The 57671-nt window shown below is 68.0% G+C and carries 47 protein-coding genes and 1 pseudogene (2 of these 48 cut by a window edge); 20 read left to right on the forward strand and 28 right to left on the reverse strand.

Translation table 11 applies throughout. The features are described from left to right. The 6 genes from OG509_RS32920 to OG509_RS32945 form a co-directional block, all read left to right on the forward strand. Positions 1–131, forward strand: the final stretch of a protein-coding gene (locus OG509_RS32920; RefSeq protein ID WP_399543278.1) for a DUF3865 domain-containing protein. It extends 700 nt beyond the left edge of the window; 131 of the gene's 831 nt are visible here — the last part of the coding sequence; the start codon falls outside the window, past its left edge; the stop codon is at positions 129–131. Next, positions 131–565: a GFA family protein gene (locus tag OG509_RS32925; protein WP_399543279.1), complete on the forward strand. Its 435-nt coding sequence runs from the start codon at positions 131–133 to the stop codon at positions 563–565. The genes OG509_RS32920 and OG509_RS32925 overlap by 1 nt, the downstream gene beginning before the upstream one ends. 112 nt (positions 566–677) lie before the next feature. Continuing rightward, a complete protein-coding gene (locus tag OG509_RS32930) occupies positions 678–1544 on the forward strand; it encodes a dimethylarginine dimethylaminohydrolase family protein (RefSeq protein ID WP_406186259.1) in 867 nt (288 codons plus the stop codon). Positions 1545–1611: 67 nt separating this feature from the next. Then, on the forward strand, positions 1612–2922 hold the full coding sequence (locus OG509_RS32935) for a cation:proton antiporter (RefSeq protein ID WP_406186260.1): 1311 nt from the start codon (positions 1612–1614) through the stop codon (positions 2920–2922). Then, positions 2919–3488: a nitroreductase gene (locus tag OG509_RS32940; protein ID WP_406186261.1), complete on the forward strand. Its 570-nt coding sequence runs from the start codon at positions 2919–2921 to the stop codon at positions 3486–3488. The genes OG509_RS32935 and OG509_RS32940 overlap by 4 nt, the downstream gene beginning before the upstream one ends. A 317-nt stretch (positions 3489–3805) precedes the next feature. Further along, complete coding sequence (locus OG509_RS32945; RefSeq protein ID WP_406186262.1) at positions 3806–4768, forward strand: 50S ribosomal protein L11 methyltransferase; 963 nt, start codon at positions 3806–3808, stop codon at positions 4766–4768. A 144-nt stretch (positions 4769–4912) separates the two neighbouring features. Here the strand turns inward: OG509_RS32945 and OG509_RS32950 are convergent, their stop codons facing one another. The 8 genes from OG509_RS32950 to OG509_RS32985 all read right to left on the reverse strand — a co-directional run bounded on the left by OG509_RS32950 (position 4913) and on the right by OG509_RS32985 (position 13340). Then, the gene (locus OG509_RS32950; RefSeq protein WP_406186263.1) at positions 4913–6235 is read right to left on the reverse strand and encodes a transcriptional regulator; all 1323 of its coding nucleotides are present in this window, start codon (positions 6233–6235) and stop codon (positions 4913–4915) included. Between the two features lie 102 nt (positions 6236–6337). Then, positions 6338–6571 (reverse strand): hypothetical protein, encoded by a 234-nt coding sequence (locus OG509_RS32955; protein WP_406186264.1) that lies wholly within the window; start codon positions 6569–6571, stop codon positions 6338–6340. Further along, a complete protein-coding gene (locus OG509_RS32960; RefSeq protein ID WP_406186265.1) occupies positions 6568–6762 on the reverse strand; it encodes a hypothetical protein in 195 nt (64 codons plus the stop codon). Before OG509_RS32960 ends, OG509_RS32955 begins: the two co-directional genes overlap by 4 nt. Continuing rightward, on the reverse strand, positions 6762–8582 hold the full coding sequence (locus OG509_RS32965) for a glycoside hydrolase family 15 protein (RefSeq protein ID WP_406186266.1): 1821 nt from the start codon (positions 8580–8582) through the stop codon (positions 6762–6764). The genes OG509_RS32960 and OG509_RS32965 overlap by 1 nt, the downstream gene beginning before the upstream one ends. Before the next feature lie 260 nt (positions 8583–8842). Further along, positions 8843–9976 (reverse strand): HAD family hydrolase, encoded by a 1134-nt coding sequence (locus OG509_RS32970; protein ID WP_406186267.1) that lies wholly within the window; start codon positions 9974–9976, stop codon positions 8843–8845. Then, positions 9973–11202 carry a cytochrome P450 gene (locus tag OG509_RS32975; RefSeq protein WP_406186268.1) on the reverse strand — a complete coding sequence of 410 codons (1230 nt, stop codon included), beginning with the start codon at positions 11200–11202 and terminating at the stop codon, positions 9973–9975. Before OG509_RS32975 ends, OG509_RS32970 begins: the two co-directional genes overlap by 4 nt. 180 nt (positions 11203–11382) lie before the next feature. Further along, positions 11383–11913 carry a hypothetical protein gene (locus OG509_RS32980; protein WP_406186269.1) on the reverse strand — a complete coding sequence of 177 codons (531 nt, stop codon included), beginning with the start codon at positions 11911–11913 and terminating at the stop codon, positions 11383–11385. A 191-nt stretch (positions 11914–12104) separates the two neighbouring features. Continuing rightward, a complete protein-coding gene (locus tag OG509_RS32985; RefSeq protein ID WP_388276150.1) occupies positions 12105–13340 on the reverse strand; it encodes a hypothetical protein in 1236 nt (411 codons plus the stop codon). 649 nt (positions 13341–13989) lie between these two features. On the opposite strand from OG509_RS32985, the gene OG509_RS32990 reads away from it, so the two are divergent. Further along, on the forward strand, positions 13990–15366 hold the full coding sequence (locus tag OG509_RS32990) for a Tat pathway signal protein (RefSeq protein WP_388276148.1): 1377 nt from the start codon (positions 13990–13992) through the stop codon (positions 15364–15366). Between the two features lie 60 nt (positions 15367–15426). Beyond that, complete coding sequence (locus OG509_RS32995; RefSeq protein WP_388276146.1) at positions 15427–15927, forward strand: TrmO family methyltransferase; 501 nt, start codon at positions 15427–15429, stop codon at positions 15925–15927. A gap of 49 nt (positions 15928–15976) precedes the next feature. On the opposite strand, the gene OG509_RS33000 is transcribed toward OG509_RS32995, so the two are convergent. From OG509_RS33000 to OG509_RS33010, 3 genes are all read right to left on the reverse strand, one after another. Further along, positions 15977–16567 (reverse strand): DUF6624 domain-containing protein, encoded by a 591-nt coding sequence (locus OG509_RS33000; protein ID WP_406186270.1) that lies wholly within the window; start codon positions 16565–16567, stop codon positions 15977–15979. Positions 16568–16808: 241 nt separating this feature from the next. Beyond that, a complete protein-coding gene (locus OG509_RS33005) occupies positions 16809–17321 on the reverse strand; it encodes a hypothetical protein (protein WP_406186271.1) in 513 nt (170 codons plus the stop codon). Then, complete coding sequence (locus tag OG509_RS33010; RefSeq protein WP_406186272.1) at positions 17318–18175, reverse strand: TauD/TfdA family dioxygenase; 858 nt, start codon at positions 18173–18175, stop codon at positions 17318–17320. Before OG509_RS33010 ends, OG509_RS33005 begins: the two co-directional genes overlap by 4 nt. 170 nt (positions 18176–18345) lie before the next feature. On the opposite strand from OG509_RS33010, the gene OG509_RS33015 reads away from it, so the two are divergent. Together OG509_RS33015 and OG509_RS33020 are read left to right on the forward strand one after the other, a co-directional pair. Next, a complete protein-coding gene (locus OG509_RS33015; RefSeq protein ID WP_406186273.1) occupies positions 18346–18786 on the forward strand; it encodes an NUDIX domain-containing protein in 441 nt (146 codons plus the stop codon). Between the two features lie 6 nt (positions 18787–18792). Further along, positions 18793–19971 carry a helix-turn-helix domain-containing protein gene (locus tag OG509_RS33020; RefSeq protein WP_406186274.1) on the forward strand — a complete coding sequence of 393 codons (1179 nt, stop codon included), beginning with the start codon at positions 18793–18795 and terminating at the stop codon, positions 19969–19971. A gap of 110 nt (positions 19972–20081) precedes the next feature. Here OG509_RS33020 and OG509_RS33025 read toward each other — a convergent pair whose 3' ends face one another. From OG509_RS33025 to OG509_RS33035, 3 genes are all read right to left on the reverse strand, one after another. After that, on the reverse strand, positions 20082–20702 hold the full coding sequence (locus OG509_RS33025; protein ID WP_406186275.1) for a hypothetical protein: 621 nt from the start codon (positions 20700–20702) through the stop codon (positions 20082–20084). 138 nt (positions 20703–20840) lie between these two features. Beyond that, a complete protein-coding gene (locus OG509_RS33030; RefSeq protein ID WP_406186276.1) occupies positions 20841–22085 on the reverse strand; it encodes a helix-turn-helix domain-containing protein in 1245 nt (414 codons plus the stop codon). 502 nt (positions 22086–22587) lie between these two features. After that, on the reverse strand, positions 22588–23031 hold the full coding sequence (locus OG509_RS33035) for a PPC domain-containing DNA-binding protein (RefSeq protein ID WP_406186277.1): 444 nt from the start codon (positions 23029–23031) through the stop codon (positions 22588–22590). Here OG509_RS33035 and OG509_RS33040 point away from each other — a divergent pair. Next, positions 23030–23383 (forward strand): hypothetical protein, encoded by a 354-nt coding sequence (locus tag OG509_RS33040; protein WP_406186278.1) that lies wholly within the window; start codon positions 23030–23032, stop codon positions 23381–23383. The two genes, OG509_RS33035 and OG509_RS33040, sit on opposite strands and share 2 nt — an antisense overlap. A 258-nt stretch (positions 23384–23641) precedes the next feature. Further along, entirely contained in the window at positions 23642–24058 is a 417-nt protein-coding gene (locus OG509_RS33045; RefSeq protein WP_373917386.1) for an NUDIX domain-containing protein, read from the forward strand. Between the two features lie 408 nt (positions 24059–24466). Here the strand turns inward: OG509_RS33045 and OG509_RS33050 are convergent, their stop codons facing one another. Next, entirely contained in the window at positions 24467–24931 is a 465-nt protein-coding gene (locus tag OG509_RS33050) for an NUDIX domain-containing protein (RefSeq protein ID WP_406186279.1), read from the reverse strand. 139 nt (positions 24932–25070) lie between these two features. Next, positions 25071–25523, reverse strand: coding sequence for a hypothetical protein (locus tag OG509_RS33055; RefSeq protein WP_406186280.1), 453 nt, complete (start codon positions 25521–25523; stop codon positions 25071–25073). Between the two features lie 71 nt (positions 25524–25594). On the opposite strand from OG509_RS33055, the gene OG509_RS33060 reads away from it, so the two are divergent. From OG509_RS33060 to OG509_RS33070, 3 genes are all read left to right on the forward strand, one after another. Beyond that, positions 25595–25984: a hypothetical protein gene (locus OG509_RS33060; RefSeq protein ID WP_406186281.1), complete on the forward strand. Its 390-nt coding sequence runs from the start codon at positions 25595–25597 to the stop codon at positions 25982–25984. 171 nt (positions 25985–26155) lie between these two features. Continuing rightward, complete coding sequence (locus tag OG509_RS33065) at positions 26156–26887, forward strand: HAD family hydrolase (protein ID WP_406186282.1); 732 nt, start codon at positions 26156–26158, stop codon at positions 26885–26887. 142 nt (positions 26888–27029) lie between these two features. Further along, positions 27030–27539 (forward strand): GNAT family N-acetyltransferase, encoded by a 510-nt coding sequence (locus OG509_RS33070; RefSeq protein ID WP_406186283.1) that lies wholly within the window; start codon positions 27030–27032, stop codon positions 27537–27539. 59 nt (positions 27540–27598) lie between these two features. Here the strand turns inward: OG509_RS33070 and OG509_RS33075 are convergent, their stop codons facing one another. Next, positions 27599–28078 (reverse strand): NUDIX domain-containing protein, encoded by a 480-nt coding sequence (locus OG509_RS33075; protein ID WP_373918022.1) that lies wholly within the window; start codon positions 28076–28078, stop codon positions 27599–27601. Positions 28079–28115: 37 nt separating this feature from the next. Continuing rightward, positions 28116–29009: a hypothetical protein gene (locus OG509_RS33080; protein WP_406186284.1), complete on the reverse strand. Its 894-nt coding sequence runs from the start codon at positions 29007–29009 to the stop codon at positions 28116–28118. A gap of 487 nt (positions 29010–29496) precedes the next feature. On the opposite strand from OG509_RS33080, the gene aspS reads away from it, so the two are divergent. Then, positions 29497–30813, forward strand: a complete 1317-nt coding sequence (gene aspS / locus OG509_RS33085) for an aspartate--tRNA(Asn) ligase (RefSeq protein WP_406186285.1) — start codon at positions 29497–29499, stop codon at positions 30811–30813. Positions 30814–30933: 120 nt separating this feature from the next. Here aspS and OG509_RS33090 read toward each other — a convergent pair whose 3' ends face one another. Next, complete coding sequence (locus OG509_RS33090) at positions 30934–31401, reverse strand: NUDIX hydrolase (RefSeq protein WP_373918025.1); 468 nt, start codon at positions 31399–31401, stop codon at positions 30934–30936. 365 nt (positions 31402–31766) lie between these two features. On the opposite strand from OG509_RS33090, the gene OG509_RS33095 reads away from it, so the two are divergent. The 3 genes from OG509_RS33095 (at position 31767) to OG509_RS33105 (ending at position 34668) form a co-directional block, all read left to right on the forward strand. Further along, positions 31767–32753: a phosphotransferase family protein gene (locus tag OG509_RS33095; protein WP_406186286.1), complete on the forward strand. Its 987-nt coding sequence runs from the start codon at positions 31767–31769 to the stop codon at positions 32751–32753. 1 nt (position 32754) lies between these two features. Then, positions 32755–33459 (forward strand): nucleotidyltransferase domain-containing protein, encoded by a 705-nt coding sequence (locus OG509_RS33100; protein ID WP_406186287.1) that lies wholly within the window; start codon positions 32755–32757, stop codon positions 33457–33459. Positions 33460–33615: 156 nt separating this feature from the next. After that, complete coding sequence (locus OG509_RS33105; RefSeq protein ID WP_406186288.1) at positions 33616–34668, forward strand: hypothetical protein; 1053 nt, start codon at positions 33616–33618, stop codon at positions 34666–34668. A 51-nt stretch (positions 34669–34719) separates the two neighbouring features. Here OG509_RS33105 and OG509_RS33110 read toward each other — a convergent pair whose 3' ends face one another. The 9 genes from OG509_RS33110 to OG509_RS33150 all read right to left on the reverse strand — a co-directional run bounded on the left by OG509_RS33110 (position 34720) and on the right by OG509_RS33150 (position 57529). Next, positions 34720–37044, reverse strand: a complete 2325-nt coding sequence (locus OG509_RS33110) for a UvrD-helicase domain-containing protein (protein ID WP_406186289.1) — start codon at positions 37042–37044, stop codon at positions 34720–34722. After that, a complete protein-coding gene (locus OG509_RS33115) occupies positions 37041–43763 on the reverse strand; it encodes a DEAD/DEAH box helicase (RefSeq protein WP_406186290.1) in 6723 nt (2240 codons plus the stop codon). Before OG509_RS33115 ends, OG509_RS33110 begins: the two co-directional genes overlap by 4 nt. Beyond that, positions 43760–49207, reverse strand: coding sequence for a hypothetical protein (locus tag OG509_RS33120; protein ID WP_399543319.1), 5448 nt, complete (start codon positions 49205–49207; stop codon positions 43760–43762). Before OG509_RS33120 ends, OG509_RS33115 begins: the two co-directional genes overlap by 4 nt. Continuing rightward, positions 49204–52260 (reverse strand): SNF2-related protein, encoded by a 3057-nt coding sequence (locus OG509_RS33125; protein ID WP_406186291.1) that lies wholly within the window; start codon positions 52258–52260, stop codon positions 49204–49206. The genes OG509_RS33120 and OG509_RS33125 overlap by 4 nt, the downstream gene beginning before the upstream one ends. 131 nt (positions 52261–52391) lie before the next feature. Then, positions 52392–53576: a protein kinase domain-containing protein gene (locus tag OG509_RS33130; RefSeq protein ID WP_406186292.1), complete on the reverse strand. Its 1185-nt coding sequence runs from the start codon at positions 53574–53576 to the stop codon at positions 52392–52394. A gap of 195 nt (positions 53577–53771) precedes the next feature. Continuing rightward, entirely contained in the window at positions 53772–54581 is an 810-nt protein-coding gene (locus OG509_RS33135; protein WP_406186293.1) for a serine/threonine protein kinase, read from the reverse strand. A gap of 315 nt (positions 54582–54896) precedes the next feature. Then, on the reverse strand, positions 54897–55802 hold the full coding sequence (locus OG509_RS33140; protein ID WP_406186294.1) for a tyrosine-type recombinase/integrase: 906 nt from the start codon (positions 55800–55802) through the stop codon (positions 54897–54899). Positions 55803–56092: 290 nt separating this feature from the next. Further along, positions 56093–56281: a helix-turn-helix transcriptional regulator gene (locus OG509_RS33145; RefSeq protein WP_388276083.1), complete on the reverse strand. Its 189-nt coding sequence runs from the start codon at positions 56279–56281 to the stop codon at positions 56093–56095. A gap of 93 nt (positions 56282–56374) precedes the next feature. After that, positions 56375–57529: a tyrosine-type recombinase/integrase gene (locus OG509_RS33150; protein ID WP_406186295.1), complete on the reverse strand. Its 1155-nt coding sequence runs from the start codon at positions 57527–57529 to the stop codon at positions 56375–56377. A gap of 95 nt (positions 57530–57624) precedes the next feature. Between OG509_RS33150 and OG509_RS33155 the strand changes: the two are divergent. Next, a pseudogene (locus OG509_RS33155) lies at positions 57625–57671 on the forward strand (pirin family protein); its annotated part runs 118 nt beyond the window's last position; the annotation flags it as partial.

Here is a 57671-nt window from a genome sequence, read left to right on the forward strand (position 1 = left end):
CCTACTTCCTTCGGAAGAGTGAACTCTTCCACCTGGACCTGGCCCAGGCCCTGACCGGCTTCCTGGAGATCCTCAAGGGAATGGCACAGTGGTGGGCCCAACTGGCCGACCGCGCAAAGGACATCACCTGATGAACGCCACTGCTGCCGAGGACACCGAAGAGCGGATCGTGCGGACCGGAGGCTGCCGCTGCGGCCTGATCCGCTTCACCGTCACGGGCCCGGCGGACTACCCCCACACCTGCAGCTGCCCGGACTGCCAGAAGCTCGGCGGCGGACCGGTGATGTGGTGGGCCGGCTTCCCCCACGACCAGATCACCTGGTCCGGCTGGGACAAGATCCGGTGGTTCGAAACCTTCCAGGGGGAGGCCAAGCGTGGATTCTGCCCCGACTGCGGAACCCGCCTCGCCGCGATCGACAGCGACATCCCCGACCTCGGCATCAACGTGACCGCCTTGGACGACACCACCGGCGCCGACCTCGTCCCCGTCAACCAGTCCTTCCGCGAGACCGCCGTGCACTGGCTGCCCCAGGTACCGAACGCCCAGGCCAGCACGACCGGCTGACACAGGAGGCCTGGGTGTCCGACGTCCTGACCGGCCGGACACCCAGGCCCTGCCTGGGCACCGCGTGCCGCTGCGGCCCTGCGCCCGAACCGCCCAGCCCAGGAGACCCGCCGTGCTCATACCCCAGGCCACCACCGAATACGGAACCCTCCGAACCGTCGCCATGCGCCACGCCGGCGACCACGTCCGCGACCTCACCGACCCTCACACCGACCCGGTCTTCGACCGCCAGCAGGCCACCAGCACCTGGAACGACTACCGGCCGAAGACGGTCCGCGCCCAGCAGGACGCCCTGATCCACCTGCTGCGCGACCGCGGCACCGAAGTGATCCTCCTGGAGGAGGCTCCGGGCTGCACGACACAGCACTACCCGCGCGACCTCGGCTTCGTCGTCGATCACATCCTCGTCCTCGCCCGGCTCAACTCCGCACACCGCCGGCCCGAGACCGACGCGCTCATCCGGCTCTTCCCCGACAGCCCCCATGCCGTCCACCTGCCTGAGGGGACCATCGAAGGCGGTGACGTCGCACTCCACGCCGGAACCGTCCTGGTCGGCCTCAGCGAGGAGACCTCTCCCGCGGGCGCCCGAGCCCTGCAGCGAGCCCTGACCGCCGGCGGCATCGACCGGGAGGTCAAAACGCTCTCCTTCAGCGTTCCCGGGATCGTGCACCTCGACGACCACTTCAACATCGTCGCCCCTGGCACCGCGCTCATCCACCGCACCGTGTTCCCGCCCGCCGAACTCGCCTGGATCGAGCAGCACTTCGACCTGATCGACGTGAGCGACGCCGAGGCCCTGGCCGTCCAGGCCAACATCCTCGCCATCGCCCCGGGAACGGTCGTCGTCGCGGCCGGCAGCGACCGCATCACCGCGCAGCTCGCCGCGCGCGGCATCGAGGTCCTCACCGTCGACTACTCCGAAGTCACCCGCATCCCCGGATCCCTGCGCTGCACCACCCTCCCGCTCATCCGCGACTGACCCACCCCGGCCCTCACCGCGCCCGGCACCGGCAGGCCACCCCGTACCCACGACCTGTGCCGGACCGATGAGCACTCACGCCCCCGGAAGCTTGGAGCTCTCCGTGTCCGACCCGCTGGTGTCCCTGCTTGTGGCCGTCCCCGCCGTGGTACTCGCCTGCCAGGCCGCCGGCCGGGCCGTCTGCTACATCGGACAGCCGCCCGTCATCGGCGAGATCCTCGCCGGGATCCTGATCGGCCCCTCCCTGCTCGGCTGGCTCGCCCCCGGCATCCAGCAGCACCTCCTCCCGCCGTCCGTCCTCCCCATTACCTCCGCTCTCGGCAGCCTCGCCCTGCTCGCCTTCCTCTTCCTGATCGGCCTCGAGCTCGACCTCCGCTCGCTGCGCACCGCGCGCCGCTCCGTCATATCTGTCAGCCTGGGCGGCCTCCTGCTGCCCCTCGTCCTGGGCAGCGCGCTCGCCACCGCCATGTACCCCCACCTGGCGCCGCCCGGCGTGGACCGGCTCCCGTTCACCCTGTTCGTCGCCGTCGCGCTGGCCATCACCGCGTTCCCCGTCCTCGCGCGGATCCTCGCCGACCGCGGCCTGGAAGCCACCCCCCTGGGCACCTTCGCCATGGCCTGCGCCGCCGTGGACGACGCCCTGGCCTGGTGCCTGCTCACCGCTGTCATCTCCCTGAGCACCGCCGGGACACCGACGGCCGCCCTGACCACCCTCGCCCTGGCCACCGCCTTGGCCCTCGCACTCACCCTCCTGCGCCCGGCACTCGCCGCGGTCCTCACACGGGCCGGGCGCACCTCCGACGACCTGGTGCTCGCGCTGCTCTTCGCCGGCCTGTGCCTGACCGCGTACGCCACCGACCGCATCGGCGTTCACCCGGCTGTCGGCGCCTTCCTCTTCGGTGCCGTCACCCCCCGCCGCCTGCCCGCCGTCGAACGCGGCGCCGCACGCCTGCGAGCGGTGTTCCTGCCGCTCCTGCTCCCGCTGTTCTTCGTGGACACCGGCCTGCACACCGACTTCTCCGCCCTCCCGGCCGGCCAGTGGGGCTGGGGCGCGGCGATCCTGGCGGTCGCGGTCCTCGGCAAGTGGGGCGGAGCGGCCGGCGCCGCACGCCTCACCGGCTCCGACTGGCGGTGGTCGGCAGCCGTCGGCACGCTGATGAACTGCCGCGGCCTGACCGAACTCGTCGTCCTGGGCATCGGCCGTCAGCTCGGCGTCATCTCCGATCAGCTCTTCACCCTCCTGGTCATCATGGCCGTCATCACCACCGCGGCCACCGCCCCGCTCCTGCGCCGCCTGACCGGCCACGACCCCCGCATGTCCCCACCGGCGCGGGAGCGTGCACCCGCAGATGACAAAGCGCGGGAGGCCGCCGGATGAACCCGGACCCGGTCCTTGACGCAGTACTCACCCGGCGGAGCATCCCCGACCTGACCGCACCCGCCCCCACCCGCACAGAACTCGAAGAGCTCGTCCAGGCCGCCGCCACCGCACCCGACCACGGCCGTATCAGGCCCTGGCGGCTGATCCCCGTGACCGGGGACGAGCGTGCCCGCCTCGGCGAGGCACTCGGTGAAGCCACGCCCCCGGAACAGGCCCATCGCGCCGCCGCCAAGCCACTGCGCGCCCCACTGCTCCTCACCATCGTTCACTGCCCCGTACCCGACCACCCGCGCGTACCCCCGTGGGAGCAACTGGCCGCCACCACCGCCATGATCACCACCCTCTCGCTGCTCCTGCACAGCCGCGGCTGGGGCTCGATCTGGCGCACCGGCACCGCCATCGAAGCACCACAGGTCCGTAAATACCTCGGCCTCGACGACGGCGAGCAGCTCCTGGGCTGGCTCTACATCGGAACGCCCCTGCGGCCTGGCACCGTCCGGGAGCGCTCGCTCCTTGACGCCCGAACCAAGATCAGCTGGGCGTACACCACCGACAGCCAGTGAACGGACCAGCCCGCTGGCACCGCGCCCGGCCTGCTCGCGTTTTGGCCGCATCACCACTGCGATCCCACCTCACCGGAATTTACCCCCGAGGGCTGCGGGACAGCTCCCGACGCACACCATTCCGCCGGCCGGGAATCCACGGCAGTCCCGGCCGGCGTCACCGAAAGGAATGACGAATGAGGGAAGTCAGAGAAGTCGAAGCGAACGGGAAAAGCGTGCACGTTCTGGTGAGCTCGGAGCCCGAACGACCGGACCGGGCCTCCCTGTGGCCCAGCGTCGGGGAGTACCCCATCTACGACCCGTACCTCTACACCACCATGACGACGGACGAGGAACGCAACAAGAGGTTCCGGGCCGCCCTGGAGCGGCTGGCGCCGGGCAAACACGTCTTGGACATCGGGACCGGGCAGGACATCCTCTGGGCCCGGGAAAGCGTGCAGGCCGGAGCCCGGCAGGTCACTGCAATCGAGGTAATCGAAGACGCCTTCCGCCAGGCGGCAGCGAACCTCCCCTCCTACGAGCTGAAGGACCGGGTCACACTGCTGCTCGGCGAATCGACCGGCCTGGAGTTCGCGCCCAAAGCCGACGTGTGCGTGGCTGAGATCATCGGCTCCCTCGCGAGCGCCGAGGGCGCCGCCGCCGTTCTGACCGATGCCCGGCGCAGGCACCTGGCACAAGACGGCGTGGTCGTGCCGCACCGGGCCGTCACGCTGGCCTCCGCTGGATGCCTCTCCGACATTCTTGGCGAGCAGCACGTGGCATTCTCGGCCGAATCCGTCCCCTATCTCCAGAGCATCTTCAACTGGGCCACGGCACCGTTCGACGTGCGCCTTCGGATCGAGAATGCGTCACCAGATGAATTGGTCTCCGACAGCGCCGCGATCGAATCTCTCGACTTCAACGGCACCCTCCACACCGCGCAGCAGACGACCACGCGGCTGACCATCCAGCGCCCGGGCCGGATCGACGGCGTACTGACCTGGCTCCAACTCTGGTGCCTGCCCGACGAAGCCCCCCTCGACGCACTGCGGATGAAGACCAACTGGGCCTCGATCTATTTCCCGCTGTTCCAGACCCCCGTGCCGGTTGAACCCGGCGACACCCTGGATCTGACGTTCGGGTCGACCCTCAGCGCAGACGGCGTCCACCCGGACTACCAGGTGTCCGCCACGCTGCGCACGGCAGACGGGCACGCGCACCGGGGTTCCCTGGAGTCACCTCATCGCGGGGGGCCCTTCAGGGCGCAGCCGGCGTACCGGCTCCTGTTCCCGGCCGCCTGACACACCTCGCGGCAGAGGCCAGCCACGACCGGCGGAACCGTGGCCGTGACCGGCGGGCCGCCTGGCCGTCCCGCCGCGACTCCTCCCCAGACTCCGCGCCGCCGCTGCCACCTCTCCGGGCTGACTGCGGCGCCAGCGGCGTGTCTAAAAGTCGTCGAGGGGCTGGCCGGCGGTGAGCCGCGTGATCCTCGCGGCCAGCCGCCGGCTGGCCAGCGTCCGCGAGGCCTCCTCGGCTCGCTTGGCCTTCTGCTCGTACACGGCGATGTCCCCACTCAGCCGGGCCAGCTCCGCACCCGTGATCAGCAGTTCCACCCGATCACGTACGCGCTCGCACGGCATGCCCTCGGCCTCCTTCAACGCCAGCAGGCCCGCGTCGACCAGACCTGCGCCGGCGAGCGCCCATGCCGCCTGCGCCTCCAGTTCGAACCGGTCGAACCACGACAGCCAGTCCAACGTCGAGGACCCCTTGGCCCGTTCGAAGCCGACCCTGGCGCGCGTGACCGCGGCGATCGTCTGCTCCGGATTCTTGTTGAAGGCCCACGCCCTTGCCTCGGTGATGGCGGCGTAGGCCCGCACCATCGGCGGCGCCCCCTCACCGGCGAGGACGGCACTGCGTGCGTGCGTGAGGACTTCCCGGCGGTCGCCCTGAGCCGCGGCCAGCCGGGTCTGGTGGATATGTACTCGCGCGATGCGGGCGTGGTCACCGACCGCTTGTGCCAGGCGCATCGCCTGCAGGTCATAGCGCTGTGCGAAGCCGGGCAGTTGATCGTCGTACGCCATGCTGGCCATGGCGAGCACCGCGTCCGCCACGCTGCCGTAGAGCCGCTTGCCCGCCTTCGCTGAGAAGGATCCGTTGAGCAGCGGCACGGTGTGCATGGCCAGGAAGGCGGCGAAGACCGCGCGGAACTTGCCGCCACCGTGCTGCCCATCGAGAGCGCCGTAGAGCCTGGTCTGGTCTTCGAGGAGCGTGATGTCCGCGGCCGTCACCTTGTAGGTGCCGCGTCCAGCGATCTCAGGGTCGGGCGGCATGACGAGGGCTTCCCGGGAAGCGAGTCCGAACACCCCCGGGAAGAACGTGCTCTTGATCAGGGTCGGGTCACGCAGAGCGTCGATCTCCCACAACTTCGCCAGCGTACGGGTCGTGTGCGACAGGTCCGCGTACTGCAAGGACTCGGTCGCGATGTCCGTGGTGTCCGCCGGCCACCCCAGGCTCTGCGGATTGACCTGCTTGTTCAGCGCGAACGACAGCACGTGGCAGGCGGCGGCCGCAAGGGCCGGGCTCGGTGTGGTGTCGCCCGAACACCATCGCGCCACCGTGCTCGGTGCGACCGTGTGCGGCAGATTCACGGCCTGACAGTGCGCGAACACCCGACGCGCAAAGCCCCTCACCGACCAGTTCAGCTGGACCAGGTGCTTGTGTATGGCCTCGTTGCGACCATTGCCCTTCGCCGCACCGGACCGCGCCATGGCTACCTCACAAGTCGAGTCCGATCAGGTCATTGCCTCCCGGACGCCGCAGGACCGGCGTCGCGCGGATGAGAGCCCAAGATCACGGCGGCGGGTCGGGCGTCATCCCGGGCTCCGGCTGAGGGTGGCGGGCATGTCCGCGAGGTGGCGGACAGGGGAGGCCCACAGCGCGAAGGCTGTTCCCGCGAGAATGAGGGTGCCGGTGAGCAGGGTGGCCCACACCCCGGCTGCGGAAACGAGTGCGCCGTCGGAGAGGGCGGCGAGGGGCCGGCTGCCGGCCACGAGCCAGGTCGCGGTCTGCTGGGTCCGGGCCTGGAACGTCCCGCCCCGCCTCATGACCCGCTCCCGCTTACCGCGGTCCCGGCGGGGCCGATCCAGCGGGCGGGTATCGCGAGGTTCCCGTCGGTGTGGAACCCGGCTGCTGCCCGTGCCGCCATCCGCTCCCGGTGCGCCGATGCGGCAACCAGCGGCAGGCCCGAGGCGAGCAGGTACAGGGCGTACAGGATCTCGGTCAGACGGCCGGGCATCAGAGAGCCCTCTCCGCTTGTTCGTGGGCGGCGAGTTCGAGAATCGAGTCGCACATGGCGACGTGGCTGAACGCCTGCGGGAAGTTGCCGACCTGCCGCTGCTCCGTGGGGTCCCACTCCTCAGCGAGGAGCCCCAGGTCGTTGCGGAGCGCCAGCAGCTTGTCCAGGAGGGTGCGGGCCTCGTTCGTGCGGCCGCTCAGGGCGAGGGCGTCGACGAGCCAGAACGAGCAGGCGAGGAAGGCTCCCTCGTCGCCCTCCAGTCCGTCGACGCCCGGCGCGGAGCCAGCGGTGGGGTAGCGAAGGAGGAACCCGTCGGGGGTGGACAGCTCGTGCTGGACCGCCCGGATCGTGCCGATGACCCGCGGGTCGGTGGGGGGAAGGAAGCCGGTCTGGGGGAGAAGGAGCAGCGACGCGTCCAGCTCCGTCGATCCGTACGACTGGGTGAAGGTGTTGCGTACGGGGTCGTAGCCGTTGCTGCAGACCTGGGCGTGGATGGTGTCGCGCAGGTCCCGCCAGCGCTCCAGGATGCCAGGCGCGATGGTGGCGTCGCCGGATTCGACGAGTGTGATGGTGCGGTCGACGGCGGCCCAGGCCATGACCTTGGAGTGGACGAAGTGGCGGCGTGGGCCGCGGATCTCCCAGATGCCCTCGTCCGGCTGGTCCCAGACCGTCTCCAGGTATTCGACCAGCTTCACCTGGAGGTGGGCGGCGGTTTCGCCCGGGCCGAGTCCGGCCTGCCGCGCCGCGTGCAGGGTCATGGCGACCTCGCCGTACACGTCGAGCTGGAGCTGGTGGGCGGCGCCGTTCCCCACTCGGACCGGACGGGAGTCCTCGTAGCCGGGAAGCCAGTCCAGCTCGACCTCGCCGAGCGACCTTTCGCCCGCGATGCCGTACATGATCTGCAGGTTCTCCGGGTCGCCGGCCACCGCGCGCACCAGCCAGGCGCACCAGGCGCGGGCCTCCTCGCGGTAGCCGGTGCGCAGCAGCGAGGAAAGGGTGATGGCGGCGTCGCGCAGCCAGGTGTAGCGGTAGTCCCAGTTCCGCACGCCGCCGATCTCCTCCGGGAGGGAGGTGGTGGGCGCGGCGACGATCCCGCCGGTGGGCGAGTAGGTCAGGGCCTTGAGGGTGATCAGGGAGCGCAGGAGTGCGTCGCGGTAGGGGCCGTCATAGGTGCAGTTCGAGCTCCACTGCGACCAGAACTTCTCCGTTGTCTCGAGGGCGTCGCTGGCGTCGGGGACCGGGGGCGGCGCCTGGTGGGAAGGCTGCCAGCTGAGGACGAAGGAGACGCGCTCGCCGGCGCGGACGGTGAAGTCCGCGTATGTCGCCTCGTCCTGGCCGTATGTGGTGGCCGCGGTGTCCAGCCACAGCGAGTCGGGTCCCGCGACGGCGTGGAGACGGTCGTCATTGGTGGTGGTCACCCAGGGCACGATGCGCCCGTAGCCGAAGCGCATCCGCAGGGCACTGCGCATCATGACCGTGCCGGTGATGCCTTCGATGATGCGGACCGTCTGGGGGGTGCTGTCGCGCGGCGGCATGAAGTCGGTGACGCGAACTCGCCCGGTGGGGGTGTCCCATTCGGATTCGAGGATCAGGGTGCCGGGCAGGTAGCGGCGCCGGGCCGCCGACGGCGCGGGCCGGTGACTCGGGTGGGCGGGGCCGATGCGCCAGTAGCCATGCTCCTCGGTTCCGAGGAGGTGCGCGAAGACGGCGTCGGAGTCGAAGCGCGGCAGGCACAGCGAGTCGATGGCTCCGTCGCGGCTGACCAGCGCTGCGGTCTGCATGTCGCCGATCAGTGCGTAGTCCTCGATACGCGCGGGCATAGAGCAGTCCTTCTGCGGAGCGCCGACCGGCCTTGGAAGGCTGGGGTCGACGTGAGTGAATGTTCGGGTGGTGGTGCGGCTCTGCCGGCAGGCGCCGGGCGGCGCGGGCGGCGGGACGTGCTGGCGGGTGACCGGGTCAGCGGGGCATCTCGGAGGAGGCGACGAAGACCGCGAGAAACAGCAAGAACACTGCGGCCCGGTACCTGTTGAGCGTGGAGATACGCCGGGCGCGCGGACGGCTGGGACGCGGCCGCCGGGCGCTACGCGACGGCAGGAAGCGGGGCATGGGCGTGCTCGCGGAGCAGCTCGACCGCATCGAGGACGGTGTCGACGGTGTGGTCGGGCACCGGGGAGGTGGCCGGCCGTGCCCGGCCGCCGGCGATCCACACCGTGCGGAGCCCTGCCCGGCTGCCACCAGACACGTCCGCGTCGAGGTCATCGCCGACCATGAAGCCGGAACTGGTGGCCAGGGCGTCGAGGGCGATGCGGTACAGGCCTCGGTGCGGCTTGCAGATCCCGTACTCCCCGGAAATCGCGACGACTTCGAAGAGGCCGTCAAGGCGCGCGGTGCGGAGCTTGAGGCGCTGCGCGGCGGGGTCGCCGTTGGTGATCACCCCCAGGCGCCATCCGTCGTCGCGCAGCGACCGGAGCGCCGTGCAGACCTGCGGACGGTGGGGGACGAGCTCGGCGGACCGCTGCCGGTACTGAGCATGGAGGCCGGCGATGGACCCCTTGATGTCGTGCCTGGCCTTCAGGTCGGCGAAGAACTCGTCCCTGCGGCCGGCGCAGCGCACCTCGGCGGCCTCCACCTCTTCCGGCGTGATGCCGTATCGGGTGGCGAACTCGCCAGCCCACCGGCGGAAGCCGGTGGCCTGGTCGGTGAGCGTGGCGTCCAGGTCGAAGAAGGCGATCTTGGGAAGCTGCATGGCGGGCTGCTCCAGGGGGCGGGCGTGAGTCGGCGGTCGGGAGGTAGGTCCGTCGTTCAGGCGGTGCCGCTTGGCGAGGTTGGCCAGGACGGCGTGAAGGAGGAGGGGCGCGGTGTAGATCCGGCCTTGCCTCCAGCGGATCCATCCCGTGGCGGCATCGGGCCGGGGCGCGGGCGGCAGCGTGAGCGTGGCTCCGGCGCCGAAGTACCGCGACGGCGCGGGCCAGGCGGGATCGCCGGACCCCTCAGGTAGGAAGAACCCCCACGCGTCGCCCGAGGCGAAGACCGCGCCGACCGCGTGCAGGCCAGCAAGCTCGTCCAGGCGGGCGACGGCCTCCCGAGCGTGACTCTCGGGGACGAGCACGACGTCGAGACCGTCCAGGAGCACCGGCCCTGGCCCGGCCAGAGTCAGCGAGTCCGCCAGCAGGGCGGCCCCACCGTCGACGGGTTGATCGCCGCGGGCATTCATCGAGGACTCTCCGGAGGGGATGTGAGCGCGGGCTGGCGTGCACCGGTGCGCCGTTCGGCGGTGCTGACGCTGATGGGCGCTGTCGTGTGGCCGCGGAGGACGTGGGTCTGGGCGCGGACGGGGGCACTGGCGGGCGACAGCGTGGTGCAGCGCTCGGCGAGCGCTCGCAGAAGAGCGCGGGCCTGCATGAGGGCGAGGTGGCTGCCAGGGCATGCGTGCGGTCCGGCTCCCAGGGAGAGGTGCTTGTCGGCACCGGGCCTCCGCAGGTTGTAGTCGTCGGCGGTCAGTCCCCACCTGCGGGGGTCGCGGCCGGCGGAGCCGAGTAGCAGCCACACCCGCTCGCCGGCCTCCAGCCGAATGCCGCCCAGGTCGACCGGCTCGGTCACGAGCCGGCCGAGCCCCTGCATGGGAGCGTCGAGCCGCACTGCCTCGTGGAAGGCCGCTTCGGCACGCGCCGGGTCTTCACGGAGCTGGAACCACTGCTCCGGGTCATGGGCGAGCTGGATGATCGTCCCGGCAAGACCGAGGATCGTCGAGTCGATGCCGGCCACTGCATACGCAGAGGCGAGCGGTATGGCCTCGTGTTCGTCGATCTTCCCGGCGTTGACGGCCTGGAAGATCGCTTCCATCCAGGATCCTCTTCGCACGCTGCCGCGGGTAACGTTCTCGTGGAGGAAGGCCAGCATGGCCCCTGCGGCAGGCAGCCCCGTAGGGCCGCAGGCGTTCTCCGGGCCGAAGGCGTCGAACGGCGTCAGCCCGAGCCCGTCCAGCACGGGCACGCTGTTGCTCTCCGGCAGGCCCATCAGCTCCATCACCGTGCCGACGGCCATCGCCCGGGCCAGCTCCACCGCATCGAACCCCGCCCTGCCCGTGTGCTCCGCAACCAGCCGCCGCGCCCGCTCCTGTATCTGTCTTTGCCGGCGGGCGACCGCTGTGGGCGCGAGCCGACGCGACAGGACCCGGCGCAGCCGCGCGTGCTGGTCACCGTCGGACGCCAGGATCGTCCCGGCCAGCTCGGTGAGGGCCCTCCCGCCCTCGGCCCGGAACAGGTCGGAGGCGCCCAGGATGGAGCGGACCTCGTCGTAGCCGGGGACCGCCCACACGCCGTGGCGCTCCAGCCGGATGGCCGGCCCCATGAGGCGCATCGCCTCGTAGACCGGATAGGGGTCCGCGAGGACCCGCTCGTCGAAGAGGTCGAGGGAGGAAGTGGGCGCGGTCGTGGGCATCGCTGTCTCCGGTGGTATCGGTCAGGTGGTGCGCCGGTGGCTGTGCGGGTGGTCTCCGCTACCGGATCCCCGGCTCGGTCCGCAGTGGGTCGAGGGTGGTTTCGGCGAGGGGTACGTGGGCCTCGTGCGGTGGCCGGTCCCGCGCGGCGGTGTCAGGTTCGCCGCACGGGACCGGCGGCTCTAGGTGGTGTTCGAGGAGTGCGCGATCTGGTCGACGCACAACAGCCGGGCCCTGTGCCGGTGCAGCCACCTTCTGATCTCCTTGGCCTGGCCAGGCTGGTCATCCAGGTGGTGGCCGGAGGGCGAAAGGTCAGAGGCGGACCGGACCACGAGCAGATGTACCCGTCCTTCCTCGACGTCGCGCCGCAGGCGAGCGAATTCGGGCCGCTGGTCGACAGGCCACCCATGCGTGGCGACGTCGTGGCGACGTATGGCGATGTGGCGGCAGTGCGGTGCGCTTGCAGCCTCAAGCCGCTGGTGCTCGTCCCAGGGAGGCTGCTCGGTGTCCAGGTGGACATATGTTGCGGCCACGCTGTGCCGGGCCAGAAGGTTGCCCGTGATGCGCACGGTGTTCTCCAGCGCCTTCAAGAAGGCTGGCGCCGGGCAGGAAGGATCGGCCGGTTCCATCTGCTCCAGCCACACCTGAGCGTCGGTGACCGCCAGCCCCAGCTCCTGGCTGACCGGCACCGCGTCGAGGTAGTACAGCACCAACCGCAGCTGCCGGCGAAGGTCCTCGACCCGCTGGGCCCGAAGGTGTGCCTCACGGTCCGGCGCCCCCGAGGAGGCCTGCCGAAGAGCAGGGCGTGCGACAGTTCCCGCCGCGCAGCCGGACTCAACCGCCTGCCGCGATACCCCAGCTCGCCACAACCGCATCATGCCCGGCTGCCGAGCATGCGTTCCGCTCACCGCTCCCCCCTGGCGTGCAGCTCCAGCGGCCGGCCACCAGCGCCATGGTGATTAGCACCAGCCGCGCCTCGGACAGCCATGGCGTTCGCTCGCAGCCCGTGGCTCGCGAAGCCAACCTCGCCTCTGGGGCTGTCCGTCCGCAGCCCCGTGCCCGCCGGAGCCGCTTTGGTGGCCGTCTCGTCGCCCGAGGCGCTGTGGTGCTGCGGCTCGTCGAGCACGGGAGGTCGGCGAAGGAGCCGTTCGGGGAGGTGGAGGACGGCGCGGACACCACCTTGATGGTTCGGGTCCAGCCACGCCTGGAAGCCGTGTCGGCGGGCGAGGACACCGACCGCGGGTAACCCAAGTTGCGTGCCGAGCACGGCAAGTGGCAGCCGGTACTGCCCGGGCAGTACGGCGGCCGCCCGTTCGTACCCGTCGGGGCTCAGCATGGGCCCGAGGCTGTCGACCACCACGGTGAGGCCGCCCTGCACGGCCGTGGTCCACACCGACACCTGGCTGGCGGGGGTCGAGTGGCGGGCACCGTTGTCCATGAGTTCGGCCAGGGCAATCGCGATCGGCTCGGCCACCCGGCCCCACACGAAGTCGCTCCTCGTGTTGGTGACCTCCACCCGCTGGTAGTCCTGGACGCGGGACTGCGCTCCGCCCAGAACTTCCATCAAGGGCAGGTCGGGGCGACGGCTGCTCACCTCGTCGCCCATCAGGATGCCGATGATGTGCATCCGCTGGCTCAGGAGCGTTGCCGCGTGGTCGACAGCGAAGGCGTGCGCGAGAACCTCCTCGTCGGCGACCTTCCCCAGAACGCGGACCATCTCGCTCTGCTGGTGCGCTGCCAGGGTCAGCAGCGGCCGCAGCAGGTCCTTGACCTGGGCATGTGCCGACTCTTCAGCTCGGTTCTCGGCGTCGCGGGCGAAGTCAGCGGTCTGCCGTAACGCCGCCTGCAAGGCCCTGCCGAACGACGTGGAGGCCAACTGTGGATGCAGCAGCTGGCCGGCCTGCGTCAGGTCGCCCGAGCCGGGCGCGGCCATGAACGCCGGCAACCGGACTGCGGACAGGTGTCCAGCCTCCTGATCGCGGACTTCGATCTCCCGGGCGAGAGATGAGGTCTGGGACCGGCTCGCATGGAGGGCCTGGTTGGCTCGTGTGGCCGCCCGCCTGAAGTACCAGGTGGCTGCGGAGGTGGCAGCCAGGCCGGCCGGTGCCGCGATCAGCACCACATCGTGCAGGACTGCCATGTCAGTTCCTCACGGACGAAGGGTGGAATACGAAGGTCAGGGAATTCCGGGGGTTAAGCGCTATCGGGATCGAAGGGGTGGACCGGCTGCCGCGGGGCGTATCTGGGTTTCGCGGCAGCCGGGACGGCGCGGCGCTTGCGGTGCGCTGCGTCTCGCTGACGGCTTCCGGGCCTGGGCAGCGGCGGCTGCGCTGCGCCCAGTCCCCCAGAGATCGGAAGCCGAAGCCCACGGGCGAGCCCCGGGCCACACGGCGAAGGGGAAGGCCGTGTGGAATCGGGCCCGGGTCTAGCCAGCCGGAGGTCCGGTGTCGTGCAGTAGCTCCCAGCCGGCCTGTGCCCGGCTCACGCCGGGCTGGGGAACCACCGGGGAGAGGCTCCGCGGCCCGAGCGGGACCGGGCTGAGTGCTGCTGATGCCGTTGCCACAGGCTGTCTCCGATCGCTGATCGGGCAGGGGAGAGGCAGCCAGGTGCTCGGCTGGCGGATCCTCCGCTCGAAGGGATTCAGGTCGCCAAAACCCCATCGGTGCACTGCCGTTGAGGAATATTGTCTTGCCGAGAGCAAACCGTGTTGGTGGTCCCACGGGTATCCCCGGGAGGCCCCGGACCCTGCTAACGCTGCTAAAGATCGTTTTGCGGATGGAGAGCGGCCCATGGCCCGCACACGAAACAACCTGCTGGCAGCAGCCATCAAGGAGACAGGCTGGTCGCAGGAGCAGACGGCCGCTCACTTCCGCACCGTGGCCGTCGAATGCGGAGCACCTGGGCTGGCACACGTGTCCCGTGCACACATCTCCCAGTGGGTCCTCGGCTCGCGCCCGGAGGGTGACGCCGCCCGTATCTTGAGCGAGACGCTCTCCCGACGGCTTGGACGCGTCGTCACGCCGGCGCAGATCGGGCTCGCCCCGATCCAGCCGACGCCGTCGACGGTGCCCGGGTGGGAAGACGTTGACACTGTGGCCGCGCTGGTAGATCTCAGGGACGACACCATGGATATGACCCGTCGACAGGTGCTGGCGTACTCGGCGGCCGGAACAGCATTGCCCCCCGACCACTGGTGGAAGGACACACTCGACCGGGCTCAGACCCGTCCTGCAGTCTCCCGTCAGAGCGTCACCCCCGCCCACGTCGAAGCCGTGCGGGCCGCGATGGTGCACCACTCCCGCCAGGACCAGCTCCTCGGCGGCCGCGCCGGCAGCTCGGCGCTGACCTCCTACCTTCGAACCGACGTCGCCGACTACCTGGCCCGGCGCTTCCCTTCTGAGAAGCTGCGCCGCGACATGTTCGGAGCAGCTGCAGAGCTGGTCTACCTTTCGGCATGGATGGCGTTCGACTCCTCCGACCATGGAACCGCCCAAGCACGCTTCAACCTCGCCGTGAGCATGGCCGCTGAGGCCGGGGACGGCCCGCTGGCCGGGCACATCCTGCGCGCCGCCGCCCACCAGGCCGTCGACCTCCACCACCCGAAGCGGGCGCTGGCACTCGCCGAGGGCTCGCTTGCTCAGCGCCGCTACGCCCAGGCCAGCCCACGGGAGCGGGCGCTGCTTGGCGTCGTCCACGCCCGTGCCCTCGCCCTGTGCCGTCGCGACGCCGAGGCCCGTGCCGCCCTGCGCCAGGCCGCCGAGGAGCTCGGCAACGCCCGGCCCACGGACGAGCCGGCCCGGGTCTACTTCTTCGGCGAGGCCAGCCTCGCGCACGAGACTGCCTGCACTCTGCGGGACTTGGGGGACCTGCGGGCCGCGGAGAAGGAATTCGAACACAGCGTCCGTACCCGCGCGCTCCCGTTCGCCCGCACCCACGTGGTGACCCTGGGCTACCTTGGGGCCGTCCAGGCCAGGCAAGGACAGGTCGAAGCGGCGTGCGCCACCTGGTCCCGAGCCCTGGACTCCATGGACGGCATTGCCTCCGGCCGCGTCCAGGACACCGTCGTCCAGATGCGCCGGGCCCTGCGTCCAGTCCTCGCCCGCGGGGGCCGCGTTGCCGCCACCTTGGACCAGCGCGCCGATGCGATGCTGCGCAGCGTAGGGTAATCGCGCCACGGAACGGGGAGTTCGGCCTGAGGGCCAGCCAGGGGGATTGAGGGAGCGGGCATGCTCGAGTCCGAGACGTTTCAGTTGAAGTCCATCGCCACGGTGATCGACGGTCATCTCGACGTGGCTGACGACTACCAGGGGGCGGTGGAGTCGATCATCCGGCTCCACGACGAATACCCCGTGGAGACCCTCCAGGGCCTCGAGGAGTTCTCCCACGTACAGGTCGTGTGGAAAATGCACGAGGCCAAGCCGGAGGACGTCGAGCTGCACGCCCGCAGCCCCAGGGGCAATCCGCGGTGGCCAGCGACGGGAACCTTCGTGCACCGCAACCACCGCCGGCCGAACCAGGTGGGGATCTCCCACCCGAAGCTGGTGCGAGTGGAGGGACTCGACGTGGTCGTCACGGGCCTCGACGCAGTGCACGGCACGCCTGTGCTCGACCTCTCCCCCTGGTTCCCGCAGATGGGCCCCCAGGGTGAGGTGCGCGTGCCGGCCTGGGTCGACGAGATGCTCACCACGTACTGGGCGCCGGCGGAAGGGCGGCCTGCGAAGCAGTAGCAGGAGTTCAGTTGGGGCGGCGTGGCACAACCGGACCGGGAGCATCAGCTCAGCCCTCCGCCGATGCGCGGCGCCCGCTGGTGGGTGTCGCCTCGCCGCGCAGACGCGCCCTGTACGACTCCAGCACTTCCCCGAGCGGAGCCAGGCCCACCGCCATCCGACGCTCGTCCACGTCGTGGCTGCTGGCGACCGGATACGGGCGGACGGTGATCGGATTGATCTGGGTGCCGAACTGCTGGGGCAGGCTCCAGGCGACCGCGACCCTATCGGCGATGAACGCGAACTGGGCCGCAGGGCATGCCCGGTCGGCCACAACTGCCTCGATCAGGTTCCTGCAACGGGTCTGGAACGCGAGGTTCTCGCAGACCAGGAGGAGTTGCAGACAGTACGCCGAGGGCTCCTGGCCGACCATGGGCACGGTGGGCCATCCATGGTTGGCGACGATGTCCTCGAGCTCACGGGCGTGCCGGAGCTGGAGCCGACGCAGTGCCGCCCGCCGGTTCCCGGCCGGCAGGAGGGCGATCGCGTGCTGTAGAGCAGACTTCTCGGCAGCGGCCATCTCCATCAGCCGCTGCTGCAGGGGCTCGTTCAGGCGCGCCAGATCCGGTTTCTCTGTCGGGGCCGGCGTAGTGGGGGTCATCGGGCGTCCCCAGCGAGGTCACGCATCTTCGAAGGGGCATGGGCACGCGGTCGCGCGTGGCCGAGGCCTGGCGGGCTATCCGAAGGGGTACCGGGAATCGCCCGCGTGAGACTGTCGGCAGGCGGCGGGGTGGGTCCCTGGGCATGAGCAGAGCGGGCACGGCGGGCAGAAGAAGTCGAAGGACGGGACATGGCTCTCCGTAGGTGGCTTGGTCGGCGGCGGACGCATAGATGCGTCTTGGTCAGGGCGACGAGCCGCCGAACAGCCGCAGGGCGGCGCGAAGGCAGGGTTCGATCTCGGTCCCGGCAGGAAGAGCAGACGGCTCCTCGGCCCGGGCGCTCCATGGAGGCGTGTCCCACCGCCTGCGAGGCGAGGGCGGCAGGACGAGTCGTCCACCGGGGCCGGAGTCGACCGAGACGCCCGCCATCGCGGTGAGCGCTTCACCGCTTCCGGCCCGGACGAGGAAGACGGCCTGGTCATGTCCGTCAGTCAGGCAGGGCACCAGGTCGAGGTCCTGGCGGCCGAGCAGCACCAGCATGTCCACACCGACCGGGTACGACACGGTGACGGCGTCGAAGGCGGAGCACGTGGTGCTCAACTCCGCGCCGGTGTTGCCCCGCAGTTCGGCCGTGGCTCGCTCCGCGGAGACCAACGTGGCGTCGACGATCAGGGGCCAGCCCAGTACTCGTTCGTACGCCGCGATGACGGCGCCCGTGTCACGCGTCTTCGGAGGCCACTGTGTCACCGCGCTCACCGGACTTCCCAGCCTTCGGCGGAGGCCGCGCCGGGTCCGGAGTTTCCGCATGCTCCTTGTGGCCCCGAAGTGGCGCCCGCCCGGTTCTCCGTCGCCACGCTGCCGAGGGAGAAGCCGTTGTGGAGCGGGAACGAGGGCGTGCCCAGAGCGCGTACGCAAAGACGGGGTCCTAGGAACGCGGCACGGGCATGGAGGTAGCGCTCATTGTCGATGACGTAGCCCTGTCCGGGCTGCAAGGCGAAGGCATTCTCGTTGGCCGCGATGGCCTTGCGGAGGGCCGGTAGGAAGCGGCTAACGAGCGGACTGAACTGGCCGAGCTCGTCCTGTCGGAACCGGATGGAGATCCGGCCACCGCCATGCGGTGTGAGGATCCTGGACGGATGTCCGCCGCCGTCTCCGTAGAAGGCGGTGCCGCGGAGGCTCATGGCCTCTATCGCCGCCGGGACGGTCGCGGCCAAGTCCTCAAGGGCGGCGCGCCCGTCGGTCAGGAGCACCTCACCGCCCGACGCCGCCGGCCGCAGGCAGACCAGGAGCATGAGCCGCGGCGGCCTCGGGACGCTGGAGCGCTCCGTGTGGGCGTTCAGCTCGCCGCTGCCCAGCCCGGCGAGACCCGGCTGCCGCGAGGCCAGTCCGATGTTCTGGATCGTGGTGAGGCCGTCTGGGTCGCTGTCGGGGTGCGGCATCAACGTCATGATCCGCTGGGTAAAGTCGAGAACGGCCTGCCGGGAGGTGAGCCCGTCCAGCATGACGACACCGCGGGCAGCTACCTGCCTGGCGATCACGCGGTCGGCTCCCTCTGCCTGCTGATCGACGTAGTGGGACCCGAACCTTGCCGTACGTGCACGCGTCAGCATTGATGCGCTCCTCTGCGAATGGCCACGATCCGACCAGGGTCCGAACACCTAGGCATCGCCGTAAAGCGACAGACTGTCGACTCGGACATTCCGGGCAGCTGCTCCGGTGATCGGCGACCGCCTGCTACGTTCCGAAGTGCCGGTCCACCCACCACATCCAGGGAAGCCTCATGCCAAACCAACCGTCGTTGTGGCCGGTCTCGGTCAAGGCCGTCGCTCTCGACCACCAAGGACGAGTTGTCCTGGTGTACAACGAGCGCAATGAGTGGGAACTGCCCGGCGGCCGACTGGAGATCGGTCCCCCCACCGGCTCGAACCCCGCGGATCGCGGCCCTGAAGAGACGGTGGAGCGGGAGCTGAAGGAGGAGACCGGCTGGATCGTCAAGGCCGGAACACTTCTCGACACCTGGGTCTACGAGCCGGTCCCCGGCCGCCGCGTCCTGATCATCACTTACGACTGCACGGTCCTCACCCCGGAGGCCGCCCCGATCGTGAGCGACGAGCACTCCCGGATCGGCCTCTTCGCCGAGCGCGAGGTAGCCGGCCTGACCATGCCGGACGGGTACAAGCGGTCCATCGCCGCCGTGTACGCGGCGCGGGCCGCGAAGTAGACAGCGATGACGCAACCCGGCGCCGACAGCGCCACCGTGCGCCCGTCGGCCCGGCACGCCGCCTGGCACTGGGCTACTCCCGAAGCCCAGGATGTTCTCGCCACCCGCGACCTCGCTCCCATCCTTCGCTTCCACCGTCGCGTGCATGGCCAGAGCCAAACGGAGACCGGCGAGCTCATCGGCTACGACAAGACGTACGTCTCCGCAATCGAACTCGGCAAGCGCCGGCTCACCGATGTGACTGCCCTGCGGCACATCGCCGACCAGCTCGCCCTGCCACCGCATGTCCTGGGCGTCACGGATCCCGCGGACACCGACTTCCGTGCACTCATCCAGTTCGGTCTCTCCACAGTGCGTCTCGCCGAGATCGCGCGACAGGCAGGACATGCCTCGGAGGCGGTCGCCGAACTCTGGCCGCTCGTGGCCCGACTGGAAGCCCGCGCCCGAGACGGACACACCGAGCGCGAAGCCCTCCGCCTCTTGGCCGCCGCGCGGCTCGGTCTCGGCACAGCGCTCGGAAACGTCCTCCCCGAGGAGCGCCTCGCCACCGCCGCGCACTGGACCGGCAAGAGTCTCGACGTCGTGGCCTTCTTCAACGAGCCTGCCCTGACCACTACCGCGCTGCGTATGCACGGTAATGAATTGCGGAAGGCAGGACTCGTCGGAGCCGCGGTCAACCGGCTCGTCCGAGCAGCGTCCCTCGCCCCCAACCCCACGAGCCGCGCGGCCGTCCTCCCGCTCCTCGCCCGGGCTGCCGGCGTCCTCGGCAACGCCCCCCTCTTCGACCGTGCAGTCCAGGAGACGAAGGCGTTGCTCGATGAAGTCGACCACACAAGTCTCGTTAACCCCGTGGCCCTGTACGAGATCGAGCTTCGCGGTCTGATCGGCACCGGCCGCACCCGCGCAGCCGTACTGCGTGCCGAACAAGCAGCGCCCGCCGCGACCACCACCGTCGCACCCCAGTGGCGCGTCATCGAGCTCATCACGACCGGGCGCGTCCGGCTTCTCGCCGGTGACACAAAGGGTGCCGCCGAACTGCTCGTCGCGGCGGTGCATGAGGCTCGAGCCCAACGGCTCCCCCACCAGCTCCAGCGAGTATTGCGTGCTGCCGGAGAGACCCTGCCCGCCGCCAAGGATGCCGCCAGCCAGGCTTTGACCCGGCTCCGCACCGAGATGGCCGCGTAACTTCTCCTCCACGGCCTGCACCTCCGGACCCTTTCTGCTTTGGAACCGCCTGCGACCGACGCGGAAAAGGGGCAAAGCGCAGATCAGGCGTGGCCCGCTGCGGGCGGCCATCAGTCCTGCTCCTGCTTGGCAGTGTCCGCGGCCCGGGATCGCCCGACGACCTCACGCCAGTAGGGGAGGAGTCTCTGGGCAGGAGGAAGGGGGACATTGAGTTCAGGAGGGGTGTCCCACCGGACACCGTGCGAAGGCGGGAGGGCGATCCAGGCTTCGCTGCCGGACCGGACGACAGCGGCAGGCCCCGCCAGGAGGCTTCCCGTCTTCGGAGCGGTCAGCAGTGTCGCAACGAACGGGTCCATGGTGAGACAGGGCACATGGATTCCGCCTGCATCCAGCGCCATCATCAGACCGAGGCCAAGGTGGTGCGGAACGCTCACGGCATCGAAGGCTGTGCACGCAGCGATAATCCCGGCGCCGGGGACGTTCTCGAAGGCGGGACGCACCGCGCCCAGTTCGAGTCCGTCTACGGTCGAGGCGGCGGGGTGCGCACCGGGAACGTCACACGAGAATTTGTCGCAGGTGCAGCCGGCGCGCTTGCGAAAGCGGTGCCCCGGTGCGACAGACCATCGGAGTTCGCGGACGTAGACGATGGCGCACTCGACGGTGTCCCGGCCGTGCAAGGCATGGGCGAACTCACCACCAGTGGTACTCGACTCGTCGCCTTGTGTGACCATGGCATGAGGGTGGTCCCCCGACGGGAAGGCGGCCCCCAGAATTCCTGGGAGCCGCCAACTGGCATATGCCAAAGCCGCATGGGGCGTACTGGCAGTCTCGCGCCGACGGCCGGAGAGCCTCCGCCGAAGGATCCGCGCTCAGAAGGCCAGCGTCATGTTCCGCACAAGCCCTGACAGCGCCGCAGCTTGGGTTGGTACACCCTTTCGAACCATCTCGTGTACGAGAGCGCGGGCCATGGGGTGGGCGTAGACGTAGTGCGGCGCCCGCGTTGCTGCCTGACGCAGCGTCGCAACCGCGGCCGGTGTCCTGCCCATCTGGTGCAACGCCCGTGCCTCGTCAATCCGGAAGTGGGTGATGCGCTCCCGGGACGGCACCCCTGACAGGTTCGCATCCTTGACGAACGCGAGGCCCTTGGCCGGTTCGTCGACCTCCACGCCGACCTCCGCAGCGTGAACCTGCACGTTGGCACGGCCAAATACGGTCTGGAATTCGAGGTCCGCGAAGTTCTCCGGAAGCCTCCCGGCGATCTCGAGTGCTCGTTTCCCGTGAGCCCAGGCGTCGTCAGCGCGTCCCGATCTTGCGCACGCGACTGCGGTCCGCAGAACCAGCGCTCCTTGAAGGGCGAGCGCGCCTTGCCCACCAGCCTCGGCTAGGGGGTCGAGGTCGTCCAGGGCCGCCTTGGCGATGGCTTCCGTCTCTCGGGTGTCCCCCTGGTGGAGCATCGCTCCGCACCTGTCCCAAGCGACGGCTGCCTTCGCAATCGGATCGCCGAGCTGTGTTGCGGCTCCAGCCGCTACCTCGGCGGCCACCCATGCTAGATCCGGGTAGCCGAGCTGATTGAGGGTCTGGCGCGCATTGCGGGCTGCGTCGACGAGCAGGCGCAGGGCGAGCTCCCGCTGCGGCCCCCGGTCGTGGAGAAGAATGGTCGCGCTCAGGTCCTCGAGAAGCCCTGGCAGAACCGCGGCAGCACTGGGTAGCGAGGCCCCCTGCCGGGCGCGGTTGGCCGCCATGGCCTGGGACTGCATACGGTCGAACTCGGTGCTCACAACCGACGGAACCAGCCCCGGGTGTCCAGACAGGATGAGCCCGGCTCGGCGCAGGACCGTTCGCAGGGGGCGGATGTAGCTGTGCGCGGCGGCTCCGTCCTCACCTCGAAGTCGGTACGGCTGGCCGAGGAGCCAAACGACATCGACTTCGCATACATCAGCGATCGCGGAGATGACCGAGTACCGGTCGAGGCCCAGCCGCCCCGCTTCAAGGTCTTCAATCCAGCTCTGGGACCGGCTCACGAGGCCGGCAAGTTCCGGTTGCGTCAGTCCCGCGGCGATCCGCGCCACACGGACGCGCTGACCGATGTGCTCTTGAGCCTGGTCATGCATCATGGACTCCGTTCTGAACTTCGACATTCAGGACGGTACCCGCGCCGCAGGGCGCCGGGTAGCGCGAGGGCCCCGCAGCCGCACAGCTGGGGGGCCTTCTGTTTGGACTCTCAAGGCAGTTGCCAGAACTTCTGGGGGTGATGAGCCCCTGGTGTCTCACTTCGGTGCGTTCGCTCGGTCCGGAGGTTCCGGCCCCTGGCACCCTTGTGCCGTGGATTTCGGCGCACGGGCCGAAATCGGGATGGGGCGGTCTGGTCATGTCCGGGGCCGCCGGATGGTTCAGGACTGGTCGCGGTACCAGGTGAGGAACTGCTCGGCGTGGGCCTGGTCGAGGAGACCGTCAGTCCGCCGTCGCAGTCCTGGTCCTGGAGGACCCCGGTGCCCGGGCCGTCCTGCGTGGTGGAGCCGGGCCAGCGGGCGATCAGGGCATGCAGGATCTCGGTGGCCTGTCCTTCGGTGGCAAGTTTGAGGAAGACGGTCAGTTCCTCGTCGTCGATGCCCAGCCTCAGTGACCTGTGCCGAAGCCGAGAAGCGGTACGTCGTACAGTTCCGCGGCCCGACGGCGCGTCAGCCCGGGACTGTTCTCGCTTCCGAGTACCTCGACGATGGGGATTTCGCAGATGAACTGCACGGTTGCGCCGAGTAGGTGAGAGACCCGTCCATCGGCGGAGTCCCCCTTGAGGCCGGCGGCGACGTGAATGTGGGGAGCCAGGCAGTCCTGTTCGGTGTCCCAGGCCAGGGTTCCACCCCCGAGCGCTTCGAGGGTCTCTACGGTGATCTCCTCCCAGAGGGGGGCTTCGGGGTTGGCCAGTGGTTTGCAGGATCCGACCAGCCGGGCTGAGCTGAAGCCTCCGACGAAGGCCGGGATGAAGCCCGCGCGGATGCCCTGCTCCGAGCAGAATGCGGTGAGGCTGGTGAAGAAGTCTTCTCCGTGGTCGAGCGCGAGCATGAAGGTTCTGCCGGTGTCGATTCTGGTGGAGCGCATGCTGTGTTCGATCCTTCTCTGGTCGTGGGGATCAGTGGCGGTCGCTGAAAGCCCTCGCGATCTCGGCGCGCGAAGAGCCCGCGGCGAGGTGGGCACCGAGAAGCAGGCGGGCTTTGTACGAATCGAGCGTGCCATAGGTGCTGCTCAGGACAGGCCCAGTTCCGATGCGGGAGGAGAGGACGACCGGCATGGTCTCGGCCAGTGCCTGAAGGCGGGCGCACTAGGTCTGCGGCACGTGGCCAGCGCCGAACGCGGTGATCACCAGCCCGTCGATCCGTCCGTCGAGGCCTTCGAGGAGGAGGCCGTCGTTGCCTAGCGTGGCGGTGACGAGCTCCATGCGGGGGAGGGAACCGGACGGGTGGGGCACCGCGGAGGCTGGTGCGAGCGAGTTTCGTACATGTGGTGTTCCCTCCACCACGCGGGCGGAATTCCTTGGGTAGGAACGGCGACCATCCGGCGACCCGAGTGCCCAGTCCACCGGCGGCGATCACCACTGCCGTGGTCGGTTGCGCGTTCACCGATGTGCTCCCCGGACGGTGTCGTCAGGCGATAGCGTCAGCGGGTGCATACACGCGTGACGGGCATCGTCATCGAGGACGGCCAGATCCTGCTGCTGGACCAGGACACCGACGGCGATCGGTCGTGGAGCCTGCCCGGGGGCAAGGTCGAGCCTGGCGAGACCCTGGAAGAGGCCTTGAAGCGGGAGATGCTGGAGGAGACCGGCGCCGAGGTTGAAGTCGGCCGTCTGCTGTACGTCTGCGACCACACAGCCGCTCATGTCGTTCACATCACCTTCGAGGCACGCCGGGTCGGCGGGCAGATCGGGGCCGTCACGGAGGGCGCGGATACGCGTCCGATCCGGCAGGTCGAGTTCGTGAAGCTCGCTGAGCTGCCCGGCCTGGGGTTCAGCGCGAGGTTCATGACGCTGTGCCAGGACGGTTTTCCTGGGGCCGGCACGTACATGGGTCCCAAGGCGGCCATCGGGCTATGAGCCGCTGGTCAGCAAGGTGACCAGGAGGCGGTCCAGCTCGCCCAGGTGGCGGGCGGGGCCGTCGAGGTCGGCGACCCAGCGATTGAGCCGGTGTGCGATCTCCCAGGCGCCGAGTGCGGTGTACGCGGGGGTGTCGGGTTCGCGGACGAAGCGGACGCCGACGTGTGCGCTGACGATCCGCGGTGGCTAGGCCGGTCAGGTATGCGCCGCCGGACTCCACCGCGCTCAGGGCCTCCTCGTCGACGAACGGGGCAGGTGAGGCCGTTGTTGGGCGGGCGGCGGCCGGGGCTGCGGACAGCCAGGACAGCGAGGTGGCTGTCTCGGTGAGGAATCAGCGGCGGTTCATGCGAGACATCGGAGTCCTCACGACGGGAAGACGGGACGGACGCTGAGCAGGAGTACCGACGATCAGCAGGTGCGGATCTGTGTGCCGAGCACCGCCATGATGGCCTCGACGTTGCCAGCCGCGAACTCGCCGAGCTGCGGAGGCATCAGCGCGATCTGCCGGATTGCGTCCCCGGTGAACGGGATCCGTACGACCTCGTAGCGGCCGCGCTCCGGTCTGGCGAACTCGGTGCCTGTTCGCTCGTCGATGTTCATGTGCTCCAGGCGCGCGGCGAAGATGTGCTGCACCCCCACGCCGCCCTCCAGGGGGTCGGTGATGAGGTGGACCAGCTCCGCCTTGGCCAGCGTCCCGCCGAGCTCCTCGAAGACCTCCCGGTGCAGGGCGTCCTCGATGCTCGCGTCCTCCTCCTCGACCCCGCCGCCGACCGTCACCCAGTACGGGTCTTGGCCAGGCTTGGTCCGCTTGATCAGGACGAGTTCCTCGCCATCCAGCAGGATGGCCCTGGCACTGCGTTTGATGACGTGCATCCCGTGACTCCTCTTTCGATCGCTGGGCTGTTGCCGTCGCTGCTCTCCAGCGGCCCCTCCATCTGGAGTGGGGGGCCTCTGGCCGGGTGCCGGTCGCGCGGGCAAGCGGTGGGTGTCGGCGGCGAGGGCACTGCCAGGTTCAGGCTGTCAGTTCCCGGAGGCCGCAGGTGGCGGGGACGAGATCGTGCCCGATGTACCACTCGGTCGAGAGGATCTTGTCCCGTACATGGGCCGGGAGTCCCGACTGCTTGTCCGAGTGGGACGCGGAGCTTCGAACGGACAACCGGCCGCTGCCCACCCTGACGCTTCGCATCAGACTGGCGGCCTTGCGCAGCCGCTGTTTGTGGCCGGGCTGCTGGGGCAGGTAGGGGAAGAGGTGGCGCAGGTGGGCACGGGCATGGCGGAGCCGTTTGGCCTCGGAGGTGAAGCCGAGTATGGCCTGCATCGTGGCGAGGGTGACCAGTTCGGCATCGCTCAGGCGGGGCGTATTGCCGACCGGCGGGCGCCACGGCGCCAGCCCGGGATGCTCCTTCAGGATGTCGTCGGTCGTCGCATAGAGTGCTGTCGCGAGGGTGTCCACGTCGTTCGTCACAAAACGATCTTGGACACCCTCGTTCTCGTCTCCGCAGGCAACCCCTTGGACCACACCACCAGGAGGAACCAGTGTCATACCCGCAACTGCTCACCCCCGAGGAGAAGCTCGCCGACGCGAAGAAGCAGCTGAGCCTCCCGCGTATCGTCGTGATCTGCGGCTCCACCCGCTTCATGACCGAGATGACCGAGGCCGATCTGCGGGAGACCAAAGCCGGAAAGATTGTCGTCAAACCGGGGTGTGACATGAAGTCGCCGCACGAACTTGGGTCCGATCCTGTCGAGGCCGAGGCGCTGAAGGTTCGACTCGACGATCTGCACCGAGCGAAGATCCGGCTCGCTGATGAGGTGCTCGTAGTCGGCGACTACATCGGAGACAGCACCCGAGCCGAAATCGACTACGCCCGGTCGCTGGGCAAGCCCGTGCGGTTCACGCACCCCGAAGTCGACCCTGACGCCTGACCGCCCGCTGCCACCTCGACAACCAGGGCCGGCAGCCCGCCGCCTGACCGTCTCGCGGTGGCTTCGGCCGCCGCGCACCCCACACCCTCCGCAGGCATCCCTTGGAAACAGCGATCGGCGCGGTCGAGCGAAACGACCGTGCCACTCTCGTGACGGTGCAAGGAGCTGAACGTGACCGAGGCTCAGCAGGTGCTCGTGCTGTGGGACATCGACCGCACGTTGCTGTATGTCGGGGACATCGACCGGCAGGTCTACCGCGAGACCTTCGCCGAGGTCGTCGGCCGCCCCGCGGAACACCTCCCGGCCCGCGGCACCGGCGTCACCATGCCGCTGGCGATCCGATCGCTCCTTGTCGATAACGGAGTGCCGGAAGGCGAGGTCGACGGTCTGCTGCCGCGCATGGTGGATCTCCTGCCGGTCCACCTCGCAGCACATGCGGAGGATCTGCGCGCACAGGGCGTCCTCATGCCAGGAGCCGCCGCCGCGCTGCGAGCGGTACACGATCACCCCGGCTTGATTCCGACCGCCGTGACCGGGAACCTCAAGCCGAACGCCGTGCTCAAGCTCGCAGCCTTCGACATCGACGGCCTCCTCGACACCGAGATCGGCGGATTCGCCTCCGACGACCCCCACCGCCCGGCGCTCGTCGCTATCGCCCAGAAGCGCGCCCAGGCCAAGTACGGAACAGTCTTCACTCGCTCGAACACAGTGATCATCGGTGACTCCCTGGAGGACGTCCGAACTGGCCTCGAAGGCGGCGTCCCTGTTATCGGCATCGCATCAGGTAAGACCACGGCACCCGAGCTGAACTCGGCCGGGGCCGATCTCGTACTCGCCTCCCTCAAGGATGTCGCACGGGTTCTGGAGGCAATCTCCACGCTGACGGCTGCGAGCGCGAGCTAGCTGGCGAAGCTCTGCGACCCGCGGGAGGAGTTGAGTCTTCGTCGCTGTAAGCCCATCGTGACGAGGTGGGATGGTTCGCCGCAAATTCCGGACGGTCGTGCAAAGGGTCACTTATGGTATCGAGATGGTGTCCGTACGGGTCATGAAGGAAGCCGACATTGCGGCTGTCTCGGCAATACGTGTGGCCGGTTGGAAGGCAGCGTACGCCGGCATTGTGCCTCAGCCCTACTTGGACGGGATGACGGTCGAGAAGGATGCCGAGCGGTGCCGGAGATGTTTTGCACGGTCGGGCGGGCAGGTGATGGATCTTGTAGCGGTTGATGATCATTCAGAAGTTTTGGGGTGGGCTTGCCTCGGGCCCTACCGCGGCACGGAGGCGGACCATGCTCTGGGTGAGCTCTATGCCCTCTACGTCCAGCCTTCACTCATCGGGACAGGGGTTGGCCGCACGCTGCTCAACGCTGTGAATACCCATGCTGTGGCTCGTGGTTTCGGCACGTTGCTCTTGTGGGTCTTTCGCAACAACTTTCAGGCGCGGCGCTTCTATGAACTGGCGGGCTACTCCGCTGATGGTGCCGTTCAAGTCGACGAATACGACGGAGTATTGCTGTCCGAAGTCCGCTACCGGCGCACGGTGCCGGACGTGATCTGAGCTAAGCGCTTTTGGGTGGACGGATTAGGTCGGGCAGGACGCGCTGGCCATCGGGGTGCTCAGGCGACGTCGCCGAGGTAGCCGGTCGCATACTCCGCGCCGGCGAGTGAGGTGATCGGCCGCCGCAGGGCATGGGGAAGCAGGTTGAGGTGGGGCACCTTTTCCAACTCGATCCAGTCCAGGCCGGTTTGCAAGTCGTCCTCGGCGTGTCCGCCAAGCTTGCTGGGGTCACCGGAGGGGATGCAGTGGAAGATCGCTTCGATGCGGTGGGTGCTGGCTTCGGTGTCGGCGTGTTTGTGGTTGGCGCCGATGTATTCGCGCAGCCACAACATCCGGACCACGGTGACGGTCAGACCGGTCTCCTCGTGGACTTCGCGGCGCACGGTGGCATCGAGGGCTTCACCGGGGAGCTGGCCTCCGCCGGGCAGGAAGTAGCACTCCTGCCCCTCCCAGTTGGCCCGCTGGAGCAGCACACGGCCGGCGTGGAGGACGACAGCTTTGGCAGCGGTGCGGATGATCGGGGTGACAGGCCCGGGCACGAAAGCTCCAACTGTTACTGGTGGTGGGCGGGAAGTGTCAGCGTTCAGTCTTGCTGAAACCGTGGTGCCGTCTGGTGGCCTGAAGCTCCGCTACAAGCCTCGCCGCTTCCCCGCGGGCGGGGTTCAGGAGGGGGTCATCCACGTACGCGTGGGGGCCCGCGATCTTCGCGCAGAAGAACAGCGCCATTAGCTTGCCATCCCGGCTCTCCAGGTCCCGACGTCGTTCGTGGACTACCCGCTCGGACAGGGCCGGGACGGCAAGCGCATTGCCCCACAGGGTCGCGGAATCCAGCCCTCGAGGAGCCATCCCCCAGTCCTCCCAGTCGATCACGCAGAACTCGGGCCCCATCACGTTCGCCCACGTCAGGTCCGCGTGTGCCGGCACCCAGTCGCTCACGGTCGTGTCGGTGACCTCAGGGAAGACGGCACTGATCGTCGAGGTGACCACGTCCTGCGTGATCATCACGGTGTCGGGCGTGGCAATGCGGGGAGTACGGTGCGCGGCGAGGGCATCGAGCGAGGCGTTCAACGACACCCACCACGAATCCTGCAAACTGGGGTCGTCGAGCACCATGGCGCCCTTCCCAACGGGCGCGGCTGTGATCAGCTCCAGCTCGTCAGCGCGCCACATCACCGGCTGGTCCCGCTCACGCCAGGCAAACCCCCGATACCACTGCGGCATGATCACGTCCCGCAGGACCGCCGCGGCCTCGATGCCGTTCCAACCCTGCTCGCCGATCCTGTCGAACCCACGACGCTCGATCCGCACCCAGGTACCGTGATCGGTCTGTCCCCCGATTGAGCGGCGCTTACGCACCACCGTGTTCCGCTCCAGCCGCACCCCCAAGGCCTGGTCCACACGTTCGAGCACATCGTCAATCGGCTGAACTCTCAGATCCACATCAGCCGCAGTGGGCAGAGACGATGCCATGAGACCTCCTTGAGGGCGAACGCGACGGTAGCAAGAAATTCCGTACCGTCACCTCGCACTGCCACCCGCACCGGAGTCCAAGCAAGAGGTTGGCGCCGGCCAGCTCGGCCGCGATGTGCTGCGCGTCGTACCTGGCCTCGGCGGGGGCGTCCTTCGGCCACGTCGTGCGCCATTGCCGTGATTGCGTTGCGGGAGACTTGCGGGGTCCCTATTCTCGTGGGCAACGCGTCGACGGAGACGAGTAGCCACGGATCACGCGAGCAGAGAGAGCCGCCAGCAGCTGTGAAGGCGGACTCGCACCCGTAGTGAAGACCCTCCCGAGCGCGGGGAGGAACGGCCCCCGGACCCAATGCCCCGCCGGTTTGCCCCCGTCATCGGGCTGAACGAGGCCGCCGCTGTCTGGCGGTGGCAAAGGCGTGGTGGCACCGCGAGTACCCTTCTCGCCCACGCTTCCAAGGGATCATGACGACGCCCCTGGAGGGCTACGATGATCCACACCACTAGCCGCGTACTGGCGTCTGACCTACGCGCGCACCTCGACCAGACCGTCACCGTCTCCGGCTGGGTGAACGCGCTCCGGCTGCAACGCAAGATGCAGTTCGTCATCCTGCGGGACCACTCCGGCATGGTCCAGGTGACCCACAAGCGCGACCGCGGCCCGCTCGAAGCCGTCCTCGAATCGCTTACCCCCGAGTCCGCCGTCCGGATCACCGGCCGCGTCGTGGACGCGGCTCAGGTGAAGCTGGGCGGCCTGGAGCTTGTCCCCGAAACGGTCGAGGTTCTGAACCTGGCGGAGACGCCCCTGCCGATCGACGAGAACACCGGACACGAGCATCGGCTCGACTGGCGGTTCCTCGACGTACGCAAGCGGGCCACCGCGCAGATGGTGTTCGCCGCGCAGACGACGCTGGAGCAGGGGCTGCGCGAGTATGCCATGCGGAACGGCTGTACGGAGATGCACACGCCGAAGCTGATGGGCACCGCGTCGGAGTCCGGCGCGGAGGTGTTCAAGCTCGGGTACTTCGACAGGTCGGCCTACCTCGCGCAGTCGCCGCAGTTCTACAAGCAGATGGCCGTGGCCGCCGGCATCGACAGGGTCTTCGAGATCGGCCCCGTCTTCCGCGCCGAGCCGTCGTTCACCTCCCGGCACGCGACCGAGTTCACCGGCGTGGACGTCGAGCTGTCGTGGATCGACGACGTCGAAGACGTGATGGCTTTCGAGGAGCGGATGCTCGCCCACGCCATCGCGAAGGTCGCCGAGGTCCACGGTGAGGCGATCCGGGAGGTCTTCGGCGTCGAGGTCGTCGTGCCGGAGGCTCCGTTCCCCAGGATCACGATGGCCGAGGCGCAGGAGATCCTGCGGGCCGGCGGGTGGGACCCTGAGGGGCTCAAGGAGGACCTGGACCCCGAAGGTGAGCGGGCCATCGCCGCCCACATGAAGGAGCTCACGGGCCACGAGTTCGTGTTCATCACGCACTACCCGGCCAGCATCCGGCCCTTCTACCACATGCGTCCGGCGGACCGGCCGGACCTGACGCTCAGCTTCGACCTGCTCTGGAAGGGCCTGGAGATCACCACCGGGGCCCAGCGTGAGCACCGCTCCGACGTGCTGCTCAAGCAGGCGGAGGAGAAGAGCATGGACACCGAGCCGATGCAGGACTACATGAACATCTTCCGGTTCGGGTGCCCGCCCCACGGCGGCCTCGGCGCCGGCCTGGGCCGGATCCTGATGGTCATGCTCAGCCTGGACTCGATCCGCGAGGCAGCCTTCCTGTTCCGCGGGCCGAACCGCCTCACTCCCTGAGGTCGATTCCGTATCTGCTCTGCGCCACCGCCGAGACGGCGGGCGGTGGCGCAGCATTCATCCGTCGGGCGGCGGCGGAGATTTTTGCCGCTGTGGAGCGTGTGGAGGCGGCGCTTGCGGTTAGCCGAGGTAGGGGTACGTGCCGGCGAGGTAGTCGCCGATCTGCTGACGCATGCTGGGGTGGATGTCGTGCTGGTCCAACTCGGCGGGCTGGATGAAGCGGACGCCATCGGCCTCATCGTTGATGGTGGGCTCTCCGCCCACGGGGCGGCCGATGTAGGTGTTCTCGTACTGCTGGCGGATCTCGCCGTCGGTGTAGGCCACGATGTGGTGGGGGTTGGTGTAGACCCCGAGGAAGCCGGTGACCTCGGCGGCGATGCCGGTCTCCTCAAGGCATTCGCGTACCGCGCACTGGACAGCCGTCTCGCCGATGTCCTGGGCACCGCCGGGCAGAGCCCATTGGCCGGTGTCGCGGCGGCGCTGGAGGAGGATAGCGCCGCTGTCGTCGACGACGAGCAGATTGCTCGCGGGGATGAGGGTGTTCGCCTTCGGTGCAGCGGGGTCGTTGTAGTACTCAGTCCTGCCCATGTGCGGCGGTCCCCTCCTGGTCGGGAGTCCGGGCCGCACGGCGGCCCAGACGGCTTCGAAGCCTCGAGCGTAGTTCTCGAACCACCCTGTGCTGTCATCCCTTTTGAGGTGGAGGAAAGGGTTGGCGCTGGCCGGCTGGCCCCAGACGTGCGCGGGTTGATCAGCATGTTGTCGGCGTAGCGGAACATGGAGGTGTAGTGCGTGGTGTTGTGCAGCCGCACCTCGGATCCCGGGTTGGGGAGCATAGCGGGCGGTACTAGGTGAGGGAGGCGCGGATCTGGTGGCGGGCGTCGCCGATGCCTTGGAAACATTGCCCAGTCAAATCTCGTTGGCGGAGCGCCGCGAGATTGCTGCACTCTGACGGGATGCTGGCCACAATGACTCCACGCCCGCACTACGCTTCCACCGCCGTTCGGCCTGGATGGCAGGATCTTCCCGAGCCTGTCCGCCTTCTGATCAGTCGGCGGTTCAGCGGCCGAGTATCGGCTGGACCGAGCTCAGGCAGCGGGTTCACCCGCGGCTTTGCCGCAGTGATCTGCTCGGATGACGATGCTCAGTTCGTAAAGGCCGTCAACAGTGCCAATTCCATGCACATCGCGGACTGCTACCGGCGCGAGGCGCTGATCAACACGGTGCTGCCCGCCGATGTGCCCGCTCCCCGTCTGCGATGGCATGAGGAGCAGGACGGATGGGTTGTCCTGGGTTTCGACGCCGTGGGTGGAGGCCGTATGCCCAGCGAACCCTGGAAATCGGAGGAGCTGTCGGCCGCATTGGATGCATGGGCCACGGCAGCAGAGGCGCTCGCTCATCCGTCTGCCCAGCTTCTGGAAACCGGACTTAAACCAGTGGGCGATGGAGGAGACTTCGACGATTGGCGCGCCCTCGTCGGAGGCGCGACTGAGCACCGTCTACTGCCGACCTGGACGCCATTCCATCTCTTGGATCAACTTGCTGACCTGGAGGCTGGATGGCGCGAGGCCACCGCGGGCACCGCGGTTCTGCACCATGACCTCCGGCAGGACAACGTCCTCCTCGACACCAATGGAGCAGCCTGGATCTGCGATTGGAACTGGCCCTGTCTGGGTGCAAGTTGGTTCGATCTCGTGCTGCTTCTGGCCACTGCATTCGCTGATGGGTACGACGCATCGGCGCTCTTCGCCCGCCATGCCACGGCCCAGGGTGTTGAAGGAGAGCAGCTGGATGCCGCCTTGGCTGCGCTCTCCGGCTTCTTCCTTGTTTCCGGCGCCCAGCCACCTCATGCGTTCGGATCTCCGTTCCTCCGACAGCACCAAACCTGGAGCGGCGAGGTCGTTCTGCGGTGGCTTGCCGAGCGAAAGAAATGGGCGATTTGACATGGATCCAGTTGCAGCAGCGCGCGCCGTTGTAGAGGAACGTCATCCTGCCGCCCGGGCGGCATTTCTGGGGGGCGGCATCCTGTCGGAACGACGCACGGCCTTCTCCGACCTCGACATCGTCGTGCTTCTACACGGAAGCCCGGCCCCGTACCGTGAAAGCTTCCGGTTTCGCGACTGGCCCGTGGAGATGTTCGTCCACACGGAGGACACCTGGCACGCATTCGTAGAGCGTGAGATACGGCGACGGCGGAGCCCGCTGCTGTGGATGTGTGCGGACGGCCTGTTGCTTTTCGATGCAGATGGGCTCGGTGTGCGTCTCGGCGCTGAAGCCCGGAAGCTGGCCATCGCGGGTCCGCCCGCTGTTAGAGCCGAGGAGCTTGAGGACTGGCGCTATGCGATCACGGACCTCCTGGACGATCTCGCTGGGAGTACAGATCAGGCGGAGACGCTGTTCATCGCAGCAGAACTCGCCAAGAGAGTCGGCGAACTGGCGCTGAATGCGAGTGGATCATGGTGCGGTGGTGGGAAATGGCTAGCACGTCGCATGGATGCCGCAGCCCCAGGACTTGCCGCCAGCTTGCACGACGCCGTCCGTGAGGCACTGGGCGGGAACAACGAGCCTCTCGTCGGTGTGACGGACGAGGTGTTGGCTCAGGTCGGCGGGCGGCTGTGGGCCGGATACCGACGAGGTGGCACACCGTGAATGATTTCGACCAGACGGGTCGAAGTCTGACCCGTCTGGGCCCTGGGCCTCTTCGACTGGGATGACTGGGCAACGCTCCAGCGCATGACCCGGTTTCGCCAGCGGTGAGATCATCACTGATGAGTATGGCGTGATCGTGTTGCGGAGGGGGAGAGCGTGGCCAAGGATTCGGCGTTGCGGGGGTATCTGCTGGAGGAGTCGCTGGCCTGGCTGTTGAGGTTCTCCGGCTACCGACTCCTGGTACACGAGGACCAGGATCCCGTGGAGCTCGTGAGCCAGGGTGACACGCTTCGGGTCCGGGGGCGGGGCGCACTGCATCAGGTGGACGCGCTGGGCGAGTTCGCGTTCACGCCGGCGTTCTCGATGCCCGTGCGGCTCTTTCTTGAGGCGAAGTTCTACAAGGACCGGGTCGGGCTGGAGATCGTGCGGAACGCGCACGGCGTCGTGCATGACGTGAACGAGAACTTCATGACGCATGCCGGGAGGCGGCCGCGGCAGCGCTACCAGTATTCGTACGCCTTGTTCTCGGCGAACGGGTTCACTGCGGAGGCGCAGAAGTACGCGCTCGCCCATCAGCTCTCGTTGGTGGATCTCTCCGGTGCGTCGTTCGCCTGGCTGCTGGGGGCCATCGGTACGACGGCGTGGACGTTGGACAAGGCTCAGAAGCACCTGGGGCCGTCCGATCCTTTTCCCATGACGTGGCTACGCACCGAGGTGCGGAAGGCGCTGGGTACCGCACCGGCCCATCTGCTGCCCGCGGTGTCGATCGCCGAGGGGAAGTTCAAGCAGGAGGCCGCCGCGGCCATTGCGAGCTTCGTTATGGCTCTGCAGCAACGCAGTGATGCTGAGCTGTTGCTCGGGTTTCCGGCGGCCCCGTTCATCCTGCCGCTGGCCGCTGACGATCACCATGCGTTCGTGGCGTATGCGGATGCCCAGCCTGATCATGCGGTGCGGATCCGGCGGAGGGGTAGCGGTGGCTCGGCGGAGTGGACGCTGTCGCCGTTGGGCGCGGAGAACGCGTATCAGCTGGCGTTCAAGCTGCCGGAGCATGTGGAGGACTGGATCAGCGACATCGCCGGGAAGGAGCGGGGCCGCACGCTGGAGGTGAAGGAGCAGTTCCTGTCGGCGATAACGATCTATCGGATGAGCGGCGGTGGAGTGCGCGCCTATCAGCTGCGCTATGAGGCGAGTTCCTTGTCGCGTGCCTGAGGACAGCCGAGACTCCGGCCTCCCCGCGGGTGCGGGGAGGCCGGCAGTTGGTCAGATCGGCAGGTAGGGGCTGGGCCTGTCGTGCCAGCTGATGTTGAGGGCGTCGCGGGCTCGAGTGGTGGCTACGAACAGCAAGGAGCGGGCCTTGCGCTGTTCGCGCTCGTAGCGGGGCGGGTCCTCGGTGCGGTAGCGGTCGATCACGTGGGTACGGGGAATGATGCCGTCGCTGGCTCCGACGATCGCCAGGCGCTGGTACTCCAGGCCCTTGAAGCGGTGCATGGTGCCGACGTGGACTTCGCCGTCGCCCTTGGGACCGTCCTTGGTCAGTTCGGCGCAGGTGATGCCGGCCTTGGTGATCAGGTAGTACATGGTCTGGCTGACCATGTCTCGGTCGGCGACGCAGACGGCGATGTGGCCGCTGGGGTCGCGCGGGGAGCCGTTCTCGTCGGTCGAGAGCTCGTCGCGCCAGGTGGAGAGGGTGGTGGCGAGACCCGCGAGTTCGGCCTCCCAGGTGTCGTATGGGGTGAAGCTGGGGGAGGGGCCGTGTAGGACAGAGCGGTAGCCGGCGAGGTTGTCGGTGCCGTCGTCGAGGTCGTCGTAGCCGACTTTCTGACCGGAGTTCCGCGGTTCGACGACACGCAGGGCGTCGGCGAGGATCTCCCTGGTGGTGCGGTAGCTCAGGGTCAGCCGGGAGGAGCGGCCGCGGATGTTGATGCCGAGGGCGCCGAGGGCGACCTGGTGGTCGTAGATCCGCTGGTGGGTGTCGCCGGCGATGAACATGTCGTTGGGCAGGTCCGGGTCAGCCATGGCCCGGAGCATCTTCCAGTGCGCGGGGCTGAGGTCCTGGGCCTCGTCGACGACGATGTGCCGGTACCGGTAGCTGAGGTAACGCATGCCGGAGCTGTTGTCGCGGTGGATGAGGTCCTTGCCGCCGACCTCCTCCTTGTATTCGCGGCGGGCCCGGATCTTCGCGGCGCGTTCGATCTCGAACCGGGCGGCGCGCTCCGAAGCCTGACCCCACGTTTCCACGCCGAGCTTGTCGAGACGGGCGGTGAACTGCTCGATCAACTTCCAGATGTGGTTGCGCTCCGGACGGGTCAGGGAGCGACCTCGGCCGGCGCGTCGGGCCTGGAAGTAGGCGGAACGGGTGGGCACGGACTGGCCAAGGATGACCTGCTCCCACTCCTCGAGCAGGAACTCCGGCTCCCAGCGGCGGTCGTCGAGTTCGGCGAGGAGCTGCCGCATCTCGTTCAGCGCCACGTTGTCGTAGACGCGCTGCCTGCCGCGGCCAGGCGCGGTGTTCTCGCCCAGGACGCGTGCGGCGAGCTGGTCGATGTGGGCGATCTCGATGCGGGCGAGGAGTTCGGGCTCGATGAGCGAGGCCAGACGCAGCCGCAGGTCGGTGGTGAGGTTCTTGGTGAACGTGGTCAGAAGGATGGGCTTGTCGTGGCCGGGCGGCATTTGCTCGACCAGGTGCTTGACCCGGTGGAGGGCGACGATGGTCTTGCCCGTACCGGGGCCGCCCGAGACGCGGGCGGGCCCGTTGTAGTGGCGGCGGACGATGCGTTCCTGGGTGGGGTGCAGGAACACCTTCCAGGCGCGGAAGTCGCCTTCGTCGATGGCGGCCTGGACGGCGTCGTCCACGGCAGTGACCTTGGTCCGGGTCAGGGCCGCGGCGAAGTCGCCGAGGTCGGGCTCGTGGCCGAGCTCGACGGGCTGGGTGATCTCCTTGCGAACCTCGTCGATGTCCATGCCGGCGGCGAGGCCGTACAGGATGTCCTTCGACAGCAAGGGGGAGCCCTCGACGAGTTGGTCCAGCTCGGTGCTGTCGGTGACCGTGAGGGCCAGCTCGATGAGCTGTTCGGCGACGCCGAGCTCGCGCAGCTGGTCGGCGGTGTACGCGGCGAGTAGCGCCGGTGCAGCCTGAGGCTCTTCCGGTTCAGCGGCGGGGGAGGGTGCGGGCTCGGCTGGAGGCTCTGTGGGGTCCGGCTCGGCAGGGGTGAGTGTGATGCCGGCGCGGCGCAGGGCGCTGTCGCCGACCACGGCGAGGTCGACGAATTCGATCTCGCCGGTGACACGGTTGACCGCGACCTGGAGTTCTTCGTAGACGTCCTTGCGATGGCGGACGGCGATGACCAGCCAGCTCTCGGTACCGTCCGCATCCACACCGGTGGGCGCGAGAAGGGCCCGATAGGACTGGTTCACACGGGCGGACCAGATCCGGGAGTCGCCCTTGAGCTTCTTCAGCTGGAACCCGGGAAGGCTGGGGTTCTTCCGGAAGTCGTGGCAGAAGTCGTAGAACTGGGCCTTGACCGAGCGGTCGAGCTTGTACAGCTCCTGTTCGGCCTTGCGGTACAGGCTGAGCCGGGCGGTCATCGGGTGGTGCCTTCCGTGTCGGGGAGCTGTTCGAGCAGGGTGTCGAGGTGGTCGAGCCAGTCGGCTGCGGTGCGTACGGTCCAACCGTCCTCGGCGTACGCGGCGTCCCGGCGCTGGGCCTCGGGGTCGTCGGCGCCGCTGTGGGCGGTGACCACGGCGATTTTGAAGCCGGGGGTCTGCCAGGCGAAGTCGGCCTGCCAGCCACTCGCGCCCAGTTCGAAGCCGAAGACGGGTGCCTGCTTGCCGCGGTCGGCGAGGGTTTCGGCAAGGCGGAGGAGGTCAGGTGCCTCCTCGGCGTCCTCGCGCAGGATCTCGAGGATGTCCTCGTCCCAGGCGGCGTCCCGGATGGCCCGGCGCAGCGCTGCCTCGGCCGCCGAGTCGTTGGTGCGCTCGGGGACGGCGGGCTTGATTCCAGGCTCGGCTACGGGCGCGAGAGCCGCGGTGATGGAGTCGAGCTCGCCCAGCCCACCGCACACGGCGAGCACTTCGACCTCGAAGTCCGGAGCCCGGCTGGCGGCGAGCTGGACGCCGTCACCCCCGGCGAAGGACAGGAACTGGGTGATGTTGGTCCAGTACAGCCAGGACCGCCACCGCAGCTTGTGCTCGTCCGTGTCGAGGACGGCGTCGCTGTCATCGAGGACGGCCAGTGCCGTCCAGCGCAGGTCCTCGGGAACTGCGCCATCCACGGCGAACAGGATCGGCAGACCATGCTCGTCCTGGCTACGAAAGACGTGGACAGGTCCGATACCGGCCGTGTCGGGGACGACCGGCTTGTCGGCCCGCTCTCCAGCCCCGAGGACAGCGAGCTGATCGCGCAGCACGGTGACGAGCTCGCTGCGCTTGCCCGTCGCGGCGACGGCGGCTGTTGCCGGGACGCCCACGAGACCGGTGACCAGGGCACGTGCCCGACGTGCCCAGCAAGTGGCGTCCGGATCACGCAAATAGGCGATCAGCGTGTCGATCGGGTTGGCGAAGACAGCCTCACCGAAGTGGGCACGGTTGCCGCCGTACTGCTCGTACGCAGCCTTGGCCTGCTCTTGGGCGGTGCCCCGGTACGGCGGCCAGACGGGCTTGGTGCGTCCCGGGCGGCGCTCGAACAGGTCGATGTCGGCCCAGGTGATCTGGAAGACGACCTTTCCGTCGGCACGGAGCAGCGTGCGCTGAGCGGCGTTCTTCGCGATGAGGTTGTGCTCCCGGCTGGCGTGGAACCGGAAGCCTTCGAGATAGACGTGGACGCTCTGCGAGGGTCCACCCACGCGGGTGAAGGTGAAGTCGGTTCGAGTGCCTTCGAGCTGCCGCTGGGCGGTGAGCCGCCAGTGCATGACCTCGGAGCCGTCAGTGAACCGCAGGTGACCGCTGGCGTGGCCGTCCTCGTCCAGGGCCGCGTCATCGGTGACCTTCACCCAGTCCCGCAGGGCAGTCAGGAAACGGGCCTCCAGATCGGATTCGACCTGGGCATCCAGCCCGACCAGCCCGGTGTGCTCCACCTCGGTGGTCTCCCAGCCGTCCTCGCCTTCACCCTTGAACAGCAGCGATTCCAGCATCGTCAGCGCAGCCTGGCGCGAGACCACGTCCTGGAACTGCTCGGGCGTGTAGCGATGCAGGCAGCGGTGGCAGGCCCGACGTTGCTCCTCCGCGCACGGGCACGCCTTGAGCTGCTCGTACGCCCGGGCGAGCGTGTCCCGGAAGGCGGCCGGGTTGGTGAGCCGGTCCAGGTAGCCGGTGCCTCCGGGCAGGGAGTCGAAGAGCACCAAGAACCAGCGGCGCTCACCGCTGTCGTTGTCCGGCATCGACGCGACGGTGGTGTCCAGGTGCTGCGGGTCACCGCCGAAATGCAGATCCACGCCGAGCCGCAGGGCAGCACGGAAGGAGTGCACCTTGGCATCCACATCCGCGGTCGCAGCCGGGATGAGCACCCGCAATGCCTCGGTCTGCAGCTGATGGGCGAGCAGTACCGGCTCCTGCGTGGTGCCGTCCTTCTTGCCACGCCGCAGCGGACACCACGGGCGGTGGTGCTTGAGCTGCGGGGACCGGGCTGCCGCCGAGTCGAGGGCATCCGTGTCGTGGTCGAAGACAGGCCGGCCGTCCGCAGTGGCGGCCCCGCACGAGGTGCACACATGGAACGGATTCAGCCGCACCAAGTGGCCGGCGAAGTCATCGCGAGCGGGGGCGTCGTAGCGGACCGGCCCCACATTGATCCGGCGGATCATGGCGCTTCGGCAATAGTCAACGCCGAAGGTCTCGCGGGCATGCCGCCACGAGCCGGGCTCGATCGCCTCCACCGGAATGTCGACCGCGTCCACGACCGAGTACGAACGGCGGTCGCGGTCGTCCTTGTCATCGCGGATCCGGGCGTCCTCGCGCTTGTCCCGCGAGGTTACGGTGGCCGGCTCGACGATCTGGAAGAGGCAGGAGCCGTCATCGGCGATCTGGCTGGTCTTGCACCTCGGGCACGCAGAGCGGTCGGTTGCGGCGTGCTCGGTACGGACGTAGCCGCAGCCCGGGCACACTCGCCAGGTACGCCACTCCTGACGCCCTCCTGTGGACAGCTCCAGACCGGTGACCTCGTGCCGGTAGCCGTTGACGTAGAACGCGTTGCCCGGCGCCAGCTCCTGGAGGGCGTAGCGGCGGGGCCGTTCATAGGAGAGCGTGTCGGAGGTGTACACCACCTTCCCCGTCTTCGGGTCGATGCCGTCTTCCCCGTACAGGGTCGCCGACAGCGTCGTCGTCGAGTCGATCAGCGCGTAGTTCGGCAGCAGCCCGAGGTCGCACAGCGCGCTCTGGGCCGTCGTGTCACCCAGGTGGAGCAGCCGCTTGCCCACACCGCGCCGTTCGGCGTCCAGTTCGGCCTTCTGACGGGCCTGGTCGGGGTCGCTCTCGTGGAGTTCGCCGTGCGCCTCGTCGATCTCGCGCAGCCGCGCCCGCAAGGCGTCTTCGCCCTGCCTCCACTCCCGCTCCGCCTGCTCCACCTTGCCGCGCAGATCGTGCGTTGCGTACCTCTCCAGCTCGGCCTTGGCTTGGTCGTTGACGCCCGTTGGAAACAGCTTCAGGAAGCCCTTGACCAGCTCTTCGCCCTGGTCGATGGCCAGTTCCACCAGATCGGTGAGGTACCCGGACGGCCCGAACAAGCGGGGTGCCTTGTGCGGCAGCGCCCGAAGCACGATTCCGTCCGCGCGGACGAGGCGGCCGGCGGCGGCCAAGTCCAGCAGGTGCGCCAGGTACTGGCGGCGCAGGATCTCGATGGCCGACAGGTGGCAGCCGGGCGGCACGATGGTGCCCGCGATCAGGTCCTTCGGGCGCTCCAGGAAGTACAGGTCGCGTCGGCGCCGGTCCGGGATGGTCAGCAGGAAGGCGTTGCCGGTGCGGCGTCCGGCTCGGCCGACCTGCTGCGCGTACGAGGCGGGACGGCGCGGCAGTGCGGCCAGGACGACGGCGGACAGGTCGCCGATGTCGATACCCATCTCCAGCGTCGGAGTGCAGGACAGCACGTTCGGGTCCTTGAAGCCGCCGCCGCGCTTGAACGCATCCTCGACCTTCTCGCGTTGCGGGCGCCCCAGCATGCCGGTGTGCTCGGCCGTGACCACCTGGTACGTGCCCGCACCGCGGTACAGGCGCCGGTAGTAGTCGTGCGTGTAGTCACGATCGCGGTGGTGTACTCCCAGGCCTTCGGGCCGGTCGCCGGCCACGAGGCGGCCCTTGCCACACCGGTAGGAGGGGCAGGGCTGGTCATGCCACTGGTCCAACAGGGAGGGATGGACTGTCTGCTCCCAGAAGCACACGGGGCAGCGCACGTACGAAGAACGCACGTGCTCGTCGTTCAGGAGCTGGGCCACGATGCTGCCGGGCTTGAGCCCGTACACCCTCACTGACGTGTCGGTCGGGGTACGGACCGACAACAGGCCCATCGAGGCGAGTTCGGGCAGCAGCCGGTTCCACAGCTCGGGCGCCAACTCACGCGGCAGCTCCAAGCACCGGCCGGCCCACCGCTCGTACCAGGACAGCCGGCCTGTCGCGAAGTCGAACTCGCTGCCGTTCTTGGTCTGGCCGAGCAGGAACACCGGGGCCGCGATGCCCTTCGGGAAGGCCCGCATGCCCGGAGCCCGCTTGCCCCAGATGAAGTACCGGCTGGTACCCGCCTCGTCGATGTACTTGTCCAGCCACTGGTGGGCGACCGCTCCACGCGTGCGCAGCCGCTCCAAGAAGATGCGGACGAACGCCAGGTACCGCCCGTCGTCCTGCGGCACCATCGGCAGGCCATCGCGGACGCACTCCTCGTGCAGCTGCCTGACCAACGCGACCACGGCCGCCGGGTCCTCGATGTGGACCTGGGCGGCGGCGGTACGGGTCAGCTCCAGCGTACGGCCGTTGCGCGACCGGAAACCGAACTCCATCAGCGTCTCGAACGCCAGCCGCTGGCCGATCAGCCGCCACGTCTTCAGGTCCCCGCCGCGGCCCTGCCCGGACAGCAGCCGGTCAACGCCCTTGAACCCGTGAAGGTCCGGCGGCACCACTGCGGACAGGGTGTCCTTGTCGGTCGTCGCCTCGACCACGTCCGCGATCACATCGTTGAGCGCGGTCGACTCGTCGTGCCGCAAATGGCTGGCCAGCAGCGCGCGCAGCGAGAAGGTGAACGAGCGGTTGGCGACGAATCCGGCCCGGTGCGCGGCATCCTGCACCGAGTCGTTGAACATCAGCGTCTTGTCCTCGCGGAGCTCCTTGTCGAGCTCCCCGCCAGTGAACAGCTGGGTGATCGACGCAGCTGCCATCGCGGCCGCGCCGGTACCGAGGTAGCGGATCGCGTTGCGCTCACCGCACGCCGGACACCAGTCCTCCTTGGCAGCCGTATTCGCGGTCTCCCCGAAGTTCACCAGCACGAACGCCGAATCACGGGCCGTCAGCCGAGGTTCCTTCGTGTCCCGGTCGTAGTCGTTGAGGGGATCAGGAAGCCGCAGCCGCTTGCGGGTGCCGTCCAGCACCATCAGCACACCACCGGCACCCTGCGACGCGGCCGAGCCTGCCTTGCCGCTGGTCGCCGTCATCAGCGCCGCACCGGAACCCTCGCGGGCTTGTTGGTCCGTCGCAGTGATCAGGTTTCGTACCCGCGCCTTGTCCTGGCCAAGCGACGCCCGACGGATCTTGTACGTGTCGAACTGGACGTCGTGGTCGTCGCTCTCGGGGGAGAACACCGCCCAACCCGACCGCCCGCAGTCACGGCAGTAGATCGCCGGCAGGAATAGGTTCGCGCTCTGGCCCGAGGTGGCCGTCGTCACCGGCGCCGTACGCCCGCCATCAGCCGCGCTCGCGTCCGCCATGCCCGCCGCATCCCACCGGAACTCCGCCTTCGGCCACGGCAGCACACCGCGCAGTAGACGGGACACCGAACGCGCCCACTGGTGCACCTCCACGTGCACGAAGGGCCGCGGCTCGGCGGGCGTGGACTCCGGGTCCCGGGCGTGCGACAGCAGCGCGACGAACCGCGCCAGCGCCTCGGCGGCCTTCTCCGGCTGCCGGGCCACCGCCTGAGACCAGCCGGCCGCACCGGCCCGCCACATCACATCCAGCACCTCAGGGCTGGTCTTCACCTCGCCGCTCAGGGCCTGCATCACGGCGCGGGTGAACAGGTGCCGCTTGAGGTTCCCGCCGAGCACGAAGGGATCGAGGTCACGGACATCCGTCACCTTCTCGATCAGGTCCAGCAGTGCCTCGTCGCCGGTCGTCGGATCAGGCAGCGCCAGCAGCTCGTCGGGCGTCGGCATCGGCTGCATGGTCACATCACCGAGCGGGACGAACTCCTCGACGGACAGCCGGTTTTCCCCGACGATCGAGTCCGCAGTGAACTCCGTTCCGAAGACCTGCGTCGCGACCTCAAGCAGCCGCGCCACGCCATCCTCGTCCGTCCCGGAGGCCAGCGTTGCCGACGTCGCCACCGGACAGATCTTCCCCAGCGGCCGGCTGTCCTCGGAGGCGCCGACTGCGGCGGCGAGGCGCCGTAGCAGCATCCCGACGTCCGTACCTTGCGCGCCGTCGTAGGTGTGGAACTCGTCCACGACGATGTAGCGGATGTCCGACTCTTGCCACAGTGACGCGTCATCGGAACGCTGGAGCAGGAGGTCCAGCATCTTGTAGTTCGTGATCAGGATGTCCGGCGGGGAGATCTGCATGTCCGAACGCCGCGTACGCACCTTCTCGTACTGGGTCGCGGCCCGTTCACCGATGTAGAGGCCGGCGGACAATTTCCCGAGCTCGGCGTTCTGCGTGAGCAACTCGTTGATGCGCTGCGCCTGATCGGTAGCGAGGGCGTTCATCGGGTACAGGAAGACCGCCTTCACACCGGCCTTGCCCGCTTCACGCTCCCGCCGACAGTGATCGAGCACTGGGTACAGGAACGACTCCGTCTTACCGGAGCCCGTGCCGGTGGTGACAAGCGTCGGCTGCGGCGTGTGCCCGTGCGCGGAAGTCAGCCGTGCGAAGGCGACCGCCTGATGCGCATACGGCTTGAACCCGTCCTGCTGCCACTCCAGGTGCTTCCGCCACCCGTCGCCGGCCACGGTGAACGGCGTCCGGATCCGCAGATACGGCCCACGGAACATCCCTGACGTCTCATCCCCGAGGAATCGGTGCAGCGCCTCGCGCGCCCCCTCGTCGGTGAGCGCGTACGTCGTTGACAGGTACTGAAGCAGGCTCTCTTTGAGCCCGCGTGCCTGCAGAGTCGGCCTCACGGTGTCGGTACCTCCTGCGTGACCGGGTCCCATTCACCGAGGGCCACGGCGTCATCGAGCCGCTTCTGGAACACGGCGTGCGCGGCGCGCATCTCCGCTTCGCGGTCAGCCTTGTGGAAGGGCGCGGTGTAGCCCTCGGGCACGGGGGAGTCGCCTGGTTCGGCCCGGTACGCCTCGAACTGCGCCCAGCTCTCCTTGGTCTGCCGCTGCCCGATCGTGCGGGCGTTGCCCGCGATCTTCCAGCCGTCGGCGTCGAACCAGGTCACGGCCTCGTACTTCTGGAGTACGGGGAAGCGACCCCGGTACGCAGCGACGAGCGCGTCGGCGTCCATCCCGAGCCACACGGCGACGAGCGCGTCGATCTCCACGAGGGCGGAGCGGCGGGCCCGCTCGGTTCGGAGAGGTGTTTCGGGACGCCAGTCCGGGGTTACGGCGTGGAGAGCTTGCATGCCCGGCCACTCGCAGGCCCACGGCTCGTACGCGGGCCAGGTGGGGTCGTACAGCTCGGACCAGAGGTCGGCGTAGGCGCGGGTGAGGCAGTTGAGCCGGAGGGTACGGAGGAGGAGGGCGGAGGCGAGGGGGTGGCCAGCTGCTGGGGCAGGCATTGCGCTGGCTCGTCCGACGTCGAGGTGACCAGTGCCCGTGACACGCAGCAAGTAGTCGACAGGGATACCGGCCCACATACCAGCTTGGAGAGCCGTACTCCGGTTATCAAGAATCCATGCGCTGCGAATGACGTTCGTATGTGCTGTGCCAGGCGGAACCAGGGCCGGGTAGAGGCTCCGTTCAGTATCGGGAGCGATCATTTCACGCCAGGCGAGCCTGTGGAATTTTGCGGACCGCCTCCGGGCCCTCCGCGTCAACACGGCGTCGATGCTCTCCTGAGACACCTGCTCCCGAGAGATGCCCTGTTCGTGCGCGATCTGTTCACGCGCTTGACTGATCGCGGTGCTGCTTGCCTGAAGCCGGTCGAGGGCCTGGTAGTCGACCCATCGCTCCTGATCGGCCAGGTAGGCGGCGGTTCTGCCGGGCGCGCGAACGTACTCGGAATCGGGTACGAAGTCGGTCGGCAGGGCCGTCAGATCAGCACCGTACGGATCGTTGGTATTCGCGTCGTGGCGTTTGAATACGGGTGTTGCAACACTTAGTTGGGTTCCCTTTAGGATTACCTGACGCCACTGCTGAGGTTGGAACTTCTCGCCGGTCGTAGGGTTGGGGCGGTTGTAGTCGATCAGGTTGGCCTTCTTCGCCCCGCTCTCGTGGTACCCCGGTGAGATTTGCGGCTCTAGAGCAGCAAGCCGCAATGGATAGTCCGCCAGAGCCTCGATCGCCGACGCTTCCGCCGTGCTCACGGGAAACAGCAAGCGGGCCTGTTCGACGGGCTGGTCGGTCTCGTTCAGCAGGCGCTGCCAGGTCGCAAGCTGGTGGGTGTCTACCCGGACAACGCGGGCCTGGTGCGGCCGCTCATCGAACTCCCCGTTGCGGTACCGAACGCCTGGTACCTCGCCCGAACCGTCGTGTTCGGCGGAGTATCGCAGCGCGTCCGCGGAGACGAGCCACGACAAATGGTCGAAGTCGATCTCCTTAGGCTGACCGTAGATGTGCACTCCGAAGTGAGCGGCGTGGCCCACCGGCGGAGGGAAGAAGCGCTGCCCAGCATTCACGAAGTCGCCGTGAATCCGAAGTCGGCGGTACGCCGCCTCCCGGAGAGCCCCTTCCTTGTCACCGGTGAAGTGTGTATCCGGATGCACCATCCCAGCGGTTCCGTCCGTCGACGTGTGCGCCCACACCTGGGACATGAACGCCCGGTACAGATCCGGCTGGGTTCCTGCCAGCGACGGATACATCTGCGGGGAACCGAGCACAGCGACCTGCGCCATCGTGTTCGTCAGTTCACCGACCACGTACTGATGAGCTTCTTGGGTCTCGAGGACCTTGCGGCGTTGGCGGTCCTTGTCAGCCGTGGATGCCTTGTCCTCCAGCTCGAACCACGGCTCGTGCTCCGCGAGCACCGCCGACTCGTTCCAGCGGGGCCGCACCCACGGCGGGTTGCCCACCTGGAGGTCAAAGCCGCCACCCCGCGCGAAAACGATGGCGAACTCCAGCTCCCAGTGCAGGAACCCCTGTTCCTCCACGATGTCGCTCACTTCCCGGAGCCAAGGGAAGCGGTCCTCCGGGTTGCCGGCATCCATGCCCATGAAGCCGGGCAGCGTCTCCTCGAAGGTCTTGAGTGCGTCAAGGCTCGCGAAACTGTCGATCAGGGTTCCCTCGGGCACATCCGCCGTGCCCAGCATCGCTTCCAGGAACTCCAGCCAGTCATCGAGATCCTGGAGTGAGACCATTTGCCGCCGTTCCGGCGCCTTGGGCTTCGGGGCCGCCGCCTTGTTCCCACTCTTGGACCCGACCTGCCTGACCTCCACGACCGCGTCGTCGTCCGCGGTCAGCTCAAGGTCCTCGAAGCTCGTCTGCTCGGGGCCGAACGAGAACAGAGCCGTCTCCTCGACGAATCGCGGTGCGGGTCGCGGCATGGGGACGGCTGACGGTTCCCGCACAGCCGGCGGCCCCTCGCTGAGCGGTACCCCGTCGAGCACGCGCGTCAGGCCGTCCACATCCGCGACAACCATTGAGTGCGCCGCGTACTCGCTGGCGGTGCCGTCGAGCAGCCCGGCCTTGTCCACGGGCCAGAACCATAGGGCGCACCAGGCATCCATGATCTTCTTCAGGCGCCAGTACGGGGTGTCCGCGGCGTTGAAGAGGTCTTCGAGGACTTTCTCCTTGGGTAGGGCCTGGTCCGGGCGTTGGATGAAGTCGTACTCGGGGTCGGCGGGATCGGCCCCCCACACGTCGATCCGGCGCGCGATCGCCTGCTCCGAGAGCTCCATGCGCTTCACGACCAGTGACCAGAGGAACTCCGCCCGCCGGGCGACGTCCCGCAGTCGGGTGAACTGGGAGACCGGCTCAGTCTTCGCCCTACCGACCTTGCCGCGCTTCGGGCGCTGGAGGATGCCCTTCTTCCACGCCGCGAGCTGCGCGACGCCTTCGTTCGCGAGTTCCCGCGCCTCCTTCGAGCCCGCGACCGCCGCCCACCCGGGGCTCGGCAGCAGGAACTGGTGCACCGCGTCCTGGGGGAGGGGCTGGGGCTCGCCCCCTCTAAGGAACGGCAGCGGGGTCGGGGCCAGAGCGCCCTTCGCCTTGAGCCATTCCTTGCCGATGACGTCGTCCGCCCCGTAGAAGGCCCTGCGCGCGCCGATCAGTGAGTTACCGCGCCGCAGGTGCAGGCCGAACCATGGGGCACGCATCCCGGGGTGCATGGTGTTGAGCCACAACGACACCTCCGCCAGCTCCACACCCGTGGGGTTGAGGTCGACCCCGTACGCGTTGTGGAGGGCGATGTACGCCTTCGCCTTCTGCTTCTCCGTGAGGGCGTCGGCGGTCGGGATGCCGGTGCCGAGCTCCTCCTGGCGGCGGCGCAGGTATTCCTCGGCGACCTGGTTGATCGCCTCGTTGAGGAAGGCGCCGGAGCCGAGGGCCGGCTCGCAGATCTTGTACTTGAGCAGCTCGGACGCCCGCGTCTTGACGATGTTGCCGTCGGCGTCGCGCTCCTGGTCCAGGCGGTGCTTGAGGGTGAGCTCGACCGTGACCTGGGTCAATGACTCGGGGGTGTAGTACGAGGCGGAGGTCTCCCGGTCACGGCCCGCGAGGCGGTAGACGAACGAGCCCGTCTCGTACATCTTCACCCCCCGGAAGCCATTACGGACGTCGTCCTCGCCGTAGTGGACCAGGGTCTTGTCGGGGTACTGGTCTTGCTTGTGCGAGGGGATCAGCCAGGAGCCCTTCTCCGGGTCACCGCCCTTGGCGACCTCGCACAGCTGTTCCTCCGCGATTCTGCCGGTGTACGACATCAGGCCCTCGTAGACGGCGCCGAGCTGGTTGATGCCGAGGTTGCGATAGGAGATGAAGCCGCCCCGCTCGCCGCGCTTGCCCTTCTTCATGGTGAGGAGGCGAAGCACCTCGTGCAGGGCGGTGTTGCGCAGGCGCAGGTCGAGCCAGCGCGGGTCGCTGTCCTCGTCGCTGCGGGGGTCGAGGACGTTCCTGCCGATGAGCCGCACGGCGCCCGGCTCGAAGAGGGTGCTGCGCAGCGGTTCGAAGCGCAGGCCCCGGTCCTCGCTGCGGCGGGCCGCCTTGGCCTTGCGGGTCTCCTCGTCGTCGCTGGGCTGGTCGTCGTCGGCTTCGGTGCCGTAAGCCCGGTGCCCGAAGTTGACCTTGTTGAAGAGGACGTCCAGGGACTCGTACAGGTGGAAGCCATTACGGGCCTCCTCCTCGACCAGTTCCTCGTCGCGTTCAACGAGTTCACGCAGGCGGGCCATGGAGTAGCCGGCTTCGTAGCTGCCGTCGTCGGCGGGAAGGATGCCCAGCTCTGGGCGGGCCTCGGCGTAGAGCAGGAACAGGATCCGGTAGAGGTAGCGCAGGCTTTCGCGGGTGAGTTCCCGGGCGAAGGGGATCTTCCGGCTCGCGATGTCGGCCGGCGCGACGTCGTTCTTCGGATCGGCCATCCGCTGGAGCACTTCGTTGGCGATGATCTCGACCGAGCGCTGCAAGCCGTTGCGCAGCTCGCCGGAAACACCTGCGGCATTGGCGCCAGAGGACTTCAACAGGGCGTCGATGGCACGGCTCTGGTCGTTCTCGCCGGGCCGGAGCATGTCCATGCTGAACAGGGCTGCGATGGTGGCGAGTTCGCCCTGTTGGGCGCGGTCGTTGCGTTCCAGCGCGGCGTCGAGGTTGACCGCGAGGTAGCGGCCCTCGTTGAAGGACTGGCGGTCCGCGAGGACAAGTACGCCGCCGCAGAGCAGCATCACGAAGCGCGGGTGGGCGCCGCCGGCCTCACCGAGCTCGCTCTGGAAGAGCCAGGCTGCCAGTGCCGAGCCCGTTTCGTACGTTTCGCTCGCGCTCACGCGTAGCGGTGACAGCAGGCGGCCGGGGCCGTCGGCGTCGAGGGCAGTGTCGTTGTCGGCGGCCCAGCCGCAGTCCAGAGCGACGATGCCGTGGCCGTGGTAGGCCACGGTCAGGGTGTGGTCCCGTCCGGCGCGGTGAACCGTGACCTCGGTCGGCGTGGGTTCGAAGCCGAGGGCGCCCAGGATCGTCTGGTGCCACTCGGCGAGCCGTTTGCGCCACTCTGGGTTGTTGTGAGTGTTCAGCCGGGCTTCGTCTCCGGCGTCACGCTCGGAGGCCTCGGCGAAGTAGCCGCGTACATCCTCAGCGAGGTAGGTGGTGCGCAGGCCGCGCAGCATCTCACGCGGCGTCCGGCGGGGATCATTCTCGTCGCCCTCGCGCAGGGCCCAGGTGGTGAACAGGCCCTTCTTGAGGTCGGTGCCGAGCTGTTCGGCGAAGTAGTGCGCGGATAGGTACTCGCCTCGGTTGCTGAAGGAGTCGAAGTCGGTGCTCATCGGTCGGTGCCCCCTTCAGCGGCGTTGAGCGGTTCGAGGACGGCGAGCAGGCGCAACATCGGCTCGCCCGTGGTCTCCAGGGACTTGATCAGCTTCAGCCGGCGACTGGCGCTGAGGTTGACTCCGCGCTTGCCCGTCCCGTCGGCGCAGAAGATGGCTTCCTGCTGCCAGTGCACGACCCGCTTGCGGTAAGGCTCGAGGGTCGCCTCGATCTGCCGGCTGTAGCCGTTCTTCAGTTCCACGAGGTGCCGTTTCGCCTCCTCGATAGCAGCGGGCACCAGCGCGGTCAGGCCGTCGATGTCAAGCGGCGTGGACCGGCCGGGCATCGTCGGGCCCACGCCGTGTCCCTCCAGTACCTCCGCGGTCAGGGTGCTGGCTTTGAGTGCGCCGGGATAGCCGTGGACGGCCATCCACTCCACGATCGTGGGTCGGCCCAGTGCGTTGGAACAGATGCCTTGAATCAGGTAGGTCGGGGTGTCCACGGAGGCGGCGAGTACCGGGGCCTGGTGGCGGCCGATCTCCACGAGCACCTTGTCGGTCAGCCAGTCCAGGACCGGGTGGACGTCGGTGACGTAGGAGACGTTCGGCCACTGGGACTTGGAGGACTCCCGGGCCGCCTTAAGCCGGGCGGCCGCGAGGTCTTTCGAGAACGTGATGCGCATGCGGCCCGGCTCGTTCTTGCGGGGCATGATCTGCTGCTCGTCGAGGTACGACTTGGGCAGTGCCTTCAGCCGGTACAGCAGGTCGCGGGGAGGTTCGAACGCGATCGTGCCGTCGTCGTCACGGCGAAGGGACAGCTGGTCCTCGGGGTTGGGCTGGCAGACCTGGCGCAGCGCCTCGTCGAAGTAGTCGGCGGTGGAAGCGAAGAGGCTGGGGACGTTGGCCCGGGGGACCTCGGGGTGCTCGGGCACGGCGCCGACCTGTCCGAGGAGCCCAGCGAGGAACGCGGCGCCACCCTGCTGGGACTGCTTGAGTGACTCCTCGACGGTCCGGCCAGCGATGAGGTCCTGGGTGAGGCGGTTCTCCTCCTCTTTGGCCCGGTACAGGCCGGTGACTGCCTCCGCCGAGCCTTCGATCTTGTGGGCTTCCTCCTCGCGCTTGAGAAGCTTCTCGCCCACCAGCCGGTCGTCCAGAGTGCGCGGCAGGCCCGTCGTCTCGTCCGTACGCCAGGGGACATCGCTGGTGAGGATCAAGGCCCGGAACTGCGGTTGGTGTTCTTGGCCGTAGCGGTCGATACGGCCATTACGCTGCTCGATCCGGATCAGAGACCACGGCAGGTCAAAGTGGATCAGGCGGTTGCACTGCTGGTGAAGGTTGACGCCCTCGGAGGCAACATCGCCGGTGAACAGGATGCGTACGGGGTCGTCGCGCAGTCCAAACTTCTCGACAATGGTCTGCTGCTCCTCGTCGCTGGATGCCTCGCCGTGCATGACCTGCACCGCGCCCCCGAACGCCAGCCAGGGCTTCTTCTCGTCAGGGCTGGCTCCGTGCCTGAAACCGAGCGCTGCCGGGACAGTCTCCGCCAGCCACTTCAAGGTGGGGATGCGCTCAGAGAACACCACCACGCGGGTCTCTGACCCAGGGCCGACCCCCATCTTTCGCAGCTCGTCCAGCAGCGCCGCCAGCTTCGCCGAGTCCTCGTCCTGGATCTGCTCAGCCAAGCCCCGCAAGTCGACCAGGGCGGCTCGCTCGGCCTGCCGTTCCGCTTCCCGGACCGCAGGGTCGACCGGCCGCGTGGCCTTCTGGGCACGGTCCGCCGACTGCTCAGTGGACGGCTTGTCCAGCGTCGCCAGCCGAGTCTTGACCGTCTCTAGCAAGGCCCGGTGCGAAGACAGGAAGGACTTCAGCAGCTGGTACGGCACGAGCTGGTGCCGGCTGACCGACGGCTGCGCCGAATCCCCCGGAATCCAACGCGCGGCCAGCTCGCGGAAGACGGCCAGCTCCTTCTCACCCGCCGGCACACGAATGGGCTGTGACGGGCCGCGGTCCGCCCAGGAGCCCTTCAACGAGTCGCGCACCTCGGCTGAGGTCTTCGTGCGCCGGATGTAGAGGTGGCCGAGGTCCTCCACCGCGTACGCGGAGGGGTCTGTGATGGCCGCCTCGTCGAGCATCATGACCAGCTCGGCGAAGGATTGGGTGCGGCCGTTGTGGGGTGTGGCCGAGGCCAGCACGAGGGCGTCGGTCTTGCGGGCGAGCAGGCGGGCGAGCTCGTTGTTCTTCGTTCCCCGGTTGACGAGGTTGTGGGACTCGTCGATGACGACGGCATCCCAGTCGGTGTGTTCCAGGTGGTGCGCGTAGACATCGCTCTTGAGGGTGTCCACGGAGATGATCGCCCGCTTGAAGTACGCGAACGGGTTGCGCCCGGCCGGGATGTCCTGCTGGATGCGCTGAATTCCGGTCGAGTCCAGGCGTACTAGAGGAATGGCGAAGCGAGTCCACAGCTCGCGCTGGAACTGCTCCAACACATGCTGCGGGGTTACCACCAGGATCCGCTCACCGCGGCCGCGCCGGATCAGCTCGGCCAGCAGCACCCCGATTTCCAGGGTCTTGCCCAGGCCCACCACATCCGCGATCAGGATGCGCGGCTGCGGGTTCTTCATCGACAGCGCCAGCTCGGCAGGGCGCAGCTGGTGTACCTGCTGGTCCATGAGGAAGCCATCGGCCAGCGCCAGCCCGTGCTCGGTCTGCGGCAGGAACGTCTTGCGGATCACGGACTCGAGGAACAGCCGGCCCCGCCGGTGGTTCGGTGAGTCGTCCGGGACCAGCCGCGTCTCCCTCGGGTCCAGCACCTGGATGTCGTCGAGCCGACTGTAGAAGGTGGCATCGGTGCCGCGGACGAACGACGAAATGCCCGTGACCTCGACCATCCACCCGTCGAGCTTGGTGTCCTTGCAGTTACGGACAAGCCACAGCTCGTCCCGGATCAGTACCTGAGCTCCCGGCGCGTAGCCGGACGAGGCGGGACCCGAACGCCGATCCGGAACATCGTCGGGCCTCCAGGCGTCCCACACCGCATCGCCCTGGCCGCCCACGGCTTCCGCCTCGACGCTCAACGTCCGCTCCGATCCTCTACTTGCGGCCTTGACGGCCGCTCACACCCCACGGGCTCCTTGGACGCCGTCACGCGACGCCCGTACGCACCCATTCCGACACAGACTCTCACCAGGCACTGTCAGTGCAGGAGTCAAAGAGCGAGATCCACTGCATACTGCGCGCGCAGCTCGTCCGCGACCCGCTTCGAGGCCGGAGGCCGCCCCTTGGGCGAGCCTGCCTTCGGCCGGGGCCGCTGACGCTCGGGTGCCGTGGTCGGCTCTGGCAGAGACACCGCGAGCTCCTCCGCCTCGGGTTCTGCTTCGTCATCGCCCTGCTCGCCTGGTCCCGCAGCCTGCGGAGTCATGTCAAGCGGGCTCTCCGGGTCCTCGTCCTTGGCAAGGGCCGCCTGCTCCTGAAGGAGCTTCTCGAACGACGCCGTGAAGGGCTCCCCAGCCGGTGACGGCGGCTCGCCAGTGGTGGTGCGCGCGATCAACGCCAGCCTCGCGGACGCCGGCGAGGTTCCGGAGCGGGTGAGGAGCTCCCCGCATGCATCAGAGACTGCCGCGAGGGTCGGCCTGTCCTCCGGCTCGTGCGCGAGCATCGACCCCAGCAGGGGAATGAGCGCCGCAGGCACACCAGAGAGGTCAGGGGCGATGTCGGCATTGGTGACCTGCGCCGCTATGGCTTCCCAGCGCGTCCCGTCGTACGGGTAGTGGGCGGCGGCCGCGTACAGCAGGACCGTGCCCAGCGCGTACACGTCCGCAGCCGGGGTTACCTGCGGACGGCCACTCGCCTGCTCCGGGGGCATACAGCGCACCGTACCGATGATCATGCCGCTGTGGGACAGGGTCTCCTGGGAGGTATCCATGAAGGCGCCCAGCCCGAAGTCGATGATCATCGGACCGTCACTGCCCAGGATCACGTTCTGCGGCTTCAGGTCGCGGTGCAGAAGACCGGCGGCATGCACGGCCGCCAACCCCTCCGAAAGCAGGGCGCCGAGGCTGGCCACCATCGGAAGTGGGAGGGCGCCGTCATTGTCGATGCAGGTCAGCAGTGTGCGGCCGGCCACGTACTCCATGGCCAGCCACGGCTGGTCGGCGTAGGGGTCGGCGTCCAGGAACCGGGCCACCCGGTTCGTGCCGATCACCGTACGGGCGATCAGGGCTTCCTTCTCGAAGCGCGCACGTGTCACCGGATCCAGCTTGTCGTTGCGGATCACCTTCACCGCGACCGGATCACCCGCCGGCGTATAGGCGAGAAAGACCTCACCCATCCCGCCCGAGCCGAGCTCCCGCGCCACCGTGTAACGGCCGATCCGCGTGGGTACCCCGCTCATCCGTACCGACTCACCCTTCCGCTGCGCCTCACCTGATCGGCGCTGTTGTCCGTGAACACTCTAATCGGCCAAAAGGGCAGGCTGAGGGCCTTTCGGCTTGATCAAGGCGAGCAGGGAGCCAAGGCTGGCCGGATTTCGCGCACCGGCCGCGGTCTGGTGTCGATGGCGCACTGCGCCGGTGAGGCCGTCAACTGCTCAGGCTGCCGCATGCCAGGCATCGGTCAGAGAGCGCACCGAGGGCCATCGCCTCTCTCGCTCTGGGGCTGTCGCTCGCTCGATGACGGCCAGCTGGGCGGGGGTGCCGCGCCACCGGGTCTCGTCGTCGCCCGCGTCGAGCAGGAGGCGCAGCGCCCGGCCGAGGTTGAACACCGTGGTCCGGATGTCGATGAGTGAGCCCCGGCTGAACTCCTCGGGTGCCATGTACCGAGTGGAGCCGGGAAGCCGGTCCGCCTGCAGCGTGAACGGCCCTGGGCGGTACTCGTCCAGGTCGCACAGCGTCATGCGGTGTTCGCCGAAGTCGTACAGCATGCAGCCGTCATAGAAGTCGACCGCCACGAGTCCGGCCTGCTCGACCGCCAGGTGGGCACTCAGGACGGATTCCAGTGCGGCCTGAATCCGGACGATCGGCAGTGCCCTGAAGCGCGCCATAGGGCTGCCGGGCGTGGCCCGTCCGCCGTGGCGAGACCGGGTCGGGTGGTAGAGGACCTCGCCCCTCACCCATGGGTAGACGAGCGCCAGGCCCTCGTCCGTGGTGAAGGAGTGCACCAAGGACACGATGGCCGGATGGGAGACGGCCTGGTGGACCGCGATTGCGCGGCGTAGGGAGCAGACGCCAGTCGCTTTCGAGGCGGCCTTCACGAACCAGCGGCTGCCAGCTACGTCCAGGCCGTATGAGATGCAGCCAGAGTCCTGCTCGTCGAACTTCCGGAATACAGTGCCCATCCCGCTGAGGAAGGACTCGAGCGCCGCAACGTGCGTTACGGCCAGGAACGGCTGGGTCGTCATTCCCTTAATCCTGTCACCCTCTCCGCCAGCTCCGCAGCCAGTTTTACGGCTTCAGGGCATTGAAGTAACGCGCCTGACCCCATGCCTCTGACGACAGCCGCCCGGCACCTGGTGGCCGTGTGCCTGCCACCTTGCCCAACACCTCCATGGGGCGAGCCAGCCCTCGGCGCCAGTCGCGACGCCCCGCGCCGACACTGTCGAGCCCGGTCACCGCGCACGGCGGTGCGCCGTGACCGACCGCCCCAATTGAAGGAAGCCTGGGAGTGGTTCGGCAGCGTGAGCAGGCATCCGCCGATAGTGTGATTTGCGCAGCTCCTACGCGGCCAAGGCGAGATCCAGAGACGATGCTGCGCTTGCAATCGAGCCAGGCATGAGGTGTCGGTAGACCTTAAACGTCACGTCCAGGCTCTTATGGCCCATCCAGTCTGCAACATCAGTGATCGGTATGCGAAGCTGGAGGCATTGTGATGCAAAGAAATGTCGAAAGCTGTACAGCACGATTCCTTCCGGAATGGTGGACGGGTGGTCTCGCTTCAGTCTCTGCCACTGATTTTGAAGCAGGTAGGCTTGAAAAGGTCTTGATGGGTCCCGTGGGTCCCTTAGGAGATAGCCGTCGATCGTGCCGTGTTTTCGAGCGTAGCATTCGATTTCCTGCTTGATCCGTGAAGGAAGCGGCACATCCCGGTACTCGCCTGGTTTCCGATGCTTGAGGCGTCCGCACGCCTTCGTTGTCTGGTTAACCTGCTCGGTTATCCTGTACGTGTTGTCGGAAACGATATTGTTGATGTTTACTGCGACCGCTTCGGCGTTCCGCATCCCACACCCGCTCATCAGGTCGCAGAGGAGGCGGAACTTCTCGTCACCGATTTCTCGTATTTCCCGCAACTGGGCAGGTGTGGGGATTGAGGCTCGCGTTGGCGTGTACTGTGGCGATCTGACGCCATCCAGTGGGTTGAAGTCGTAAACTCCTACCCGTTGCGCATCGAGAAGTATGGTGGACAGTTTATCGAATGCGTTGGATTGCGTTGCTGTCCCAGTGCCCATTGTTTCCATGGTCCGGATAAAGTCATCGACGACCTTGTGGTCGAACGAGTTCATGCGGCGACTGCCCAGGACTGGGATGATGTGATGCTCGAGGAGCGAATCTAGGTGTCGAGCTGAGGAGGCGGCCAAGTGCCGCTGCCCTTTCCTCCAGAGTTCTACGTACTCGGTGAGGTTCATTTGGCCGTACTTCTCGGCGCGCTCGTATCTGAAACCTGCACTTGCTGACGACTTGGCCTTCGAGGCATAAATTTGTGAAAGTCGTGACGTAGCCTGAGCCTGGGTGCGGAATCCCCCTTCCTCTGTTTGGCGTCCGCTCGCACTCCGGTATCTGATCGCGTACGAATGCGGACATCGTGACCACTTTTCGCTCGGGTCGTCGCAACGCTTGAATACAGTCCCCATGCCTCGGGGAAGGGATTTTGTGGGCACCGGCCTGCCTTGCTGAATCGTTCGGGATGGAGGTGACGTTAGGTAATTTGCCTGCGCTGTCGTATCCAGGAATTAACCTCGGATACTTTGAACCGGATTTTTGCGCTACGCCCGGTCCCGAATCTGTAACTGGCGAGACCTGACCGGTGTGCTTCCCTGTATACCCACGACACGGACATGCTCAGTTGGGCAGCCAACTGCTTTGCGGAGATGAACTCGTTCGACACCCGGACCTCTTGTGTGAAGTGCTATGGCAGGTGTCAATGATCCGAAGGATCCCCGGTTTGGCTGACCGGGGATCCCGTGGTATACGGGCTCGGTTAGGCGGCTAGGCTCATGTTGAGGATCTTGGCTGCCTGCCCGATGGACCCCGGCAGCAGGTGCCGGTAGATCTTGAACGTGATCTCCAGGCTCTTGTGGCCCATCCACTCCGCGACGTCGGTGATCGGGATGCGATGAGCCAGGCAGTTCGACGCGAAGAAATGCCTGCATCCGTAGATCACCATGCCTTCAGGGACATCGAGGGCGCCGGCGCGCTTGAGTCTCTGCCACTGGTTCTGGAGCAGGTAGGGCTGGTACGCGCGATCGCGATCGTGCGGATGGCGCAGGAGGTAGCCGTCCACGGTGCCGTACTTGTCGGCGTACGACTCGATGGTCTGCTTCACTCGCGCTGGCAGAGGTACGTCCCGGTACTCGTCGAGCTTGCGGTGCTTCAGGCGGTCGTAGTGCTTGGTGGTTTGGTTGACCTGCTCGGTGACGCGATAGACGTCGTCCGCCACGATGTTCCTGATGTTGACCGCGGCCGCCTCGGCATTGCGGAGTCCGCAGCCGCTCATGACATCGACCAGGAGCATGAAGGTGTCGTCGCCGGCGGCGCGTAGGCCCCGTAGCTGCTCGGCGGATGGGATGACGGCCTTCTTGGGGTCGTAGACGGGCGCCTGCACACCAAGAAGCGGGTTGTCCTCGAAGATGCCGAGCCGATGAGCGTCAAGCAGGACCGCTTTGAGTTTGTCGAAGGCGTTGGACTGCGTCGCAAGTCCTACGCTGTTGCGCTCCATCGTGCGTATGAAGCCGTCGACGACCTTGTGGTCGAACGTATTCATGCGCCGACTGGAGAGTGCCGGGAAGATGTGGTGCTGCAGAAGCGAGTCGAGGTGGCTGAGCGAAGCCGGCGCGAGGTGACGTTGGCCCTGCTTCCACTCCGCGGTGTACTCGTCGAAGCGCATCTGGCCGTACCGCGCGATGCGCTCGGCCTTAGCTTGGTTGGCCGGCTTCGCTTGCTTCTCGTTGTGAACAGTCGACAGGCGCTCCGCGGCCTTCTCCCGTGTGGCGAAGCCCGATGCCTCGGTCTGCTTCCCGGCCGCGTTGCGGTATCGGATCTTCCAGCCGTGGGGGCATTTCGGCCAGTAGGAGGACGCGTGCCCGCAGTCCTTGAAAATGGTGCCCATGCCGTGGGCGGTTGTCGTGGCTGCCACGTCCCCGCGACTCCTCGGATCATAATGCTGACAGTTTGCTGACTGGCAGCTATCCGAGACCCGTCTGACCTGCGCCGATGCCCGTGAGCATTGCATTGTTCTGGAACTGGATCGGACGGTCACACGATGATATCGCGCAGGC

The sequence above is a fragment of the Streptomyces sp. NBC_01006 genome, assembly GCF_045162725.1.
Taxonomy (GTDB): Bacteria; Actinomycetota; Actinomycetes; order Streptomycetales; family Streptomycetaceae; genus Streptomyces.

Excerpts from the sequence above, each read along its gene's own strand:
- OG509_RS32925 (WP_399543279.1), top strand. The coding sequence starts at position 131 with ATGAACGCCACTGCTGCCGAGGACACCGAAGAGCGGATCGTGCGGACC.
- OG509_RS32935 (WP_406186260.1), top strand. The coding sequence starts at position 1,612 with ATGAGCACTCACGCCCCCGGAAGCTTGGAGCTCTCCGTGTCCGACCCG.
- OG509_RS32940 (WP_406186261.1), top strand. The coding sequence starts at position 2,919 with ATGAACCCGGACCCGGTCCTTGACGCAGTACTCACCCGGCGGAGCATC.
- OG509_RS32945 (WP_406186262.1), top strand. The coding sequence starts at position 3,806 with ATGACGACGGACGAGGAACGCAACAAGAGGTTCCGGGCCGCCCTGGAG.
- OG509_RS32950 (WP_406186263.1), bottom strand. The coding sequence starts at position 6,235 with ATGGCGCGGTCCGGTGCGGCGAAGGGCAATGGTCGCAACGAGGCCATA.
- OG509_RS32955 (WP_406186264.1), bottom strand. The coding sequence starts at position 6,571 with ATGAGGCGGGGCGGGACGTTCCAGGCCCGGACCCAGCAGACCGCGACC.
- OG509_RS32960 (WP_406186265.1), bottom strand. The coding sequence starts at position 6,762 with ATGCCCGGCCGTCTGACCGAGATCCTGTACGCCCTGTACCTGCTCGCC.
- OG509_RS32965 (WP_406186266.1), bottom strand. The coding sequence starts at position 8,582 with ATGCCCGCGCGTATCGAGGACTACGCACTGATCGGCGACATGCAGACC.
- OG509_RS32970 (WP_406186267.1), bottom strand. The coding sequence starts at position 9,976 with ATGAATGCCCGCGGCGATCAACCCGTCGACGGTGGGGCCGCCCTGCTG.
- OG509_RS32975 (WP_406186268.1), bottom strand. The coding sequence starts at position 11,202 with ATGCCCACGACCGCGCCCACTTCCTCCCTCGACCTCTTCGACGAGCGG.
- OG509_RS32985 (WP_388276150.1), bottom strand. The coding sequence starts at position 13,340 with ATGGCAGTCCTGCACGATGTGGTGCTGATCGCGGCACCGGCCGGCCTG.
- OG509_RS32990 (WP_388276148.1), top strand. The coding sequence starts at position 13,990 with ATGGCCCGCACACGAAACAACCTGCTGGCAGCAGCCATCAAGGAGACA.
- OG509_RS32995 (WP_388276146.1), top strand. The coding sequence starts at position 15,427 with ATGCTCGAGTCCGAGACGTTTCAGTTGAAGTCCATCGCCACGGTGATC.
- OG509_RS33000 (WP_406186270.1), bottom strand. The coding sequence starts at position 16,567 with ATGACCCCCACTACGCCGGCCCCGACAGAGAAACCGGATCTGGCGCGC.
- OG509_RS33010 (WP_406186272.1), bottom strand. The coding sequence starts at position 18,175 with ATGCTGACGCGTGCACGTACGGCAAGGTTCGGGTCCCACTACGTCGAT.
- OG509_RS33015 (WP_406186273.1), top strand. The coding sequence starts at position 18,346 with ATGCCAAACCAACCGTCGTTGTGGCCGGTCTCGGTCAAGGCCGTCGCT.
- OG509_RS33020 (WP_406186274.1), top strand. The coding sequence starts at position 18,793 with ATGACGCAACCCGGCGCCGACAGCGCCACCGTGCGCCCGTCGGCCCGG.
- OG509_RS33025 (WP_406186275.1), bottom strand. The coding sequence starts at position 20,702 with ATGGTCACACAAGGCGACGAGTCGAGTACCACTGGTGGTGAGTTCGCC.
- OG509_RS33030 (WP_406186276.1), bottom strand. The coding sequence starts at position 22,085 with ATGATGCATGACCAGGCTCAAGAGCACATCGGTCAGCGCGTCCGTGTG.
- OG509_RS33040 (WP_406186278.1), top strand. The coding sequence starts at position 23,030 with ATGAAGGTTCTGCCGGTGTCGATTCTGGTGGAGCGCATGCTGTGTTCG.
- OG509_RS33035 (WP_406186277.1), bottom strand. The coding sequence starts at position 23,031 with ATGCTCGCGCTCGACCACGGAGAAGACTTCTTCACCAGCCTCACCGCA.
- OG509_RS33050 (WP_406186279.1), bottom strand. The coding sequence starts at position 24,931 with ATGCACGTCATCAAACGCAGTGCCAGGGCCATCCTGCTGGATGGCGAG.
- OG509_RS33070 (WP_406186283.1), top strand. The coding sequence starts at position 27,030 with ATGAAGGAAGCCGACATTGCGGCTGTCTCGGCAATACGTGTGGCCGGT.
- OG509_RS33080 (WP_406186284.1), bottom strand. The coding sequence starts at position 29,009 with ATGGCATCGTCTCTGCCCACTGCGGCTGATGTGGATCTGAGAGTTCAG.
- aspS (WP_406186285.1), top strand. The coding sequence starts at position 29,497 with ATGATCCACACCACTAGCCGCGTACTGGCGTCTGACCTACGCGCGCAC.
- OG509_RS33090 (WP_373918025.1), bottom strand. The coding sequence starts at position 31,401 with ATGGGCAGGACTGAGTACTACAACGACCCCGCTGCACCGAAGGCGAAC.
- OG509_RS33095 (WP_406186286.1), top strand. The coding sequence starts at position 31,767 with ATGCTGGCCACAATGACTCCACGCCCGCACTACGCTTCCACCGCCGTT.
- OG509_RS33100 (WP_406186287.1), top strand. The coding sequence starts at position 32,755 with ATGGATCCAGTTGCAGCAGCGCGCGCCGTTGTAGAGGAACGTCATCCT.
- OG509_RS33110 (WP_406186289.1), bottom strand. The coding sequence starts at position 37,044 with ATGACCGCCCGGCTCAGCCTGTACCGCAAGGCCGAACAGGAGCTGTAC.
- OG509_RS33120 (WP_399543319.1), bottom strand. The coding sequence starts at position 49,207 with ATGAGCACCGACTTCGACTCCTTCAGCAACCGAGGCGAGTACCTATCC.
- OG509_RS33130 (WP_406186292.1), bottom strand. The coding sequence starts at position 53,576 with ATGAGCGGGGTACCCACGCGGATCGGCCGTTACACGGTGGCGCGGGAG.
- OG509_RS33135 (WP_406186293.1), bottom strand. The coding sequence starts at position 54,581 with ATGACGACCCAGCCGTTCCTGGCCGTAACGCACGTTGCGGCGCTCGAG.
- OG509_RS33140 (WP_406186294.1), bottom strand. The coding sequence starts at position 55,802 with ATGAACCTCACCGAGTACGTAGAACTCTGGAGGAAAGGGCAGCGGCAC.